Origin of the sequence: Trinickia symbiotica (assembly GCF_003028655.1) — a bacterium.
Taxonomy (GTDB): domain Bacteria; phylum Pseudomonadota; class Gammaproteobacteria; order Burkholderiales; family Burkholderiaceae; genus Trinickia; species Trinickia symbiotica_A.
Genome location: NZ_PYUC01000019.1, coordinates 1 through 57,671, shown reverse-complemented (window position 1 = coordinate 57,671; position 57,671 = coordinate 1). Strand labels below are relative to the sequence as shown.

Here is a 57,671-nt window from a genome sequence, read left to right as displayed (position 1 = left end):
CGAGCGAAACGGCTGAGTATGAACGTTCATGCTTATCCCATCCTCAGGTTTTCAGCACCGATAAGACGGTTGTAGACGAAATAAAGGGCCAGCACCACAACCAGTAGCACGATGCTCAGTGCAGCGGCCAGACCCCAGTTGAGCGAGGTCTGGATGTTGAAAGCAATCATATTGGAGATCATCTGTCCCGACTGTCCGCCGACAAGAGCCGGTGTAATGTAGTACCCAAGGGCCAAGATCAAAACCAGCAGCGCGCCGGCCCCTACCCCCGGGAGCGTGATAGGGAAATAGACCTTCCAAAAGGCGCTAAACCGTCCGGCACCGAGCGATTGTGCGGCCCGCATGTAACTGGGAGGTACCGCGACCATCACGCTGTAAAGCGGAAGTATGAAGAACGGCAACAGGATGTGTGTCATCGCAATCAAGGTGCCGGTAAGGTTGTAGATCAGCATTACGCGATTGTTCTCATTTACCACGCCAGCGAGCACGAGAAGATCGTTCACGACGCCTTGGGACTGCAGCAGCACCATCCATGCGGTAACCCGAACCAGCATGGACGTCCAGAATGGAACCAGCACCAGGATCATCAGTCTGTTCGCGGTTGCCTTCGAGCTCGTCGCCATCAGGTAAGCGATCGGATAGCCCATTACGCCGCAAAGAATCGTTACGGCGATAGCCACCCCAAAGGTCTTCAAATATAAAGACCGATAAATCCGCTCATCCTGCGGTTGGGAGGCAATACTTCCTTTTTCATTGCGGCGGAAGTCTAACGCCGAGAGATAGTTGTCGAATGTGAATGCGCGTGTGGCACGCGCCAGCATGGGCATTATTTCCGGTTCACCCCAGGCCGGGTCAATATTTGCGAACCACTGGCCGGTAGGAGCATCGTCAGTAGCCGCGGCGCGCCGAGCAGTACGTTCTACGACGGATCGCAGCCCTGGGCGCTCAGCGTTCAGTCGGCTCGCGACAATGCCCAGCTTGCCCTGATCTCTGGCCGTAACGAGATCGCGAGCCAGGCTCTGCCAGACCTGGTTCCCTGTTGTCACCTTCGAACCGCCATCGAGCGTACGAGCCGTATTTGGCAGAAGATCGCGCAATGTCGGATCATAGATACTGACCTGAAACATCTTGGCGATTGGCACGAGGAAGGTCAGCACGAGGAACAGAATCACGGGCGCGACTAGTAGCATCGACTTACGTGTCTCGCGCCGTCGTGCTTTTTGAACTCGCGTTTTCAATGCGGCGCCCCATTGTTCCTGAAATGAAGCGTCCCGGTTGTGCGTCTCGGCCATAGTCATCGGGCTCATCGCTATGCTCCTACTGCCAGTAGTGCACGGCTATCAGCCGAGCGCCAGCCGATAGGCAACGTCTGCCCGGCCTGGAGCGAACCCAGGCTCGACGTGTTCGCCAGCTTCACTGTGATCTCGTTGCCGCCCGGGATTCGACATGTCAAGCGGACGTGATCGCCGAAATACGTCGACTCTACGATCTGAGAACTCACCTGATTCTCGAGCGCTCCGTCCTGGCCTGCCAGCGATACCCTTTCCGGCCGCAATACAAGGGTGACACGCGTACCCGCCACCAGTGGCTTGCTCGCCAACGCTTCGAATCGGCAAGCGCCGTGCGTGATCTTCGCGCGGTAGTTCCCGCTGTCGGACGCATAACATTCGTCTACGACGCCTTCCAGAAGGTTGTTGTCACCCACGAACCGCGACACAAACTCTGTGTTCGGCGATTCATAAATCTCAGTGGGCGGCCCGATCTGTTCGATCGCTCCATTGTTAAAAATCGCGACCCGATCGGACATCGCCAAGGCTTCGTCCTGATCGTGGGTTACATACACGACCGTTACGCCCAGCATCTTATGCAGGTGCTTGATTTCGGTCTGCATGTGCTCGCGAAGCTGTTTGTCCAGTGCGCCAAGCGGCTCGTCCATCAAAACAAGAGTTGGCTCGAATACCAGCGCTCGAGCCAGCGCAATACGCTGCTGCTGTCCCCCTGAAAGCTGCGCGGGCCGCCGCGACGCGTAATTCTGCATCTTGACCATCTGCAAGGCCCGGGTTACGCGCTCGCCGATCTCGCTCTTTGACATCTTCCTTGCGACCAAGGGAAACGCCACGTTATCTGCAATCGACATGTGGGGAAACAGGGCATAGTTTTGGAACACCATGCCGATGCCTCGCTTATGGGGTGGCGTGGTGGTCAGGTCCACGCCGCCAATGCTAATCGTCCCCGCAGTAGGCGCCTCGAACCCGGCAAGCATCATCAGCGTCGTCGTCTTTCCCGAGCCGGACGGGCCCAGTAACGTGAGAAACTCGCCGCGCCTGACTGATAGCGAGAGTGACTTGACGACGTGCGTACTGCCGTCGTAGCTCTTCTCGACCTGCGAGAAGACAACGTGGTCAGCATCGACTCGTTCAGCGTACCCTCGTTCTCGCTGGTGGAAGACGTTTAGCATGTTCATAACCTTCCTCTTAGCGGGCCATCCACGCAGCCCAACGGCGATTGATGTCGTCCTGTTCATCGTTCCAGAACGCCGTGTCGCTGGCGAGCCCGACCTTCAGATTCGCAGGTGATGTCGGCAAATTCTCTCTCAGAGATGCGTCCACCAATGGCAATGCGGAGCGACGCGCGGGGGCATAGCTGATGTATTTCGTCTGCGCAGCAAGCTGAGGCGCCGAAGTCGCAAAGCGGATAAAATCGAGCGCGGCCGCTTTATTCTTACTGGCCTTCGATACAGCAAACACATCACCGTTGATGATCTGGCCTTGCCAAAGGATACCGAAAGGCTTCTTGTCCTTCGTGATGGCGTCCGTGAATCTCCCATTGCCGCCTTCCGTCATCACGACCTCTCCATCGGCGAGAAGCTGGACGGACTGTGCCTGCGCCCCCCAGAAGATCGCGTTGGCCTTGATAGTGTCAAGCTTCTTGAATGCACGCTCGAGGCCGGCCGGCGTGCGCAGGGTTGCGTAAACCTTGTCTCGCGGTACGCCATCAGCCATGAGCGCCCACTCGAGGTTTCCGTTCGGTTTGTTGCTTAGCCCGCGCTTGCCCGGGAACCGCTTCAGATCAAAGAAGTCGGCAATTGTTGTAGGCTGCGCCCCGGTAAACTTGCGCTTGTCATACGCAATGACGTTCGACCAGAGGATCGTTCCGACGCCGCAGTCCATCAGGGAACCCTGCACGAAATCGGAAGACGCGGGCTTGCCATCCTGACCGTTTGGAAGCGAGGTCGGCTTTATCGGGTCAATCAGTCCTTCGTCGCATGCGCGGGCGGCATCCTGGAATTCAAGATCGATTACGTCCCACGCACCGGACCCCGCCTGCACCTGCGAACGAAGCTCTGCCAGCCCGCCGTTGTAGTCGGCGGGAAGGACTTTGGTCCCGGTCTTTGCGGAGTACGGCTCAAAGAAGGCCTTCGACTGGCTTGCGGTATACGCACCACCGAACGAAGCGACGACCAGTTGCTGTGCACTGGCGGACGTAACAGGAAGAATCGCGCTCAGCAAGACGAAAAGACAGGTCCGAGCGTGCTTCTGTGTTTTGCGGATTTGCATACTAACCCCTTTACATTGCGTTGAAGTGAAATCGCTACAGAGCTGCCACGTTTACGTTCGCGCCAGTGCCTGTTCAAGATGTCGTGCAAGTTCAAGAATCGCTACGTCCTTGCCGGGTGCTCCGATGAGTTGCACACTGACTGGCAATCCCTTGTCATCGGTGCCGGCAGGCAGTGCTACGGCCGGTGCGCCGACCAGATTGAAAAAGGATGTAAAAAGCGTCAGTGCGTTACCGATCGGGAGAAGCTGATCCCCGACCGGTATCCGGCTACTGCCTGTCTCAGGCGCGACGACCGGACATGTGGGAGTGAGGATGGCATCAATGGCCTCGAAATGCCGCATGAACGACGCCCGATACCCGCTCAGCAGCCGTTGGCATTGCACATAGCTTTCGGCCGACAACTGCTGACCCAGGACGAAGCCGCTGCGGATATCGGGCCCATACTGCTCACCCGACGACGCGATCAATGGCGAGTGATACGCCAAAGCTTCGGCCAGTTGAATCGTGAGAGATACGGTCCGAGATTCAGCATGTTCCGGCAGCTCGATCTCGTGGAAAGTAGCGCCGGACGCCCTTAGAACGGCAACTGCGAGTTCATATCCGGCTCGAACCCCAGGTTCGAGAGCAGAAGTCCAGCCGCGTGGAATTCCGATACGAAGGGAATCCAGCGAGCCATCCGTCCCGAAGACCGGCAGATCCGTCAGCGAGTCGATCACCACAGAGACGTCATCCGCATTCCCGGCGATGACGCCCACATGGTCAAGCGTCCAGCAGAACGGAATAACGCCAGTAGCGTCCAACAGTCCGAACGTCGGTTTGAAGCCTGTTACCCCGCACAATGCTGCGGGCACACGCACTGATCCTCCTGTATCAGTACCTAACGCAAAAGGAACGATTCCGGCTGCGACAGCAGCTGCTGAGCCACCGCTGGAGCCCCCCGCCAAGCGCCGTTGATCCCATGGGTTCACCGTCGTGCCGGTGAACTGATTCTCCCCTGTCGCACCATAGGCGAACTCGTGCATGTTCGCTTTTCCAACGAGGACTGCTCCCGCTCCCGCCAGCTTCCGAACGACAACGGCATCTTCGTGCGGATAGTAGTCAGCCAATACCTTGCTTCCCGCCGTTGTCCGGATCCCTCCAGTTTTGAATACATCTTTCGCCACGTACGGGATACCGTCGAGTATTCCCCGCCGCCTACCAAGTTGCCGGCGCTCATCGGCCGATCTTGCCTGAGCGCGGCCGCGATCACCGGTCACCGTAATCAGGCTCTTGAGCAGCGCATTGGTCGCTTCCGCGAGCGCGAGGCTGTGATCAACAACCTCCAAGGCTGTGACATCTCCACGCGAAAGCGCCTTGGAAATGCCCCTCAGGGTGTTGCCGTTCGTTGGCTTCATGGCTGACACTCCATGATCCAGTACGGGGCTTGGTCAGCAAGATCTTTTGCCCGGATTGCTGACAGCTGCTCTAGCAGGCTGGACAGATCCGAGACGACGCCAAAACGCGGGTTGACCAGCTCTTCGAGATCTTTCTCACTCCAACGACTGCCGAAGAACTCGCGATTTATCGCAATCAGTGTTCTCAGAGTAACCGGATCGTCCATGGCGCTCACACCACCGTCAGTTTGCGCGGATAATCGGTCAGATATTCGAATCCATCTGCCGTCACAACGATCGAGTCTCCTACTCGCCCGCCGAACTCTCCTTCGATCGTGATGCCGCCGTCGACTGCGAAAGTCATACCTGCTTCCAGGGTCCGCTGCTCGCCGCGCTTGAGTTCCGGAGTCTCGAGGAACGAGTAGCCTATCGAGCGCCCGGTCCGATATCCCGGGGCGAATCCCGCGTCCCGATAGACCTCTTCAGCGGCAGCGTTGACATCTTCACAGCGCACACCCGGCCTGATCTGCGCGAGTGCGGCTTGCTGCGCCGCAACGGCGGCCTCATACACTCGAGCTTGCTCGTCAGTCACTGATCCGACGAAGAACTCCCGGTCGAAGCCTAGCTTGTAGTTCTTGAAGTTGGCGATGCCGCAAAAGCACAGATAGACCGGGTCGCCGCGCTTAAGTGCGCGAACCGAGGATCGACGGTGCACAAGACAGACATCACGTCCGGACTGGAGGATTTGAAGGTTGTAGATCGTCGGCGAAACGAATCTATCCTTGTGTTCATCGAGGAACGAAGCAGCTTTTCGAGTTCCCCCGGCAATGACTGCCAGTGCAATCTCGTACTCCGGCACGCCCTCCCGGATGACTTCCTTGGCCGCCTCGACCATCGCAACAGCCACCTGCCCGGCTTGCCGCATGACCGCGATTTCGTTTTCAGACTTGATCGTCCTGAGGTCAAAGATGATCTGCCCAACATCGGCCAGGCTGTCGGCCTCAACGGGAAGAGCACCCGCAACGAGCGGCGGCATTTTCGCGCGCTCGATCCCCACGCGCTTTGCCTTCGAAGCCTGCAGTACCTCTCGCAGCGGCTTTCGCCATTCATCATCGATACCATCGGCCCAGGGGCGGATATCTTTGACCCAGGTCATCAGACCGCACATCTCGGACTCCATCAACGGCGTGATCAAGACCGGCTCACGATCCTGAGAGATCACCATCAGCGTAGGGCGGCCAAATTCAACCCCCAGGTAGTTCCAGAAACCCCCGAAGTAGGCCACTGAATCTGGATCGCTAATCAACGCCACATCGATATGGGCGCGACGCAGCGCGTTACGCAGGTTGCCCACCCGGCCAGCATATTCGTCCACATGTCCTCCTGTTGTTAGCTGTATGCAGCAAGTACACAGCTCGACTCTAGGAGCACCAATTTGGCATGTCAAGTGGCATCTTCGCTAAGGTCGCCCTACGCTTTCCTTTCCGAAGAAATTGGACGACATCGACAGTTCCGGCTTTTATTCAGCAGCTTACAACACACCACGACCCACCCTGCGCCCTCCGCGCGACGTAACCGCCGGCCGATGCCATCACACAAAGTTTCCCCTTGTTCGCAAACCGTGCTAACCTGTGTACAGGTTGCAGAAAGCTACTAATGGCGTCTATCATTGGCCGGCATGAGCGCCGCCATAACTGGGTGGCGCGCCGACTACCGCATCGACACTTGTGAAGGATTTTTCAATGGCACGCGTGGTCAAACTCAAGGGGCAAGCTCCGCGGCCCACCTCGAAAGCGCCAGCAGTTCGCGGCCAGACGCCGGATATCTATCGGACATTGCGCGATCGCATCTGTAGCCTCCACTATCCGCCAGGTACAGTGCTGGGAGAGACCGTGCTTGCGGAAGAATTCGAAGTCAGCCGCACGCCTATTCGTCAGGTTCTGCAGCGGCTCGAGTACGAAGGTCTCGTTGAAACAAAAAACGGCGTCGGTACGATCGTGAGCGGTGTTGATTTTCGAGATTACCGTGATACCTACAATTTCCGGTTGAGGCTGAGCGAGATGCTGGGTGACTTTTGTTCGCCCACCGATGCTCCGCAGGCACTTGAGCGCATCGAGCGGCTGATTCCGCGCGCTGCGGCACTATCGAACGCCTCTCGCAACTTCGACGAATTCTGGGCAATCCTTCACGAACTACATTTCTCGATCAACGAACTGATCAGAAACAGAGAACTGCGACAGACGCATGACCGGTGCTATTTTCAGGCATCACGTGTCTGGTACAACTTCGTTAGCGATCTTTGGGAAGAAGAAATCGAGTATTTGAATCGTGAATTGGAAGAGTGCTGCCGGGCGCTCCGCGCGGCAGACATGCGCGCCTTGGGCCTAGTGCAGCGCAACTACATTTCCTTCGGATTGGCTCGGATCGCACGATTCATAACCGGCTAATCGGTCACATCCGTGACTTCGTCAGCAGGTCGACTATGTCGACAAACACGCGTTTTTTGATAGATAGGAGTCCTTATCATGACTGGCAATACCGGATTCGAAGCCAAGCTTGATGGTGGCCGCCATGACCGCGCAAAAGTTGGATTTGTGCTGCTTGCGACCGAGCAGACGATCGAAGATGACATGTTCACCTTACTCCCGAAGGGAGTAGGTATCCATTTCACAAGGGTCCCGAATCCAGACAGCATTACGAGGGAGTCCCTCGATAACATTGCATCCAGCCTTGCTGATGCAGCGGCTCGAATCCTTCCTGACGGCAGTCTCGACGTTATCTGCTACGGTTGCACCTCCGGTAGTCTGGTCGTCGGCGAAAAGAAAGTTTTCGCCGAACTGAACCGTGGCGCTCCAAATGCGAAGACCACAAGCATGATCACCGCGGTGATTCGCGGACTTCGTGCCGTCGGTGCCAAACGGATCGTTATCGGTACGCCTTACCTCGACGAGATCAATGTCATGGAAAGGTCCTATCTGGAAAACGCGGGCTTTGAAGTATTGGCTATTCATGGCCTCCAACTAGAGAAAGACAGCGATATGGTGCGAGTCACGCCTGACAGCATCGTCCAAATGGCGCTTTTTTTGGATCGGCCAGACGCCGACGCGATCTTCATCAGCTGCGGGGCACTCAGATCGATCGAAGTCATCGAGGAGATCGAACAGCGGACTGGGAAGCCAGTCATTACCAGCAATCAGGCTGTCGCCTGGGACGTCATGAGGCTTGCAGGGTTGCCGGACCGGATCTACGGGTTTGGTCGGCTTCTTTCGTTGTACTGAGTATTTGCCGAAACGCGGTGCAGAAGCCCCAAGTGCTGGGAGCAGCAATGAAACGTACTCGGTCACCTATCGATCTTCGTGCCTTGGAAGCGTTCGTTGTCGTGTGTGAGACCGGCTCGATGACCGCAGCCGCGAAGCACCTTCAGGTCAGCCAAAGCGCGGTAAGTCAATCCGTTGCCGCTCTGGAGCGAGAGCAAGGTACGGATCTGTTCGACCGGGACAGCCGTCCACCGCGTCCTAATCTGGCTGGGCGTGCCCTGTTGGAACTTGCCGGTCCACTGCTCCAGCATGCGCATGCTGTTAGCGGCCGGATCAGGGATGCTTCGCTCGCGGGCAGCCTGCCTGTACGCCTCGGATGCGTCGATTCGTTCGCGGCGACCGTCGGGCCGGAGATCGTCCGCGCGATGTCCAGCTCAACTCGCCAGATCGAGATGTGGTCCGGGCTCACGCCGGCGCTTTCCGGACAAATACACAACGGTGAAGTCGATGTTGTTGTGTGCACGCAGACGGTAATCAATAACCACCGCATTGTCGAGCTCCCGCTTCTCTCGGAGGCGTTTCTGGCGGTGGCCTCTCGCCGCTGGCTTGATGGGCGCTCTCCAAAAGAGTCACATTGGCGGCAATTGGCTGCTGAACTGCCGTTGATACGGTATACAGCACGATCGGTGATTGGGCAGCAGGTTGAACGTCTGGCACGACATCTGGGGATCAGCAGTCCGCGTCGATACGAATTCGACGCCACCGATCCGATGCTCAGTCTGGTCAGCGCAAATCTTGGATTTGCAATTTCGACTCCGCTTTGTCTGTGGCAGGCACGGCACTATCTTAGTGACATCGCCGTTTTTCCGCTCCCGACAGGGCGACTCAGTAGACGAGAGTTTTTCATCCTGCACAGGCAGGGGGAGTGGGTTGAGTTCGCGGAACATATCTCTTCGCTCACCGCTCGGGTGTTGGATGAACTAATCTGTCCCGCACTCGCCTGCAGTTTGCCCCAGCTACCGGCGGACGCATTGCTTTCGAAACTGGTGAACTAGAAGACTTTCATGAGCGATCTCTACACGCTGACGCGCGGACACGCCCCGCTTCTCATCTCTATTCCGCATCTCGGCACTTACATTCCCGACGCTCTTCGAAATCAGTACACGGAGGCGGCGTTGACAGTCGCCGATACCGATTGGCATCTGGATCGTCTTTATGCCTTCGCAGTCGATTTGGGTGCGACGATCCTAGCTGCGCGCGTTTCACGGTATGTTGTCGATTTGAATCGCCCGTCCTCGGACGAGAACCTTTATCCAGGACTGGCCACCACGGGACTATGTCCCGACGTGACTTTTCGTGGTGAGCCGGTCTATCGTGACGGCTACCGTCCCGATGCGGCCGAAAGAGAACGGCGGATTGAGACGTACTGGCGCCCCTACCACCAAGCAATTCAGACAGAGCTTTCGCGGCTTCGGAAGAACTACGCTAACGTACTTTTGTGGGAAGCGCACTCCATCGCAAGCGTCCTGCCCCGCCTGTTCGAGGGGACGTTGCCGGATCTGAACATTGGCACGCAGGACGGCCGCACAGCCGCTGAAACCGTGCTGCAGGCGACGGTCAACGCCGCTCGGGGTAGCAACTACACGTGGGTTGCCAATGGACGCTTCAAGGGCGGCTTCATCACGCGACACTTTGGTGCCCCACACGACGGGATTCATGCAGTGCAGCTGGAAATGCGTCAGAACACGTACATGGACGAAACCTCGCCATTTTCATTCGTGGCTGAACGGGCGAAAGCGATTGAACCAACGTTACAGGCGATGGTTTCGAGAGCGTTGGACGCGGTAGTCGCACTGTAACACGCGTGGACGAAGGCGCGGCCCAGTCCGGTTCCGATCGATGAAAAGAAGGCGCCGGCGCTTAACGGCCTGCCGGGCTACATCCGCGTCGATATTATCCACCCAGGGCGATTTTGACGGCGTCAAGGGCGCCTATCATGTCCATGCGGTCGACATCGTGACCCAGTGGCACGCGTGGTAGCCGCCCTCGAGTACATCAACCGCGACGTGGCCCGCTTGCTCGAGAAGTTGCGCGTCGAGCTCACCCGCTCGCGCCCGCACCAGACCAACGACAACGCGCTAGCTGAATGAAAGAACGGCGCAGTAGTACCAGTCACCCAATAATCCCCAGCTGCGGTAATTGAGGAGCAGCGGCGGCGTTCGTTATGCTCGGCAGCGCTCGAACATGGTCAATGAAGGACTTTCGCCAGAAAATCCCGTGCACGGTCCGATCGAGGCGTATCGAAGAAGCTGTCCTTTACACAGTCCTCAACGATAATGCCTGCGTCCATGAAGAGAACCCGATCGGCCACCTTGCGCGCAAAGCCCATCTCATGCGTCACGCACACCATCGTCATCCCCTCCTGCGCAAGCTCGATCATCACGTCCAAGACTTCGTTGATCATCTCGGGATCCAGCGCCGATGTCGGCTCGTCGAAGAGAATTGCTGCCGGATCCATCGACAATGCACGAGCAATAGCGACACGCTGCTGCTGCCCACCGGACATGTGACCGGGATATTTATGCGCGTGTGACTTCAGCCCGACTCGATCAAGCAGCATCAGGGCTTTTGCGTCTGCTTCTTCGCGTTCCCGCCGAAGCACCTTCACCTGGGCCAACGTCAGATTCTGGAGAATACTCATGTGTGGGAACAGCTCGAAGTGCTGGAAGACCATCCCCACTCGAGTGCGTAGCGACGTGAGATCCGCTTTCGAGTGTCCCACGCTGACGCCATCGACAGTTATCGACCCTTGCTGAAAACCCTCCAGGCCATTGATGGTCTTGATGAGCGTCGATTTCCCCGAGCCCGACGGTCCGCAAACAACCACCACTTCGCCTTTCTGAACGGCCGTCGTACAGCTATCCAGTACGCGGTGTTGGCCGTACCACTTCGAAACATTGTTAATGTCGATCATGTCACGTTACCGAATCTGAAAAACGCATAAAACGGGCAGCATGTCCATACGCCGCCTAGTGCCGGGTCTGTAAAGCAAGCTGCCCTTCCAGACGATTCTGAATAGCCGCCAACAGGGAGCTCAACACCCAATACAGCGCTGCTGCCGCGAGGTAGAAAGGCAACGGTTGAAACGTCGTCGCGATGACCTCCTGCGCGGAACGAAGCAATTCCGTCACCGTGATCACGGACACGAGGGATGTATCCTTGATCAGGCTGATGAGCGTATTGCCCATGGACGGCACGGCAAGGCGCAGCGCCTGCGGGCCGACGACATACCGCAGCGTCTGAATATATGTCAACCCCAAGCTGTGCGATGCGCTCCATTGCCCGCGGGGGATGCCGAGAATCGCCCCGCGCATGCTTTCGGAAAGGTACGCGCCCGCATTCAACGTCAACGTCAGAATGCCCGCCGTCGTCGGTGAGAGCGAGACCCCAATGTCGGGCAACCCGTAGTAGACGACGAACATCTGCACTAGCAGCGGGGTGCCGCGCATGACACTGACGTAAGCTTGCGCGACTCGATCCAGACCGCGATTGCCGCTGATTCTCAGTACGGCGGTGAGTGCACCCACCACAAGTCCAAATGCCATTGCGGCAACTGCAAACTTCATGGTCAATAGCGCCCCCATCAACAGCACAGGCGCCGAATTGACCACCAAATTGAATTGCTCCATCTCTTCACTCCCCGGCGTACGACGCGGTCAGGCTGTCGAGCAATGCGTTAGTTTCCGACGGGACGACTGACATCCACGCCGAACCATTTTTTCGAGATAGCGGCGAGCGTGCCGTCGTTGCGCATGGACATCATTGCTTCGTCGATCGCCGCAGTGAATTTGGGATTCCCCTTTCGATAGGGAATACCAATTTCGTCGCTCGTATTTTTCAGCAGAGCGCCGCCGCGCACCGGGACCTTCGAGGTTTTGATGAGGTAAGGGACAAACAACCGATCGTTCAGGTAGGCGTCCGCTCTACCACCGACCAAGTCGCTGAGTGCTTCGGACATGCCTGGATACGTCTGCACGATGATGCCGGGCACCGACTTGGCGAGGTCTGCGAAGTTCGAACCCAGCGTCACCGCGACACGCTTGCCTTTCAACTCATCGAGGCTTTGGTACTCGGCCTTGTCGTCTTTCTTCTCCAAGACCTGAACCGCCGAGTATGCGTACGGCGGGCTGAAGTCCAGGGACTGGCGCCGCTGTTGTGTGATCGTCACCTGATTGATCACCACGTCGAACTTTCCGGCTTGAAGACCGCCGATCAACCCCGACCAGTCGCCCGTATAGAACTCCGGCTTGACGCCGAGCTTTTCCGCCAATGCCCTGGCGACATCGACGTCAAATCCCTGCAATACGCCTTGCGAGTCGCGATAATCGAACGGAGGATAGGTTCCTTCCATGCCGATCATCAACGTGCCTCGAGCCTTCACAGCGTCGAGCAGATCTTGCGCGTTAGCGCCGAAAGACACACATGCCGCCGACACTGAGATGGCGGCAAAAATAATTGCTTTGCGGATCTTCACGATTTTGTCTCCAAATATTGTATTAATAAGTCCCGGATCAACAAACAAGTTATTAATCCATAAGGCGATCAACGCCATCGTTGAGCGCTCTCTTTCCGCGAATCAGACTTCGGCCACGGCAGAGGCGAGCCGGCGAATGGCGTCGTCAACGGTCGAGCGAGGGCAACCTAGATTGATGCGCATATAGCCGTGCCCTTCAGCGCCGAACTTCTGCCCCTTGTCGAGCCAGAGCCTGGCCTTGGTAAGCATGAATTTGTTGAGCGCTTCCGCGTCCATCTCGAGTCCCCGGCAGTCCATCCAGGCCAAATACAGGGAGTCTGCCGGCAGCACCTTGATCTGCGAGGTCATCTCGCTGACGGCATTGCGGAAATGCGCGTGATTCACCCGCAGATAGCTCAGCATCTCTTCGAGCCAAGGCTCCCCGTGCGCATAGGCTGCCTCGGCAGCGACCATTCCGAGGGTGTTGACGAGCGGAAACATGTTCCTGTCGTATTGGCGAAGCAGCTCGTCACGCAGCCGTCGGTTCGGCACAAAGACATTCGCGCTTTGCAGTCCGGGCAGGTTGAACGTCTTGCTTGGCGCGGTGCATGTGATGCTGTTCTGCGCGAATCTTTCTCCCAAAGACGCGAAAGGAAGATGCCTTTTTTCGGGGTTGATCATCAGGTCCTGATGGATCTCGTCAGAGATGACGAGCACGCCGTGCCGGAAACAAATCTCGCCCATCGCGCGCAGTTCGCCCTCGGACCACACATTGCCCGTCGGATTGTGGGGGTGACTGAGGATGAAGAGTTTCGTGTTGTCGCGAATCGCCGCTTCGAACAGCTTTTCGTTGAAGCGATACCCCGTCTCCGTGCGCTCGAGCGGCGCATAAGCAAGGTGACGTCCATTCATCAACACGTCGTTGTGAAAATGCGCGTAGACCGGCGGCTGGATCAGCACCGTATCGCCCGGCGCAGAAAACGCCTGTACCGCAGTCTTCAGCGTGGTGATAATGCCAGACGTCTGCACGACCCATTCCCTTGCGACCTCCCAGCCGAATCGCTTCGCCTGCCAGCCGACAACCGCATCGACATAACTGCCCGTTGCGCCCCCGGGATAGCCGAAGATGCCATGCTCGACCGCTTCGTGAAGAGCGTCGATAACCGGCTGTGGAGCCCGGAAGTCCATATCGGCCACCCACATCGGCAGCGGTCGCGCTTCGCATTCGTCTGCTGAAAGCAATTTTTCCGCGATCGCCCATTTCATCGAGTTCGAGCTCTTGCGATCGGCCACTTGGTCGAACACGCAGGCAGCGTTGCCCGTCGTAGCGTCGCTTTTCATTGCTGCGGAGTAAGAGTCAGCCTTCACTATCCTTCCCGTTCAAAGAGAGCGGCCTGCATGTTATGCGGCCTTGAATTTCGGTCAGAATAGCAACGCTGCTCAATGAGCAAAAATGGTATGTTTTCATAGACCAATGAGTGGAGTTCATGGATGCTTGATCGCCAACAACTTGCGATCCTGCTGGAAGTCGATCGGCTAGGCAGCGTCACCGCGGCCGCGGAACGCCTTAACGTCACGCAGTCAGCGCTTTCCCATATGGTTCGGAAGATGGAAGAGCAGCACGGCGTCAAAATCTGGACAAAGGCCGGGCGGGCGCTTCGTTTTACGCAGGCCGGGGAGTATTTGCTCGCTTTGGCGCAGCGTGTGTTGCCGCAAATCGATCACGCCGAGCGTGTCCTTGTCGATTTCGCCGAAGGTCGACGCGGCGCGCTGCGCGTGGGCATGGAGTGCCATCCCTGCCAGAAATGGCTCTCAAGGCTTACGCCTCGATACCTTGCTACTTGGCCGGATGTAGACTTCGACGTGCGGACGGCATTCCGCTTCGACGGCGTTGCGGCGCTTGCAGGTCATGAGATCGACTTGCTTGTGACGCCTGACCCGATCGACCTTCCCGACATTCGGTTTACCCCGGTCATCGACTATGAGCTTGTCCTCGTCGTGCATGAAGCTCATCCGTTGGCTGCGCGCGCTTTCGCTCAGCCCCGCGATCTGCTCGCCGAGGAATTGATCACCGTCCCTGTCAGCGAAGATAGGTTGGATATCTACACGCGCTTCCTTATCCCGGCGCATTGCAAGCCGAAGAACCACCGTACCGCGGAAGCAACCGATTTGATGCTGCAGTTGGTTGCTGCGGGACGCGGAGTCTCAGTTCTGCCCGATTGGCTTGTTGACGAGGAAGGTGCCGGTTTGCCGATTCGTGCGGTACGGCTTGGCAAGCGCGGCATTGGCAAGAGCATCAATCTGGGCATACGTCGGGGGGAAGAGGAAATTTCCTATATCAACGGCTTCATCGCAATCGCGCAGGAGATGGGCATCAATCGAGGATGATACAAAGCGCGATTTGGCTACCGGCTCGCGAGCACGGCTCTGAGCGCTGCGTCGCCATGCCGAAAAGTCCGCTCGGTTCCCAGAAGGGTAAGAACTCGTTTTCTTTGCTCGGGGCAGGATTTGAGTCTGCTACCACCTGCACCCCATGCCCCATGCAGAAATTTGCCGTCACGCCACCTTGCAACGAGCCGAACCGCTGCTAGCATCGGCGCGCGGTTACGACAAGGCCGCAATCACACTCGCTCAGAGCGCAAAGGCAAACTTGTACCGGGGCATGCCAAACTGGACTCAAGGCTCGTCGGGCGTTGTGTGCAAGCTCGAACGCTGCATCAAGTCACGCGTGCCGTGCCGAAAGGTCAGCGTCTCGCCCCCGCCATCAATCCGCGCAGATCGCGCGGATCAAACGTCCAGATGGCTTTGCGACCGACTCGCCTTCGAATCTCTGGAAGACGTTTTTGCGACAATGTGATTTTCAATTCCGCGTTAATTCAGACGCCCGCTCATCATCCCGCACTCACCGCGAGATTATACAAATATCAATCTTTTTAATTTGATACGGCCATCCACAGCATGCTATCGTCACGTCAATCCCAGAGCACAAACATAAGTGACGTTTAGATTTTGGCAGGTAAAACAGTTGCCAGAAATTGACAAACAGCTAGCAGTCCTTTTAAGGCCTATGGCCAATGAAGTTCCTAGCAACAAATTCGCCCTTTGGCGGATGCCTTATCATGAAGGAGAAAATCGATGAAAGTCCGTGCACTGCCTTCAGAAAGCTCGTCGCCAACTATCGATCTACTGTATGACTATGCTCCTTTCCTGCAACTAAGCGAGTTCGAAGGGTGCATCGGGCGCTTTCCCGCGGGCAACCCGACTCCGCGGGTTGCCATTATTGGGGCGGGCGTCAGCGGCCTCGTAGCTGCAACTGAACTAATGCGGGCAGGTATCCGCGATATTACCCTGTTTGAAGCTCGCGATCGCATTGGAGGACGGCTATGGTCTCAGCAATTTGATCCACATTATCCTCACCTTATCGCTGAAATGGGCGCGATGCGAGTGCCCCCCACCGCAACCGGGCTTTTCCATTATTTGAAGAAGCACGGCATTTCAGCAGCAGCATGTTTTCCCGATCCCGGAGTAGTTGATACAGAACTGCATTATCGCGGCGCTCGCCACGTCTGGCCCGCGGGGGAAATGCCCCCGCCATTGTTCAGACGTGTTGACGAAGGCTGGCGCGCGTTATTGAGTGAAGGGTACTCGCTAAACGGCATGTCTCTCATCGCACCGACGAAAATCACGGCCATGTTGAAGTCGCGTCGCCTTGACGAAGCCCGTGCAGCGTGGCAAACGTGGCTCAACGCGTTTCGTGACAGTTCTTTTTATGCTGCCATTGTGGAAATTTTCGCGGGACCCCATCCACCAGGAGGCGTTCCCTGGAAACGACCGGATGACTTCGAACTGTTTGGATCTTTAGGGATAGGCTCCGGTGGCTTTCTGCCTGTTTATCAAGCCGGATTTACTGAGATTCTACGCCTGATCATCAACGGTTACTTGAAGGATCAGCGCCTCATCCCCTGCGGAATATCGACACTAGCTACTCGCCTAGCCAAGCAAATGATCGACGGAAGTACTGTTGGTGAGCATATCCGCTTCAGTCGAGTAGGTCGGATCTACAAAGAATCTGGAAAGATAAAGCTAGAAACTGGTGAAGACCAGACACCGGCTTTCGACCGTGTCATCGTCACGAGCAGCAACAGGGCAATGCAGATGGTTCACCGCCTGACCGACGACGAAACGTTTCTGAGCCGCGATGTGTCTCGCGCCATAAGAGAGACGCACCTGACGGGGTCGTCAAAGCTGTTTATGCTCACCCAGGATAAGTTCTGGCTCAAATACAAACTACCGCTCACCATTCAGTCCGACGGTTTGGTCCGAGGCGTATATTGTTTTGACTATGAACCCGACAACCCGGGTGGTCACGGCGTGGTTCTGCTCAGTTACACGTGGGAGGATGACGCTCACAAACTACTGACTGTCCCTGACAAAAGGCGCCGATGCGAGCAGCTGGTTAACGACTTGGCAACGTTCCACCCCGAAATTGCAGGCCATCTATCTCCGGCCGGTGGTGACTATGAACGCTGTGTCATACATCATGACTGGCTAACCGACCCCCATTCCGCCGGAGCCTTCAAGCTCAATTATCCGGGCGAGGATGTTTATTCTCAGCGCTTGTTTTTTCAGTTTAAGGCAGCCAATGATCCCGCGACGGATACGGGCCTCTATCTCGCTGGATGTAGCTGTTCTTTCACCGGGGGGTGGATTGAGGGAGCTGTGCAGACGGCCATCAACAGCGCCTGCGCCGTAATACGTAGCGCTGGCGGCGAGCTTTTGCCAGGCAACCCTCTTGACGAAATTCGAAGTGCTTATCATTACTGATATCGAAGAACTGGCCTCTTCAAAGCCCATGTATTCTCAACGCACCCTTGAATCGCTTTGCAATGACCTACGTAATGATGCACTTTCGGCCGCTGAAATTCGGGGGCGAGCACTCAGCGCTGAGGCGAATCTGACAAAGCTCAACTGCTTCATCCGTGGCCGGGATGCCGAAATGCATTTCGGTGAGGCGAACAAGCTCCTGAAAGGCGCACCTCTCTATGGCATTCCCGTTTCGTTCAAGGACAATATTTATGTTAAGGGGCTCCCTGTCACTGCCGGGACGCCTGGAATGGCAGATTGTATAGCCCCCCATGATGCCTCCATCGTCAGCAAGCTCAAATCGCTAGGTGCTGTCGTCGCCGGTAAGAATAACATGCACGAACTGAGCTTCGGTATCACCTCCGTCAATCCTCGATGGGGAACAGTGGGAAATCCGGTGGCCCCGGGATATTTGGCCGGTGGCAGCAGTGGCGGCTGCGCCGCAGCGGTGGCAGCTAACATCGTTCCCGTAGCGATCGGAACTGACACTGGAGGGTCGGTAAGGATACCGGCCGCTTTCTGTGGTATTACGGGCTTCAGGCCCACAAGTGGCCGATGGTCGTCGGCCGGGATCATTCCGGTTTCGCGCACAAAGGATTCGCCTGGCCTGCTGACGCGGACGGCGAGAGATGCACGGTTCTTATATGAATTGCTGTCTCGCGATGGCCGGCTCCCAACAGAACATGAAGGTTCTCGGTGCCGGATTGGTCTCCCGGCCTCCATGTGGACTGACCTGGATGATGATGTCGGTAAGTATTGTCGGCACGCGATTAAGCGCCTTACCCGCGCTGGATTCGAATGCATTGAAGTGAATGACGAGATTGCTTCTACTCTCAATGCGCCCATAACCTTCACGGTACCGCTTTATGAGTTCTTCATTGATTTCCCGAGAGCATTGTTCTCCGTAGGATGGGAAAAAAATATAAAAACGGTGTTTGACAATATCGGCGACGACGATGTCCATAAAGTTGTTCACGCCCATTTAAGCGGACGGCTTATCTGTCCTGCTGACTATACTTCAGCAATGCGGAATATCGGCAGGTTACGTGAACAAATGGATGCGCTGTTCTGCGCTTGCGGCATCGATCTTCTCGCGTACCCGACGGTTCCGCGTAACGTACCGCATCTGAGCGAAGCCGGGCGGCCGGAACTGTTCGCGGAAGTAATTCGTAACACGGACCTGGCCAGCAATGCCGCGATGCCCTCTATTACTCTTCCTGTTGCTCCAGCTGATGCATTACCGGTGGGATTGAGCCTAGATGCCGCGCGAGGTAGGGACCGCTACCTCTTAGCTAAAGCAACACATATAGAGAACATCGTCACCCGGCATAGATAGATCGTCCTGGAGCACACTTTTGGAGACGCCGTACCGCAACGGCACATACTCGACACGCACAGCCAGAGGGAGATAGGCAAATGCAAGTTTCCCAGCAAAGGATAAATATGCTTTTTGATGATGGAAGCTTTGTTGACCATCATCCCGACACGAAAGGTCACTTTATCTGTGGTGAAGGAATGATACATTCCGTGAAGACATTCCTGGTCATGAATCGCGGACGAGATTGTGAATTCCATGGAAATGGGCAGTGGCAGACCGCTAGGCAAATCATAAGCACCATAACTCGGGCCCTGGGTACCGTCTCCCCGTTAATCTACATCCAGGACAAACCGGGAGAGCCAGGTTCAACTTTCGACACCACGAAAGTGCTCTCACCAGACATGTCCCGATTACTCTTATCTCCACTGGGAATGGGCAGGGTCAGTGCATCCCTGGCACAATTAGCTGAAAGGAATTTGTTGATCTCCGCCATTCTCGGTCCAACGTCTGGCCCGCTTGCGTTGCCGCTAATGCTCGCAGATATAGTACTGATGACCGAGAGAGGGGCTTTATGCATGGGCCGACCGGATATGGTAAAGGCGATGCTGGCGCAGGAATCCGAACTCTATTCGCTAGGCGGATCCGCGGTCCACAGTAAGCAATCGGGTCTAGTTCAACTAGTATTCAGTAGCGAGGAAACATTACTCGGGCACATAAGAAGGCTGCTTCACTTTATCTTTAACGACGAGACACACGGCAACCTAAAATACGAATGCCCGGACACGACGGATTTCGAAAATCTGGTTCCATCAAATCATTATTCGCCGTATGACATACACCATCTGCTGCATTCATTTATTGATAGAGACAGTCTGACAGAGATAAGTCCGGAATACGCACGCGAAGTGTTGACGGGCATCGTTAGCATAAAAGGAAAAACATGCGCCGTCATTGCCAACAACCCCCGCCACAACGGAGGAATCATTTACAGAAAATCGGCATCAAAAATGGCAAAGATGATAAATATTGCCGCAAAAACTGGAGTTCCAATCATATTTATTGCCGATGTTCCAGGGTTCATGATCGGCAAAGACGCTGAAAATAGCGGCATATTCTCGGCGGCAGCTGAATTATTCAGTTCACATATTCGATGCAAGACACCAAAACTTCTACTTGTAGCGAGAAAAGCTTATACAGGAGGCGTTTATGCCATGTGCGGACCTGGGTTCGACCCTGTAGCGATATTGGCATATCCACAGGCTCATATCGGCGTCTTCAGTCCAGAAACAATGAACAAAATCATGTCCGATTCTAATGAGACATCGAGACATACAATACAAAAACTAACCGACGAGATTAAAGACCCACGGTTACTAAAAGAAATGGGACTAATTACTGACATCATAGAGATAGAATGCACCAGGGAGCAAATAGTTCGATATTTATTCCCCGCCTGCGAGGGGGGCGGTCCGCGTTGATCGAAACGATCGTGCGATCGACCGACGAACAGCTGCCGCTGTAGCCGCACTCCCGCAGTAGCGCGGCCGCAATCGCCATGTCAGGCAATTCTGCGCGACGCATGAGCAATCAAGCTGCGGCGCGCCCCGAGGCCTATGCGGTCGACATCGCCTTCTGCGGCGGCCCCAGCGCCGCGGCGATCTCGACGTCATCCAGTACCGGCGCATCGGGCTTGAGCCAGCCGCGTCGCTCGGCCAACTGTGGTGCCGCGGGCCTGCGCCGCCCCAATGTTGCGGCAGTGTCAACGGTCACGCGATTTTCCCTATATTGGACATCCCGATTTCTCGGTGGACCCATTGCCGCCTCCCGCGGAGATCACGCCCCAAAATTTAAGCAGCCGATAACCATCATGATTTGAGATGCTCGGCTCCTTCCCTGGCTTCTATGGTTGTCAGTTCATCCTCGCTGGGGGTGATGCCGGCCTGCCCCGGTAGCCATCCGGGCCGGGCCGCTTTGAGAGCCTGAGTTCAAAGCCAGCCCGACACAGTATCAGTCTGGTGAGAACTCGCGATTTCCGGCTCCGCTGAATCCCTCGCTGCGGGCTACAGCCCCCAACGAAACCGATACGCCAGCGCGGACAAAGCGTAAAGGCGAGCCGCGCTAACTCACGCTGGATCTGGGTTTCATTCCGGAAGAGATTGACCTTCTGTCCGCCTACTTGCGGTGCATCTGGCCCAGGTCGAACAAATTCAGCGTCGAGCCGCCCTGGCCCGGACCGACCGGCTTCGGCGGGACCATCGGATCGTCGTTGTCCTTCATGAAGCGGTTGTCCTGACGGTATGCGCCCTGCACACCCTGAATATAGTCGTAGTGGCTCGACGTGACAGCCTGCGCCGTATGTCGATCGCTGATGATGACCGGGCGCAGGAACACCATCAGATTGGTCTTGTTGCGGTTTTTCTGCTCGGAACGGAACAGCTGACCGATCCACGGGATGTCGCCGAGCAGCGGCACCTTGCTGTTGCTGACCTCATAGTCGTCCTGCATCAGGCCGCCGAGCACGATGATCTCGCCGTTGTCGGCGAGCACGGTCGACTGGATCGAGCGCTTGGTGAACTGCGGGCCGGCCGGGTTGGTCGCCGCGTCGGTGGTGCCGTTCAAAATGGCCGAGTCTTCTGTATAAAGCTGCAGCTTGAGAATCCCGCCGTCGGTGATCTGCGGTTTGACGTGCAGCGTCAGGCCGACGTCGACGCGGTCGTATGTATTGAACGCGGAGCTTGCATTACCGCTCGTCAGGTTCGAATACGAACCGGTCTCGATAGGTACATTTTTCCCGACGACGATCGTGGCTTCCTCGTTGTCGAGCGTAATCAGGTTAGGCGTGGACAGCACATTGGCGTCAGCGGTTTGCGACAGCGCCTGAAGCAGCGCGCCGAGTCCCTGCACGCCCAAAACGTTGTGAATCGAGCCGATGTTCAGGCCGGGCTGCAGAGCCGTGGAGCTCGAGCCGAGCGCCGTGGCCAGACCGCCCGTGGTCCCAACCGCCGCAGGGGCAGCCGTGAGGCTGATGATGCTGTTGCTCGTACCAGTCGCGAGGTTGGTTCCGGCAAAGATCGAATTGTTCGCGACCTGCCATTGAATGCCGAGGTTCCCGCTCGTGTTCGAATTCAGCTCGACGATCAGCGCCTCGATGTACAGCTGCGCGCGGCGCGCGTCGAGCTGGTCGATCACCGCGCGCAGATTGCGGTACACCGGCTCGGAGGCGGTGATGATGAGCGCGTTTGTCGCGGCGTCTGCCTGGATCATGCCGCCTAGCTGGTTGTCGTCGCTCTTGTCCTTGTCGCCGCCGATAAAGCCGCCGGATTGCGCGGCATTGTTCGCACCATAGCCGCCTGCGGCCGCGCCGCCCATCGGCGAGGACATGGAGCTGGTGTTGAGTCCGCCCGACGGCAGGGGCGGCGTGCCGGCCGTGCCCGTCGAATTCTTGCCGCCGATCCCGCCGCCGCTATTCTGGTTGAACGAGTTCGCTTCATTGCCGCCGGCGGACGAGTCTTCTATGCCGCCTTTGCCGAGCATGCCGCGCAGGGTCTTCGCGAGCTTAGTCGCCTCGGCATTGCGCAGCGGCACGACGTGCATGTTGCCCGGCATGCTGGTCGGCGCGTCCAGTTCGCGCGCGAGCGTTTTCGCGCCGGCGAGGCGCGCGCCGTTCGATGCGCGAATCAGAAGCGAATTGGTGCGCGGATCTGCGGTGATCGACACTTTCAGCGTGGCGTCGGCGCTGCCGATCGCACCCGGATCGAGCATCTTATTCATCTGCGCCGCAACGTCGAGCGCGTTTGCATTCTTGAGTTGTACCACAGACACCGACTGCCCCGCCGCCGTATCGATAGCGGCAATGATCTGCGCGATGCGCCGCACGTTATCCGCGTAGTCCGTGACGACGATCGTGTTGTTGTCCGGATAGGCGGCCACGGTGTTGTTCGGCGAAATGAGCGGGCGCAGCACCGGCAACAGGTTGTTTGCCGACTTGTTCTTCAGCACGAACACCTGCGTGACGACCTGGTCGCCCCGCGCGGTCGGCGTATTGCCGGCGTAGGTGGGCACGCCTTGCCGTTTGGCATCCGCCTCGGGTACGACCTTAAGTACGCCGTTATCCTCGACGAGCGCGAAGCCTTGCATGCGCAGCGCCGATTGCAACGTCTTCACCGCCTGATCCTCAGGCACCGCGTTCTCCGACAACAGGTTTAACTGACCTTTGACCCGTGGGTCGACGATGATTGTCTTGCCGGTCGCCGCGCCGATCGCCTTCGCGACCTGGTCGATTTCGGCGTTCACGAAGTTCAGTGTCACTTGTGCGTGTGCGGTCTGCGCGCAGATCAATCCAGCCAGCACCAAGGCCGTTGCGACGCGAGATAAAACCATACGATTTGTTGTCCCAAATTTAGATGATTCTGGTGAAAATCGAACATGAGAGCAAAGAACGGCAGATTTGCCCGTACATCATTGTTCTGGGAGGACGGTGAGAAAATAGCGCAGTGACATAATTCCGGCTTTTGCAGGTCAGGTAGAATTGGCCTGTTCCAATGACGGCTGCAGAGCCGAGCCCCTGCAATTGGCTGCCCTCGACCGGATTGAGCGCGCGCTAGCTTTATTCATGGTGGTGGCATGGCACTGACGATGATGTCCGAGTCTGCCGGTTGCACAACATCGAACGCCACGTCGAACAGCGCGCGCCAGATGCAGGGTTTCCGCGGTCCCCGCGTCGAAGTCGCTGCAACCCGATAAAACGGCTTCACTTGAAAGCCGCGCTCAAAGTTCCACGGATTGTTCACGGTCGTCGAATAACATAGAAGATACAAGACAAAGGGGACAGCTCATTGCACTCATAGTAGCTATGACCGTCAGGATCATGTTTCCGAAGCCATATGCCTTCCTGCACCCCTAAAGCCGGTCGCGGCGGACCCGTTATAAATCGTAAATCCGCGTAGTCGCCATTACCGAGCTTGTATGAGCAGTTGACTAACGCTCGCGATTCACTATCTTGCGCTGGATAGAATATCGCAGAGGAAAATCTCCTGATGTCATCGCCATCATCATCGTTCTCCGCAACGCCCCACCATGAACCCTCAGCTCCGCTTGTTGCTGCCGTGTATATGCTCCCTTGCCTATGGATGGTCTCGACATTCGGGCAGCTTTCGACCGTCTCAGCCGACGCGTAACACGATGCGCCGAGCGTGAGGGTAAAAACAAAAATAGTCTTCTTCATCGTTCGGATCCTCCATATAATCAGAGCGGGATGCTCGTTCCAACGGCTTGTCACGTTGCTGACTGAGTCGGGCAAGACTTGGCGACGCAGAACACCTAATCGCTTTATCGGCCATCGCTTCACCGCGATCGTCATCAGTCGCGCCCTGGCACTACCGGCTTCAGGCGAGCGTGCGCGACGTCGACCTGACCCCGCAGCACTTTTCGCTCACGCGACACTTGCTGTGCGCTTCGCTCTATCGCAAACAAGTCGATCCCGATTCGCTCCGTGGCGACAACTCACCGGCATGGTTCAAAATCCATCGACTGACTCCTGAGCGATTGACCTACTCTTCGCCGTAGTCCGTGCCACTGCCGACGAGTGGACAATGCCGCTAAATTTTCCTCAGGCCACACGTCAAAGTCTATGTCAACAGCCGCTAGCATTCTTGATCGCCAATGAAACTGAACAGGTGCTTTATACTGCAATAGCTATATCCACATCAATTAAATACAATTTATGCCAGCAACAATCTTTTTAATGGGCATGCCAAACCCATGTTTATAAGAGTTAAGGAGCGTGCGCGAAAGCCCCACAGTTGACGCCCCGTTCAGCAATTCTGGAAGCATCGCGAAGCGATGGCGGAGCAGCGCTGTCAGCTTGCTGGGAGATGTGGCACGTACTCGCGTGCTCCAACATTGCAGTCAGCCGCGGCACCTTGCGAACCGGATCATCCGCCCCGCCCAGCTGCACTGCAAGAGGGTTTGGGAGCCACTCAAGGCTTCGCGTCCAGCCGCGTGCTGATTGACCAACTGACAACCAGCCCATCGAAGCAGTCGATCACCGGCGACAGATCCACCTTGCCGGGGCGGAATCTGCAAATCTGTAGTTGCGCGAGCCACTTCTTATTTGGCGATGCCGTCCGAAAGTCGCGATTGATGAGGTTATCTGGCGCGGAGCCTATTTCTCCGTGGTAAGAGCCGTAGCTACGCCGCCTCTGTTGACAACATCCGCACCTTCCGGCCTCATCAAACGCCGCACGACTATCTCCATGTGAGGACTTGCTGCCCGCACAACACCGCACGTATCCGACGATAACCGTAGCAACGGTGTTTGAACTGGAAGATGTCCGCGACGACACGACGCGCGCCAGCGTACTTATCGTCGGCCAGCAGTCGTGCGCGATATGAAAGCAGGAACTGCGGGAAAGACCCAAGACCGCAAAAAATTCTGGCGGCGCATAGGTTTGCCTGAGGGCATCAACCAGCGTCGCCTTCTCCCGGTTGGTCAGGATCTGCTGGTCGACGTCCAGGCCTCTACCCGGTGGCGTCGCTATGGCTCTTACCACAGAGAAATAGGCCCCGCGCCGGAGAACCTCATTGATCGCAATTTCAGTGCAGCCGCGCCGAACCGAAAATGGCTTAGCGACATAACCGAAATTCAGGTTCCCGCCGGGAAGTTCTATCTGTCGCCTGTGATCGACTGCTTCAATCGTCTGGTCGTGAGCGTCATCACTCAGCCGTGACGGCGAACTCCTTGGACGCGAAGCCCAGGCCACCCGACGATGAGGTGATCTCGAAGCCGTACTGCAGGTCGCCGATCATAACGTCATCGAAATAGTTCAGCGACTTGAGGTATTTCATGATCGCCAGCACATCAATCGTGGTGTCGTCGGTCTTGGTCGTGCGCAGGAACGAATAGACTATGTTGCTGCCGTTGGTTCCCACGAAGACGTTCCAGGTACCACCGGACAGTGAGACGTTGCTGTGAAGTGGAATAGCGCAGCCGGCAGATGTCCAGTTGTAGGAGATCGGCTTTACATTGCCGCAACCCGTCGAGGTTCCGGTGTAGTTCAGCCAGACCATGATTTCGTGCCGATTGCTATCGGCCCAGATGTCAAAGGTCGACTCCCAGGCACCACCGGAAGGCGTAGTAGCCGAGACTGCCGCGGTCAGCGTGCTCAGCGAACTGATGGTTTTGTTGACCGAATAACCGATGTGAGGATAGGACTTGATGCCGCTGGTGTTGGGCTGATCTGAAGTGACGCCCCAGTCGAGGTTGGTATTGGCCCAGATGGTCTGTTCACCCGCTGCGACATTGCTGCAGGGCGACCAGACATCATTGTTGACGGTGTAGCTACCGTAGGTCCACGAAGCGAAAAGGTTGGTGGAAGAGCAGGACGAGGTCGCGGGGGAAGATGCAGACCAATCCGCGGCCTGCGCGCTGGCGGCGCCGAGCATCAGGCTTGCGATGGCGGCGCAGCTGGCCAGGATCGACATTCGGGGCATGGTATTGCTGTCTCTTGTCAAGTTGATGAGGTGGGTCGGGATCCGTGGACGCCAGTGGCTTAACCGGGCGAAAGTTTGCCGTACGCCGTTGTCTTTCGTCTGCCGCCTTGGCGACCATGTGAGCCACTGGCTGCCACCGCACAGCATGCGTGCTCACCGGACATTCTCGAACCCGAGCAGGGGCCCCTACGCCGCCTTATCGCGCATTGGTCCGATCGGACTCGCAGCGTAAGCGTCCACCGCGTTCGATCTCCAGCCTTGACTCTCCCGTACGCCACTCCCGACTCTCGGCGGGCACGGGTCCAAAAGCTATTGGTCTCGGCACGATAAATCCGGTTCATGGTGCACGCCGATAGGGCGCATCTCATCAGACAGCTCACGCACATTTCCTTCTCAAAGCTCATTCAAACGTGACTTGTACTATGCAGCATCCCATCAAATTGAGAAAATCCATTGTTTGGATAAGCCCCATTCGTCCCTCAAATGGTTGTCAACACTCCACGGCCTAGTCCTACTGACTGGTCACTATGCACACGCAAACCCCCGCCCTTCACTCGCTGATTTGTGTGCGCGCGTTGGCATACTCGCTATCGATCACGATGGCGCCTATGAGCCGAGATTCCTCAACGACCGGCTCCTGATCGGTTTTAAGGGCACAACGTTCGAATAGGGGGTTTAAGCCGGGGACGGCAACGCGGGCCTACCGGGCGCGATCGGAAGGCGAGTCGCGTTGAATTGCTTTTCGCATGTCACCAGGCTGATCGGGCGTCGTCGCGGTGGTCTGGCTGCAGGAACCATGTTCATGAGCGGTAAGCGCACTAGACTTTCGCTTACCTTCCAAACCGCCTTAGCGGTTTTAGTTCTACTGAGAGAATTTTAAAATCCCAATAAAATTTGCAGCGATCAACATAAGCAAGGTCTGACATCAATTTATTTTATACCTTTCTTATTAAATTTCACCAAATCGCGTGGCACAATTAGAGCTCAGTCGCCGTTGATATAGACTGCACACACAGGTAGCATGGGGTATGTGCCTGTCGCGGGCAGTGCTACGAACTGCGGGACTGACGCCTTAATAACTTGCTGAAAAGGAGTGTTCATGTTCATGCCTAAAATCAAGAGGATCGTGTGCGGCGGGCTGCTAACTGCTACGCTGATGGCGGTAGCTGCGCAGGCTGCCGCGGAGACCCCAACGGTGTGCTACCCGCAAAACCATGACGAAGGTCACTTTGATGAAGGTTACTACTGCTCAGTCTTTGCAGACGGATGATCCGGATTGTGCACTCGGCCAGGCGCAAGGTTACATGGGTGGCGGTCGCCGTTACCAGCGCAGCTGGCGCAGTCGTGAGGCGCATGCCGCCATCATGCACCGCTATCGCCAGCGGCGCGAGAAAGCGACGCATCACCCTAACCACGCCGTCGCTCGGCATGGTCACTTCTGTCACTGCGCATAGTGTGAATTTGTGCGTCATGGGCCATTTCGCCGACGGGTCTTGCATGGCTGCCCCATGACCACCAAGGCTTGTTGGGCTCATGCGAGACGACAGCTCGATGAACTCCTCGTGGCGCGGCCGAATGCCTTCAATACCGAGGCCCTTGAGTGGATCGGTGCGCTGCATAAAGTTGAAGAAGCGATCCATGGCAGCCCCTCCCGACGAGCGTCGCGCCTCCCCTGATTCGCGCGGCTATCGGTCACCGCAATTGCCTCTTTGCGGGTGCCGATTCGGGCGGTGAACGTACCGCCGCGATCTACAGCTTGGTCGGCACAGCGAAGATTAACAATGTCAATCCTGAGACGCATCTGCGATACGTGTTTGCACGCATCGCAGAGTATCCGATCATCGATGAACTATTGCCGTGGGAAGGTAAGCAGTCTCGTGGCGTGAGGCGTTAATACGCCTCGACCTCCGATACTCGCTACGCCATGGCCAAGTCCTACCGACTGTTCACCCTGCATGCGCAAATCCGTGACATCGATCCGCCCATCTCGCGCCGCGTGCAAGTCCAAGGCGGAGAATCATTGCGCAAGCTTCATGACATTCTGCAAGCCGCATTCGGCTGGCACGACGCGGATCTGCACGAGTTCGAGGTCAACGATAAGGCGTACGTCGTGATGGACGTCGGACACATGCTCGAATTCATGGACTCGAAGAAAAAGTTCGACGATCGGAAGGTCAAGGTAAGCCGCTGCGCGGCGACTAAATGCAACAACGCCGATAAAAGTGGCAAAAATCCATGTCCCTGAGGAGCGAGACATGCAGACGAACCCGAACGAACTGAGCTGCTGGACCCAAGCCCGCGAGATGGGCCTGGGCGCCGCCCCGGTGCCGGCGAAGGCGAGCCGGAGGCCTGAAATGGGCCTCGCGAACCACCACTGTCCCCGATCCCGACATCCCTGAGAGGACTCGATCCCTGATGAAAGGCCTACCACTGCAAAAGCGTGTGGCATCCCTCGCAATGGCCATCGCCACCACCTTCGCATCCTCGGTTGCCACGGCGCAAAGCCCGGGCGTCGTGCAGCCTCGTAATCCCGACCGCGCCGTCCTGCCGGTCATCTCTGGCTCGAAGGTCAGCGTTCCCTTTGGGTCATGCAGCGTAGGGGCGGTGTTGGTGCCCAAGAGCATCCTCCACAGACTGACGCCTTACCAACGTGCCACACGATGGCTCGTGCTTGCCAAGCACTGCGCGCCGATGCACGCGACCATCCACGTGGGTACCGTTGCCATCGGCACCGTCGTGTGGCAGTCGGCTGCCTCGGACATCGAGCTTGCGCGGGTATCGCCCAAGCCGAATCCGTGGTCCTTGCAGTGCTCCGGTCACCACAGCGCAGCCTTCTGCAGTCCGATCCAGACTTATACGCCCCTTGCGAACAACCAGGTCTTTATGCCGCGCGCCGGGCAGGAAGCGCGCCTTGCTGTTACCGGGTGGTCGGACGCGCCGTATGAACAGTTCTGCACAAGCGGTTGGCGCACCGGCGTCCGCTGCGTGTGGCAAGGCATGTCTGTCGAGGCGGGAGTTTATAAACCGAGTTATGAGCACATCAATGCCGCGCACTCGTCCGAGCTCAACAGCATTGACAACGGCGACTCCGGCGGACCGGTTGTCACCTACGACCGGCAGCTGATCGGGATCATCTCCTCCGGCGAGCCTGACGGCCGTTCCATCGTCTACTACACGCCAATGCAACAGGTGCTGTACGAGCTTTACGCCTACAGCCTCGCCCCGGCCGACCTGCCCACCGCTGTCGGCGAGGACAATCCGCTATCCCGCAACGGTGAAAACGCCGCTTGGGAAGTGGCGCCGACCGACGACGAGTGAGGTGCCCGGTCGCGACCCACTGCCGGATGAAGGCGAGCGGGTCGGCGTTCATGACGTCGGCCTGTGTCGTCAGCATTTCGTGTGGGTAGTGGAAGTAGCTTTTCAGTCAGCAAAGCGCCGCCTGTGTGCCGCGCTTTGCTATGTGGTTGAGTCGCCCCTGAAAAACCCAGCAGTCCCTTACAGAACAAGGTAAGCCGCTGCGCGGCGACTAGAACCGTCGCTATGCGAAGGCAACGCCGCAGGCAACCCGCCGTTGGCTGCGAGCGGGGGATGGTAGAGTCGGAGGTGTGGCGCACGGGAGGTACCGATCATCAGAACCGTCAGTCCGATCAAACAGCTGCTGCAGACCGGCGAGGCTTGGTGGCGGCATTTCAAAAAGCATGAGCATGAGATCCGCTCGGCGGTGGTGGACAACATGGTGCGCCTGCTGGCTTGCGGACTGGAAGTAATGGGCTACGCGAGCCACTCCTGCTCGAACGGAGCCTGCCCGCATCGCAAGAGGGTGTGCTTCAGCTGCAAGAGCCGGTTCTGCCCCACGTGCGGCAAGAAGGCGACGGACCAATGGATCGCCACGCAAACGGCGAGGCTGCCGCAAACGCGCTGGCAGCACATCACGCTGACGATGCCCTCGGCGCTGTGGTAGGTGTTCAGGCTGAACCGCGCGCTGCTGAAGGTGCCGCACGACATCGAGTGTCGGTACGCGGTCCTCATCCAATACGCGGACGATTGCTTCATCGATTTCGGCCCCGGACGTGCTCGCAGCTAAATGCAACAGGCATAGGTATTCCCGGTCCGTCTCCGTCGGCGTTGCGGCAGGCAATGCGTCGTAGGCCCGGCGGCACGTGGTCGTTGGAAACAGCTCGTCTTTATAGCAGTAGGCCGCGAAGGCCCCGCACTTTCTTACCAGCGACCAAATTAGGTGCCGGTAGTCGATTCGTCGCTGATTGCGGCCGGTCAAGCGCGGAAGAGTGAGAACATGCGCCGTCCCGTGGTAAAAGTCCAAGATCTCCGAGCGGATGCGCGCTTTCAGCGTCGCACCGATCAATCGCGACGGCACGGAGTAATGATTGTTGAGCAGCCGAATTAAACTGAAACGAGAGACGCGCACCGAGACCTCGCGCGTGCAGTCCAACGGCGCCACGGGCAGCGGCCTAAGCGCCGCTCGGTCCTGCTCGAATCGTTGCGAGTGCGTGAGATTGCGCAGCCGAACAAGTTCGCCACGGAAGTGTTCGTAATCGCTACGCGTTCCGAAGTCTCGCGTGCCGCGAACCCGCAGTGCCTGATCCACGACCTTTTTGAACCGGAAGTGCATTGCTCGACGTCACCGTTCTGGTTACCGCATCCGGCCGTGTTCGCCGACGGCTGCATGCCGTAATGGGCGAGCAATGCTCGATAGTTCTGCGTGAACTCGTGCATTCCTTCGCGATCGAGGTCGCGTACGGCCGCGGTCAGATTGTCGGTGCGGTGCCATTCGGGAACACCGCCGATCTGCCACAGGCACGCTTCAAGCCCTTCGGCCAGCGCCTCGAAGCTCTCGGAAAAGCAAATGCGTACGACCTCCACGTTCGAATAGGTCAGCACGAGATGATAGACCAGGCGTGGGAATGCCGTGCTCCAGATCGTTACTCTCAGGCGATTCATCGAAGTGAAATCGGATTGAGCCATGCGCCCGGGCACATGCTTCTGTGGAAACATGACCTCCTGTTCCGGGCCGTAACGAACTCGCCACGCTTGAATGTGTCGCTGCAACGTACGCAGCTGGCCTTCCTGATATCGCCCCGGAAACGTCTGGCACAGCAGCGCGAACAGCGTCTTGGCCTAAAATGCCGGGTCTCGCTTTAGGTGTCCTCAACCCACGGCCCGTCGGGGCTGAACGGATTCTCCCGCGTGCGATGCGTGCGTGGCTTCTTCACTTCATTCGGCAACGTGCCAGCACGCTCGTACTTACGAACCGTGCGCTCACTCATACCGTTTCGCGTTGCCGCCAGCTTCTGGCTCGCTCCTTTCCGCCGTTCTTCCCGCAAGAATGTGATTTCTCCGTCTTTTTTCATGCTGGCTCCGGAGGGAGCCGCATCATAGCGACGGCCGCAGCCTCAGCAGGTCAGCCGCCAACACCGGCAAATCTAGTTGTCGCCAGACAACCAACGCCTGAATCCGTCAACGCCGATAGAATTCTGACCCGCCGGTGGGTCAGTTTTACATTGGCGCTAACATGAATCAAAGTCACGCCGCCTATTTGCCGGATGCCGATCGGCCGTCAGCATGCGTCGCCCGATCTTGTCCCGGAGCAAGTGGGCTCTACGCTTTCGACATCTTCTGGGACAATTTCGACACGTCTTCAGCGGTTGACTAACATTCGTCTCTTCGATCCTTACCTGACAGAGTCGAACTCTGCCTTTTCCATCGACGCTCACCACGCGGACTCTTTACCCGCGCAACTCGTGGCGGTTTGGAACCTGCCCCTGCAGGCCGGCTCCGAAGGGCCTTCCTTCATCTCTGGTAAAGCACCGCAAACATCGGTTAGCTGATGCTCGCGTTCTTGGCACACCCCACTCGATTGTCAATCGGCAGACGGAAGCCTTGTTGCGACGGCGTTTCCGCGCAGTCGGGCAACGACGATCCCGTCCACGATACCGATAAATTCAGTCGGCTGTTGTCGGCTTTGGATAGCGTGCATCGGAGCATCAATGCGCACCTTCTATGAATGATCACCAACGCGCGATATCTCAAGACGATTCCTGTCGAGGTACCGTCGTCGCTACCGTCAAACTCGATCCAGCGCGATCCAGGCGGAGCCCGCAAATGCCATTGACCTTAACTCCGGCTGCACCCTCGTCCCAGACAGCGTGCAACATGTGCTGCTACCGTTGTGGAAGGAACACAGTGGCCTGCTTCACGCGTACTTCCAAGGCACATAGAAGCCTGTGAACCTCTGCCCCGCGTGGCTGCGAACTGTTCGTCCCTGTACCGCTGCATGGCATCGGCCATTGTCTACCCTGCATGAATGTCTGCATCAGCCGGAGCTGGCTTGCCAACCTGCCTGGGTGATTCACCAAGCATCGCGAGTGCCGTATCAAAATATTGGCGGCCTCCCCATAGGTGGCAATCGCCAATGACGTACAAATAGCTTTTCGCGCGAGTAACTGCCACGTTGAGCAGGTTCGGAGCTGCCGCGGCCCAATCTATCGCTCCAGTCTGTTCCACATCACAACCTAGCACGAAGAAAACCACTTCGCTTTCCTTGCCCTGGAACGTGTGGACCGTGCCGACCCGCTTCTTTATCCATTCACCCAGCTTGTCCGGCGCACGCCTTCCCGTTCCTGACAGCGCGGCACGCCACGCTTCATGATCACCCAGAAGTGCAATCAATCCCTGCTTGACCTGCCTGAACGGCGTGATGACGAAGGCATCAGGTAGTTGCGGCCGCTCCGCATCCGTCAGATCCGGTGCTTCGATGTACAGCCTGACCAGCGCTTCGAATACGCGCTGTCCTTGCGCAACGATGTACTTCGTTCCATCACGGCTATCACCGGCTACATGCCACCATGCGCTATGACCAAGCACGCAATGCGCGGAGGGTTTGCCCTTCTTCGCGTGCTTCATTCTTCCATCATAGGCAATTGCATTGGCAATCTCGAACATTGGGGTCGCGCAGCGCCGGTGCATGACGAGTGGAATACCGATGAACTGATCGCGCTCAAGCGGATGTCGCACACCGTGTGGATAGCACCGGTCAGCCAGCGTCTGCACGGAGTGTACGTCCACGGCATAACGTGGACGCCGCTCCTGCAGCCAATACTCGCCGAGGCGCATCAACAGGCGCGTAGACTGCGTAACTACTGGCTCGATCTGGAGAGGATCTCCCACCACAACCACGCGTCGAGCACGCATGATCGCGCCAACGGCCGCCTGCGGTACCGCCTGCCCAGCTTCATCGACAATCAGCCAACCCAGATCCTCCGGCCCGATCCCAGCGAACTGTCGCCGGAAAGACGCGAAGGTACTCGACACTACAGGCACCAGCATGAAGAACCATTGCCACAGGATCTTGCGCGCTTCGCCAACTGGAGGTCGTGAAAGCATCCTCGACAGCGCGAAGATCAGGTCATTTGTCTGGGCCTCGTGGAAGAACGCCTCGTGCAACGCCATGGCTGTAGAAAAAAGCTCGTTGCGCAGACCATTCAGCTTATCGCTCTGCCAGAAAGCTCGGGCCTGGCAAACCTCCTCTGCAAGCTCAGTGCCCTGCCATACAGTCACACCTGTCTGCTCAAGCAGCGACCTTACGGTCCGCAGTCTGTCGCATACGACTCGAAGGGAGAAGGCAGCTTCCGCCGTCTCGCACCATCGTCGATATAGATCGGGGCGGAACCATCTGGATAACCAACGCATAAAGGACGGGCCAAGACGTCGCTCAATCAGCTCGGTCTCCCTTTCCAGCTCTCGCATCAGCCGGTCCAGGCGATCCAGCGTCGCTTCATCCGTATCCGGACGAAGCAGATCGGGACAGCGCTGTGTTACGTTTGCCCACTTTGCGTCCAGCTCGTTCAACGCCGCATCGAGCGCTTCGAGGCGCCCATGCTCCGCCTGCCAAGCCGCATGCGCGGTGTTGAAGCGTTCCTGCATCGCGCGAAATCCCGGACGTGCGCCACGCGTTTTTTCACGGTACCGCCAGTAGGTCATCGCGCCCACTGCATCCCAGCTCGGGAAATCGACTTCACCGTTCGACAGAAACCGGTCCGGCCGATCATCCGGTTTTGCAGCACGGTTCGAAAACACATCACCAAAACGGGTGCGATTGGCCCGCTTGCCTAACGCAGCCGAAACCAGCCCCCAAACTGGCTCTTCGGGCGCCTTCCATGCCCTCGTCGCATGGCTGCCTGCGTAGCGCGTTGCGATAGGTTTGAAGTAGCCCAGCGTTTCGCGTTGTGCGGAATCGAGGTGCCGACTCTGCGGCAGTTCGAGTGAGAGATTTTCTACTGCGCCATTGTTGCTGGAGGCCACCACGACCTCGAAGCCCGTTAGCATTGGCGACAGAACTGGCAACGTATGAGATTTACCACCTGCGAAGACGGCTTCGATGGTCGCGCTGGACAAGCCCGCCTTCACCCCATCGAGCGACGCTAGCACCCTCGCCCGCTCGACCACGAGATGGGCAATGAGATCCCGCAGCAGCGTTGTCTTTCCTGTGCCTGGCGGTCCGTTTACCGCGACGATTTCGCCCTCACCCAACGTCTTCATCCTGTTCAGCGCGTATTGCTGCATCAGCGCCTGAAAATGGCCAACTGGAGATGGCCAACGCCCGCCGATTCCGTTGCGAGGCCGCAGCGTTTCAAGAATGGTCCGCTGGCCATCGGGCGCGTCCAGATCGAGCTTCGAAGCGTCCTGTAGGGAGAGATAAGTCTTCAGCGCGCGCGGGACACGCGGTCCGTCCAGCTCGCGCTGCGCCTGCATCAGATCATGCAAGTAGAAGCTGTTCAGGATCGGCAGGTCTCGTTTTTCATCCTCTTCCTGCTGCGCCTTGGACGATGCATCGGTGGACTGCGCGGCGGTGATGCTCTCATCCTTAGGTCGGGTCTGCGCCTCTGCCGGTTGCGCTCTCACTGGCGATATGACCATCCAAGCGAGGCCATCGCTGAGTGGAGTGTAGCGTGCCCATTCATGGAGCCGCCGTACCATCGCGACCAATTGCTTCGCATCAAAAGGTTGGTCTTCGGCGACTAGCGTCGTCAGATCCTCCCTCAGGGCGATCAGGCTTGCTTCAAACGCCTCCGCACACAGATCTTCCAGCGCTCCACTTTGCAGGCGACCCAAAGCCCACGGCAAAGCCGACACGCTCAGGCTATCGGCATTGACCCGTCCGCTTTGTCCCAGCTTTACTTTCGCGAAGCACGTCAAACCCTCGGGGGCCATTTCCTCATCGCGAATCTGGTCGATCACGGAACGTGCTTTCGACCTCGCCGCAACAGTGTGTTCGACCACGGACGTGGCCTGCACCACGTCAAATGGAACTAAGTACAATTCACCCGACTGTCCGGACACCTCGTCCCAGCCATGAATCGACCCAGTGCTCGTCGACCGGACGCAAACCGTTTTCCGATTCGCGTCTCTGGCCTCATCGAGCTGATCATCGAGGCTGTAGCTGTTGAAGAATTCGACGCTGTGCCAGTAGTCGAGGATCCGGGATATCTTTTGAATCGTCACAATGGGATACGCAATATTGCCAAGAAGCGGCTAGATTAATCAATACCGGGTCAGAGACCGACGTCGTTGTTCAAGTAGCATTGCCGAGATCAAACTTGCTTCTGAGCCATCGATCGAATGAGTCCACGCGCACGAATTCCGTGGGCACAGGATACGGTGGAAAGCGCATCCACCAATAGATGTCTCGACATACGTACGCCTCCGGGAATGTTGGCGGATCGCTGATAGCGGGTTCTGGCCAACCCAATAGCGTTCGTAGCTCGTCGGCATTTGCTTGCAAAAACGCACGGCGCCCTTCAATCTTCGCGAACTGCGCTCGGTCGGGCGGTACGCCAAAAATCCGCTCCCGCAGTCTGCGCGCATCTTTGAGACAGAACGGCGGCTGATTGTACTTGCATTCCACGCTAAGCCACGTATTAGTCTCCGGCCAGTACGCGAGCACGTCGAAGTCACCAACGTCGGCGAAGCCATTGCTGGGAAAGCGCCGCATGAAATCAATACCGGGCGCGACAAACTTGGTCGTTCGTGCACAAATTTCTGCGGCTCGTTTCTCAAGCCCTTTCTCAAGATAGTTCTTGATTTTCTGAACAGCTTTTTTCGTCTCAACCCACGGGAAGTCCGCCGGCAGATAGCCATTGATTATCGCGTTTACCCACGCCCTGCTCGAGCGCTCCGCCGCAGATGCGCCCCAAGTAAAGCGTCCATCCGACAATGCGATTAACGGGCGCAGATTAAGCCTCGCGCTGCGCTTGGTGTGCTCCCACACCGGGACATCGGACTCATGCACGGTTTTACCCAGAAGCATACGGACCTCGCGGGGATCGAGCGTCAAGAACGCGATAATCCTGTGAGCACGAGGATGGTCGACTGCTTCTATAAATCGTTTCAGCACTTCAGACAATTCGTCCGCAGTCGCCTCATAGCGAAATGCCAGTTTAGCCAGATCGTTTGCCGAAGCCCATTGCGAGAGCACGCGCAGCGCGGTAGTCATCTGCCGAAATGTGAATCCGATGTCCCTTTCGAACGCTTCATCGACCGCATCCAGCCCAGCAGTCGATTGAACATCAATTGCGACCTCGTCCTGAGCAGTACGATTCAAGACCAGCTGTGATTCGGCGATCTCACGTCGGAACGCGGTTTCCTCGACCTCTCGCTCGTCGGAATAGAAGACGTGAGGCACGTACATGTCGTCGAGCTCGAGGCCGGCAACGGCAACATCGTTGTGGAGCGCGTCGCTAGCACCATAAAGTACGAAAAGCCAGTCTACGTGCGCGAGCAATCCTGAGAGGCCAGCGGAATCTGGGTGCTCGCTGCCCGCTGAAGGCGCACTCACCGTCGCTTCGATGAGGTAGCGGTAATTGCGCCCATTAGTTGAAAATTCCTCATATTTCTCGGCGAGTGCACCCTGACGGTCGTAGTCCGTCTCGTGCTTGAGGCTCTGCTTAATCCGGCGATAATCCTGCCGGTACTGTGTGGCGAGGTGGTCATACTCCTCGACGGCCATACGCAGCAGAGTATCCCGGTCGAAGGACATGAGTCTCTGATGCACGTGCGCGCGATACTGGTCTCGCGCAGCGTCGATAAGGGGTTTGGCGTCAGCGAGCATATAACGGCCAGGCTGAGCCTCCATGCGTTGGAATGTGAAGGCGAGTTCCCGCCGCGCGACCTTGTATTGCTCTGCCTCGGGAATCAGTGCGTCGAATGCATCAGGCACGTCAATATCGCGCACCATGGTTTCGACGATAAATCTTGGCGCCCGCGCAGCGGTTTCGTTGAGCGCGTCGCATACCTCGTCCGAAAGTGTCTCTCCCACCATGGCTGCAATGCCCTTCAGGCACTCAATGAGACACGCGACTTCGAAACGGGCATCCGTCGGGTTGCCAAGAGATGCCTGAAGTCGTGCAACATTCACTTTCACCCTGAGCGCAATAGTTCTGCCACCGGCGTTTTCGAGTCGCCACTCGCAAAGTAGAGGGAGAGCCGCCGTCTCGCCGGGAACACCTCCGAGCGACGCTGGAGCCTCGGGATTTACTTCGCACGTAACCGCGATACGATGGCACTTGAAGAGGGGCAATGCGTCTAGCAGAGTGATGCGTTGCGCGGCGGAGTCGGCGGCGCACTCGGCAAAAATTGCGAGAAGCCGGCCGTCGTCCAGCTTCTCAGGTCGCTGCCCGAGCGATGCCACGAAATAGAGCATGCATTCGCCAATGCGCGCGCCGTATGCAAGCTCAGGGAGAGTCTTCGACTCGAGCCTGTAAAGACCACTGTGCGTGCGTTCAACAGACCAAGCAGACGTTCGGTCGCTCGGAAAGACTGGCGGAGCATCCTTCCAACGCTTCTCGAGCTGGGTGTATCGGTATCTCGAGCCCCAGTGCGGGTCAAGAACTAACAGGTTCGGTTGCACCGCGCCGTCGACAAGCACGCCGTGCGTGTCTTTGAACGCGGCAAAGATATCGGGCACGCTGCGCGAGAACGGCCCGAGACTCCGAACGTTCGCGTCAACGTAAGTCCAGAAACGCGAGGCCTCGTCAAGGGACTCCAGTGAATCGTATAGCGTGACAAAATCCGGCAGCCATACAACCCGCGCCTGCGTCTCAGGCAAAGGCACTCCAGCGAAGCCGGTCGCGTGACTTTCAATAACCGCAGTGATTTTGATGTCAGAGCCATTCGTTGCTCCATCGCTTTTTCGGAGCTGGAATGGTCTTGTTTGTCCCTCACGTAGAAGAGCCCACTCACGGCCCTGCTGGGTGAATTCGAAAAGCTCCCGCTCAAAATCGGGCAGTCGCGCCACCTCGTCCGGCTGGATGGCGATGACGAAAGTCAAGGAATCGTCGAGAAGAACGGCCGCGATGCGGTGACTCAAGAGCGCCTCTTGCGAAACGACGTTCAGAGGTCCGGGGACGACGGTTCCTCGCCGGAAACGCTCCGCCAGGAACAGTCCTACCCTCCGGTGGACGCCGTTCGGGTCACCTTCCCGCGCTTGCTCGCGTTGAGTGCGTTTTGCCCAGTGTTCAAGGACCACAACATAGGCGTTGCGGATGAAGACCGGATACGTCTTTCCCGAAATTTCGACCCAGATGCACGGAACTGGGGAGCCGCCTTGCACGGCATCGTAGAATTCGTCTGCGGTGAGCGGAATCGGCTCGTGGCCGAGCGTGAACTTGAAGTCATCGGCCAGCGTTCCTGGAATGTTGGTAACGCAATCTTCCAGCACCGAGCGGCAGACTCGCCAGAATCCCTCATCCGGTGTCTCAACGTGCCCGGGTTCGATGTTGTCGGCATCACCGACGACTGAGGGCTCGATGGAAGAGCTGATGAAGTTTTGCAGCCGAAGCACCCAGTCCATGTCAGCGAGCGGTTGCTGCAGACCGCCGGTGCTGAGTCGAAAAGCCTCAATGAAATCCGCGGGCCGCTCAATTAGTCCACCGTAGAAAATCCACGGTGCTTCGCTGCCGCCAATAGGAGACTTGACGCTCCTCCAATCCGGGATTGGTACAAAGTCTTCAAGCGTGGCGAAGGAAGGAAACGACGAATTAAGCAAAGTACAGAACTGCTTGAATTCGCCGTAGTTTGCGAGTGTCTGCTGTCCCGAGAAGTCGCTTGCGTTCATGGCAAGCAAGCACCGCCAAGCGAGACTCTGCTTGACTTGCGCTGAAACGTTTGGCAGCCATAGTTCCCAAACGCCAATAGCGACGCACACCTCTTCCGGGCTGTACCGTGAGAAAAGCGTCTTAACACCTTCTACCGCATTCTCGAAGGAAAGCGGTCCGGGACGCTTCATGCCAGCCCGTGCCATCAGGTTATCCCAAATGTGATGGTTGCTTGCTCGCGCACGACCACTTTTTGTTTTTCGTTTCTTTTTCATCTATCAGCTTTTCACGTCGACGTACCGGGATCCGTGTCACCTTATTCGGATAATTTTGTTGCGATGTGAACATACCTCTGTACTTCAGCGATGACGCGCACCAAGTCCGCGGAATGATTGCTTTTTCGATCGACGGCCTCAGTCCAAATGCTGCACGCCCCAAATAGCGGTCTCGGGAAATAGATTCTGTTCAACGATCGCGGCGCGGGCCACCGCGACATCGGGAACGAAAACCACGACCGCCAAGTCCTTCACCGCACGCGAGCAGCACACATAAAAGAGGCGACGCGTTCGATCAAGTACGGACTCCTCGCCCACGGCTATTTTGGCTTCGTCGGTCTCCGAGAGCGGGACATACCCAAAATACTTTCCATAGGAATATTGCCGGAAGGCAGCTTCATCATCATCAATCACGACCAGAACGCGTTCAAACTGCGCACCTTTCACACCATGGTGAGTCGCGAACGGTGATTCCTCAGTGAAGTAGCGCCGGTAAGCCCAGAGTTCCTCTATACCGCACGCTAGGTACGCCTGAACGTTCTCGAATCCGCTGCTGCCGTCGTCTACCGGCTCGGCAACCAGATGGACGCCAAACCGGTCATCAAGACGAAGCAGCTCGCTATCGCGCACATGTGTAAAGAGGTCTCGAACGGTCGCCTGCGATCCTTCTGCCAATAGCGCAACGAGCCCATCGAGCGCTTGTTGCAACGCGCTGAGAACAGTTGCCGTCGCCTGTCCTCGAAGCCGGTCGGCCTCAAGCTTTGGGCTTTCGCTGCGCAAGATCGACATCACAGTGAACTGGTCCCCGGCTCGCGCCGCGACGACAAGCGGGAGTATGTGCTGAGCAACCGGTCGGAGCGGCCAGGCTGTGCCATCGTTCACCCCCTCACTCAAGCTCATTGGGGCTCTGTCATTGAGCGCCGCGTACAGATTGGGAAAACCTAGCCGGGTAGCGGCCATGCGGTGCACCAGCACGAGCAAGCGTACATCGCCTTCCCGCACATCACTCAGCCACAGGTCGTCCCCAGTTTCGACCGCCAACCACTGCCTGACAGCGATGAGGCGCGCACTGCGCTCCCCGTCCGCCGGTAGGAGAAACAGATTTGAGGAGCCGGCGACGGGCCGTTGGATGCCATCAACGGTCACAGTCCGACCACGCACCTGCTCTAAGCCGTCGCCAGCGGCGCGAATCGCATTGATGACACGAAGTACCGATGTCGGGCAACGGAAGTTCTCGGGTTTTGTGACAACCGCCCAGTCGTCGTTCAACGGGACAGCACCTGCTCCGCTCATATAGATCTTTTGCATAGGGTCTCCGAAGAAACCCACGCAGAGATCGAGATGCTCCCCCGCGATTTGCCGTAGAGCCTCCACCACTTCCGGATTGGTGTCTTGGCTTTCATCGACGAAGATGTAGGGAAAGCGCTTAGCCACAAGTTGCCGCAGCAGCGGATGTAAAGTGACACAGGCCGGGGTGAGCTTAAGGATATCGTCGTGGCCGAGAATGCCCTCCGCGTAGCTGCTGCCATTGCCGTAGACGAACTTTTCGACGCCACCGATCGTACGCAGCTCGGCCTCGAGATCAGCGATCTCCTGTGCGAGGCGCGCCTTCGTTCTCTCCTGCGTCCGGGGCCTGCCGTAGTGTTCACGTCTCTCGGCGATCTTCTCCTCGATGCGGGTGGCGACCCAGGCCGCGATATCGGTATGGAATGGCCGAATGACCGACCACAAGAAACTGTGGATCGTCGAGATGTGGAACAGCGGCGAGACGCCGACGTCGGCCAAAATCTCACCGACAGCGACTTCGGTATATGTGATGCAGGCGATTTGCTGCCCCGCGCGACGCAGAGCAGGACCGCGGGTCTCGGCCAAATGCGCAATAGCCTTGATCAGGGATGTCGTCTTCCCCGACCCCGCACCGGCGACCATGACGAACGAACGCGGCGGCGTCCGATCGAGGCACGCCCGAACATCAATATCGGCTTGCGTGTCGGGGCTACCAATCCGGCTCGTCACGGTGCCACCTCATCGCCAGCGGCATCCGCCTTGGGCTCACGCCCACCTCCCTGCGGCTGCTCCTCGTCTTCATTATCGTCCAGCAACGGCGGCGCGATCTCGGTCTCGAGCCAACGCAGACCCTCGGCGATATACGTCGGGACTGACCAGTTGATCGGATCCTCGGCAAGCAAGGCAAGCGCAAAGTCGGTCTTGCTGAAGCTCTTTGCCTGCACGCGCTTGTGGATACGTTCGGCAAGCGTAGTCAGATCCTTCTCTCCGGCCCTAGCGATGCGGAGCTGAAGCGGCTTGCGGTCCTTGTGCTGGCACCATTTCAGATTTTCGAGCGCGAATGCTTCTTCCAGCGTACGCCCGGCGAGCGCCAAGGTCTCATCGCCCCAAGTGACATCGGTCCGGCACTGATAGGCAACCCGTACCAAGGCGTCATTGTCGTTAGCCCGCGCCTGGGTCTTTTGCTCAGCCGTCGCCTCCCACAGGGCGGCCACCGAGTCACATTTGGGTAGCCATTGGAGCAAGGTCTGATTGGACGTCGCCGCGCCTGGATGACCGGCGATGCACGCCTTGCCAGGCTTTCCCGCCGCCTCCGGCGCATCCTCATCCTCATCGTCCATGTCCTCAGCGTCAGCGTCGAGAGCCGGCGCATTTTCAGCGACCGGCTCCGCTTCTTCCGGCTGCGCATGGGCAGCGTCCTCGCCGTCTTGCGCCAGCGGACCGAACACGCTGTCAAGGTCGGTGATGATCAGCGTCGTCAGACCGAGAAAGTCGATCAACGCCTTGAATCGGTAGCCGAACGCGCCACCGATCTCGAGGACGGTGAGATAGGTCGACTGCAGTCGCGGCGCGGCATTGGCGATCATCTGCGGCAATAGCAGCCGCTCAACATTGCCTTCCACCAGCACTGCGCCGTCAGCGAAAAAGAGATCGCAGTGCGCAAGCTTCAAATAGCGCTCGAGAAAGCTCCGAATGTCTGGGTCGGTGCTGTCGTAGAAAACCGATAGGTTAAGCACATCGGACGTGGGCACGTTCTGTACACGGCTCCGACGAAAATAGCGGATGGGCCGGAACCCTCGTTCGTAAAGAATGTGAGTCGAGTGGGTCGTGACAACGACTTGGCTAGTATTGTGCGTGCGATCCTCGTCCTTCAGCGCGAGGATGTCCATCACTTTGCGGATGAAGGCCTGCTGAAGCTGGGCGTGAAGATGCGCCTCGGGCTCCTCAATGAAAACCAAGTGGATCGGCGGACGGTCGTCTTCGATCGCCAGCCATTGAGCGTGGAGGTCCAGCAACTCGACGACCATGAAGATGAGGTTCTTGAAGCCGAGGCCGTTATAGTGGTCGGGTAAAGTGGGCGGATCGGGATTCCCGTCGTCGGCCCCCAGCGCATAGTGGACAATCGCACCGTCGCGACCGTTCATGATCTTAGCCGGATCGAGCGCCGAGCGGATCACCATCCGCGGGTTCGAAAGACCCGGATAACCGAGCTTCGACAAGCTCTTGAGCGTCGGTTCGAACACCCGCTCAAGATGCTCATTGAGTGAGACTTCGGATGCCGCCAGGGCTCGCAACGCCTCGATATCTTCGCCTTTCTGTTCGAGGTTGCGCCCATAGAAACGACTGAGCACGTGAGAAAGATCCTCTGCACGCGAACCACCGGGGCTGTCCGAGAGATGGCGCTGCGCATTCAAGAAGTCAATACGAAGAAGACCGTTCAAGATCTCACGCCCGCTGCGCTCGCGACCGCTGACAGAGGCCGGATGATAGCCAACTTCTGCGACCATGTTAGCGTCGAACCGTGCGGGGTCCAGTACGAAATGGCGTAGCTCATATTCGTCGTGCAACCTGTCGCGGAGGAACTCCCGCAGATTGTGTGGCGAAGGGTCAAAGACGGGCGCTCCATCGTCATTCTTTGCGACCGCATCGAGCGCGCGCTGACGCACTTCGGCATAGCGCGTCCGCGTCTCCGCGGGATTTCTGGGCACGTAGGCCACGCGCATCCCCACCAGCGTGCTTTCCCAAGCCAAACTGGGCAAAAGATCGATGACGCGATGAACATCATCGGGACCGATTTCGAGCCAGATGTCGATTTCCATCTTGGGCAGGGATGCGTCGCCTTCCTCGCCACTCTCACCGAACGCGACGATTTCAGCCCAAAGCTCCGCGCTGAAGTCGTGAATGTTGAAGCGGCCGACTCCAGTAAACAGCTGGAGCGCGTGACCAACCGATGTCTTGCCGCTGTTGTTGGCACCGACAAAAATCGAGATATCCGACGCAAGGTCGATTACGACGTTGCGTAGCCGCCTGAAATTGCGGACGACCAGCTTCTTCAAATGCATCCTCATCCCCCGTTTATCGGATCATCCACTGGTCCAAAAGGACAACTTTCTCAAGCAGCTACTTCTAAGTAGGACGGAAGCTGCCTCGGGTGAAGCCATTGGCCACGTATCGGACGAGTGCCCCCCCTCACGAAACTCTTCCCGTGCTGAGGCAACAACCGTGAAAGCCAGGTCAACGACATAGCGCTTATGACCGAGATAAAGGACCAACGGCGATGCTCGAATTGATCTTCGTGGGTAACGCGTTCGTTGCAGCGACGAGATCTCTGATCGAACCGACCGAACCTTCGAATGCATCCGTTATGTGACCTAGTTGTACCGACCGTCCTGTCATATCCCGTTCCACCCCTGACACCGCCGACAAGGCAAGTGGAAAAAATGATAGATGATCCGTGACATGACCGGGAAGAAATGCTCGCTCTGTTCTCAATTCATGCATACGGCATAATTCGCCCGATCCTTCGACGCAGGGTGGCCTGGCCAGCCCATGTGTCGGACAATCGAAAGCAAAGCGCAGCCGTGGACTTCGCACATGAACCCAGCCGCGATGATGCCGCACGACACAACTGAGTGACAGGGAACCCACAGCGCGGCGGCGAACATCGCCCAAAGCCGATGGATGGCCTGCCGGTCAGAAGTTGGAGTCGTCCCATTCGGCGACCTCTTTCCCCGTGCGCACGCCACGCGGGATGCTTGGGCCGCGATAGCCGCTGCGCGCGTTGCCAACGTGCATCGCCTGCCTGGGCGCAGGTCGCTCACCGCTCAACGCAATGCCGTTCGCTTCGGCCTGCATGCGGACATAGCCGCGCAGCATCTTCTCGGTATACGTGTAGAGGCCTTGGCGCCCTTCCGGCTGGGCCAGCACCGCGCCGTACGCCGCCCCCTTCAACTTGCGAAGTTGCGACGCAAACCGGCTGCGGTCTAGCGCCTGGCGTCCGTCAGCACGCTTCCCGATTACAACCTGGTAGGACCGGAAAATCCCGTCCAGCGATCGGATCAGGTCCTCGTGGTCGGCCGTCGCCCAGACGAGATCCTCCATTTCCGGATGGTGAACGACAGCCTTTTCATAGGGACGCTTCAACTCACCGGCGGTCGAGAGAATCGCTTCCCCGAGCCCCTGGAGAAAGAAGTCTGAATCGATCTGTGAGACCTCATTGCCGGACGCAAAGGCGCTCCACAAGATCTTTTCTGTGATGAGGTGAACGTAGTACGGGAAGCCGTCGCTCACCATGAGCAATACGCCAGTTGACGTCGTTGTCGAGTTCGATCTCGAACGCGTCGGCAGCAGCCTGAACGATCTCGCGGCGAGCGTCACAGCCCAGGCGTGGCAACTCGACCTGCTCCAACTGGCGGTAGGAGGACTGATGCGCGCCGAGCAGCTCGTCGAGGGACTTTCCGATCCCCGTGAAAATGAACTTGATGTTGACGGACCGATCCCCCATCTGTTTGAGCAGCGCGGCAAACTTGTTGCGCTCGCCGGCATCCAGGATTGCGTCGAACTCGTCGATCACGACCGCCGTGTTTCCCTTGCGCTTCTCGGCGACCTCTTCCAGCAGTGCGACCGCATCGCCGATGGATCGGATCCGGTCGGCAATGTCCACCGCACTGGTTTCCGTGCCGGCGGACATCTTCACCCGGGCCATGTCGATGGACGCCGAGCGGGTCGTTTTGATGCTCTCCGTTCGTGGTTGCCGAAGCGCCTGGGTCACGATGTTGGCGATCACAGTGCTAAACGTGTCGTCGGGCGATCCCGAGACGAACACTGGGGACGCGTTGGCGCTCTGGTATTGAACCGCAGCCGTCTGCCCGAGTGAACTCTTGCCCACGCCTCGGTCGCCGTAGATGAAGACATGCCGGCCTGGGGCATACAGGCTCTGCTTGATCGTTTCAAGCTCCTTGTCGCGCCCCTTCAGATACTCGATGCTGTGGATCGGTCGCGACGCCGACAACACGGCGCCCAGTTTCGTTCCAAACTCGTCTTCGGTGTAGCCTCGGATCACCGCGCCTCCGTTTCTCAACCAGGCAGCCCCGACGATCGGTTGCGCCTCTGGCGTCCGATTATGGCACTTCGCCAAGACGCCCTCCAACGAACCAACGTGGCCGGCGTTCCTGTTATAGTGTGCCCAGGCTGTCGTCGCCTGCCGCACGCGCCCTTCGGGGCATGACGAAGACGATTTGTCAACGCGCCTACCCCATTCCATAGTCCTTGTTTTCGATGGGCGGTCCGCAAAGCGTGCACCGGATTTGCCGCCCAGGAGAAAGCAATGGATACGCAGCAGTTGAAGCTGCTGGCCGGGCTCGTCCGCGGCCTTTTGCAGCCCGCGCACCCGTCCGTCGGTCATGGCCAGGCGCTCGATCTCATCGCAGCGCTGCCCGGGCTTCGTAACTGGCCCGAGGTGATGGCGTTCCCCGAGCGCGTCACCGCCACCGAGCTGGACACCACCTCTGCCGGCCGCCTGGCGTTCCGCCTGAAGAAGCGCTTCGCGGTCGATATGTCGCCGCAGGAGTTGCTCGTCGCCCTGTCGCCGTCCGGTGCGGTCGTCGCCCGCAGTGGGCCGCAGATCTGGCCGACCGGCCCCGTGCCGGGCGTCTACGTCACGACCTCCTCGGACGCGATCGGCGCCCTGCTAGAGGCGTACGAGGACGCCACCGACGGCGCGCCAGTCTACGCCGAGAGCGCCGGCAACGGATGGTCCGGCAGCATCGACCTGGGCGACTACGGGTTGTGGTCGTCGGGTCTCGACCGGGTGCCCAGCGGCACGCTGCTGGTCGTCGGGCCGCTCAAGCTCGACCAGCAGTCGTGGAACGACGCGGGCGAGCGCCTCGAAATGGCCTGCAACCACGCACTGAACTCCGGGCATCGCATCGCGGTTCTTCTCGACACCCCGACGCCGGAAACCATCAACGAGGACGTTCAGTTGATCGTAACGTCACGGCCCAACCATACGGACCACGATACCGCGTTGATCGGCGTCGTCACGGACGCGGGAGAACTCGAAGCGGTCGCGCCGTTCGCCCGTCCATGGCCACGCATCGAGCTGGTGCCAACCGCGGCCACTATGGACACATTCCCAGCCTCGGTGGTTGGTCCGCTGCGCGACGCCTTGACGGGCAGGACGAGCGGCCTTGTGCTGTTCGGCTCGGGCACCATCGAGGACCACGCTGCGATTAACTTAGTAGCGGCGTCGCTCGCCCTGACCGAGCACGCGGGCCCTGCTGTCCGTGTCATGCCCCGGCACCGCTCCACCCCGTCGAAGGACTGGGACGTGCCGGAAGCCATCCGGGCGTTGCCTTACCTGCCGTCGATCGAAAGCGCCTACGCCCAGGGGTATCGTCGGATCGTCTACACGCCGAGCTACACCCATTCGGACCGGCTGCTCGAGGCCAGCAAGGACGCGTTGCTCATCAGCGGGGCCTACGGAAGCGATCTCTCGCAGGTGTTCATGGCCTCCGCGCGCTACGGTAACGCCAAGGAGCAGGAAAGCCTGTTGAGCCGCATCATCGCCATCGCGGCCATAGTCGACATCCTGACGAGCGGCGGCACCGCCTCAGTCGCCGATCTCTACATCGCCAACGGGCACGACGGCGGGGCGCTCAATCAGTCCAAGGAGGTCGACGAGTTTCTGACAGCCCACCGCCTAGTGCGCTGGGAGGACGAGCTGGCCCGCTTGCTCGATGCCGGGAAGGTCACACATGAGGCCGTTAAGGAAGCGTTCCCGCGCAGCCATGGGATCGAGGCCTTCCTGATGAAGCACGCGGCCACCCGCGGGGGCCAAGCGGCGTAAGCCCCACGAGGCGCCGGCCTTGCGACCGGCGCCTCTTCGTTATGAGCAGAGAAACGCCATCGATAGCGCCTGATTTCTCAATCGCCGCCTGGATGTCATCCTTCGTCAACGGATCAACTAGCCATGCAATTCGAACATACAGGATTCTTTGATCTGATAGCCGACGCGCTGTTTCACTATCGCGAGGCTTCCGCCTGCCGCGACGCTAAAGACCTCCACGCCTCCTATCGAGCCAATCGGCACGCGCGGACATCGATCTTGGCCAGTATTTTTAGCGTCGAATGCGCGGCAAACTGTCTCATAGAAGCACTCGATGTCAGCAAGCCGCTGAAACAGGAAATCGACAAGCTCAACGTACTCGCGAAATTTGATCTGTACGCCGTTAGGACGGATTCCGCGCAGGTTGACCGGAGCGACGCGCGATGCGGGAGGATTGTCGAACTTGTCCAAGCCCGAAACGCGTTCGTCCATCCCCGCAGGAAGCGAACAAAGCTCGAGGTCGAGGGCCTGGCAGAGACCGAGGCGGATCATATGATCGGCGTCAGCATCGAGGGCGAACTTTACCCGGCGCTCGGGATACCCATATGGCCGGTATTCTGGATCGACAGCAGCGCGGAAAAAGCCCTGACGGCCAGTTGCGATTTCCTCTCTTGGTACTTCACCGATCTTTTGAAATGGGAACCTGCACGCGTGTTCGGGCTGCTCGCCTCACGGATGGTTGTGGGTGACCATGAAGTAGGGGCGGTGTTTGAGGAAATCTATGACGAAATTCGGACCGTAGGCAGAAAATTCAACTTTGCTTACCTGCACGTTCCAGAAGCACTGGAGCCTGCAAGGCGTGAGACGTTGTATCGCCGGGTGCCGAAATTCGACGAATAACCGTCGGACCTGAGGGGAGAAATGAAAGCAGATTTGCATCAACTAGCGTTGAATCCGGATGACGGGGACATCGAGGCGATTGTTGACCATCTCGAGTCGTCGGTCCTCGGCACATATCACCGCAACCATTCGCTCATTAGGCTAGCCCGCGACTCTTTCTGGCATCCAGAAAGCGAGCACACAGTCGCGCAACTCGGAGTGTTTGTTCACGAGTACTTTCACTTTCTTCACAACTTCTCAACCGTCGTGGGACTGTACGACTTCTTCGTCCAGCTTAGGCTGCTCAGACCGTTCTGCAATACGGTAGGTAGCGATGGACGGTCTGTCGGTAGCGACTGCCTGAACGATGAGCTGCGCGACGAGGTCGCGAATTTGTATCAGTGGCTGCAGCACCTTCGCGGAGGTGGGCTGTCGGAACGCGTCGCCAAAACGATCAACGGAAGAAAGATCCATCCACGGCTACTATCATTTCGGCGGGTGGTAGATCGCCTTAAGTTGACGTCTCAACTGATTCCATGTACCGGCGTCTTCGCAGTTTTCGATGCCGCAGACCTGCCGCTCAACACCGCGTCTTTCGAAGTCTCGATCGGAAGCACGGTCTTGATGGAAGGATGCGCGTGCGAGGTTGAATGCATGCTGGCCGAGCGCTTCGGCGGATCCGCTGAAGCGGTGCGACAACGCACACCCGTTTATCCGTATCTGACAGCCCGCGCGATATTTGAAGCTGTCGCTGATCTCCGACCATCGAGCAAGTTTATGGCAGCGATCTGCGTGCTTGCACTGCAGTCGACGGACCCGGGAGCTACGCTGCTGGAAATCGCGGAAGCGGTAAGCCGCGTGCCGAAGCCGCTGGATGAGGACAGCTTACTGCAGGTGTTCATCGCTAACACGGATTCGTTTTTTAGACAAGCGATTCACCATATTCTGTCAGAGAGCCTACCGGCTGAATTGGACCAGTTTGCATCGCGTGGACATGCTGGCAAAGGCTTTCGCCACATGGAGCAGTGGTGCCGGGCTCTGTTGACAACGCGTACAAACGACAGGTTGTTCGAGATTGCAGCAGTTGATCGGATGCCCGACATTGAACCAATCGCGGAGATGCTGAAAACGCTGCCGGTGTGCCCGGTCATACAGGTGATTGACGCGGCGGACAACATCGAAGAGCTGTTGTTCTTTTCCGAGCTCGAGCCCGCGGATGGCTACATCAGCGAAATTGCAGGCGCTCAGTCGCTTCTGCACTTCTCGCACGCCCACCTGCGAGTCGACGGGACCATTGCGGAGGCGTCCGATGCAACTCGATGCTCCTGTTATTACGTCGACGTGTGCAAGGCCCCCCTCGCAATGGAAAATTCGCCGCTCTGTCGCTCCACTCCGTGGGAATCGTTTTCCCCCACCAACATCCATGGATGCTGGTATGCGCAAGGTGTTATCGCGGGCCGCGGGAGGCGAACCGCCTAAACCCGCATCGAACTCGATATCAGAGCGCCCGTCAGGTCCGCACGGCACGGAGCATGAGCATGGGTTACGGATGCCGATCGTCTCCTACGGAAGGTGGTCAGCATAGTTCGATGGTAAGCGGTCGGCCACCGGGGGATCGGAAGTAGCGGCGTCGAGGAGCTGGTTTTCACCGGCAGGACCAAGGAGCTCGTCTTCACCAACAGCACCAATTCGCCCCTTCAGCCAGTACACCCCGGCCATCTTCCTTTTCAGGACAGGGTCATAGTCGTTCTGCCGCATGTTGACCAGATCGTGGTTGACGAGTATGGACAGCCCCCGGGCCACCGAGGCGCGGCTCATGTGCAACGTGTCGGTCAGTTTCGTGTAGCTTACCCTCGCCTGCAGTGTCTTCCTGTCGCGGATCGAGGCAAGGTAGACGTATAGCTGCAGCGCGTGCAGTGTGGTAACCGAGCGGTTGGTCATGTCGACAAGTTTTTGCAGCGTTCCTGAGGCCCGAGACACCGCGAGATGCTGGTGGGGCAATCGGGTCCAGTAGCCGATGTCCTCATAGCGCACGAGCCGATAGATGCTGGGGCGTACCTGTAGCCGTTCAATGAGCTCGAGCCGGACCAGCAGGCTCAGCCCGGCCACCACCATAGGTCTCGACAGACCGAGGAACGCGCTCCATTCCGAAAGTGTGGCCGCAACGCTCCCAGTCCGAGGCAACCGATCGGTCGGCTTTCGATTGGCGTTCGCGCACAGGCCGAGATAGAGCTTCAGTGCCGCGATCGCATCGCCGGCCGGCGCATCTGCCAGCGCCTCGTGAATCTCTGGTCTGCTAGCCCACCAGGTCGGCATCCTGACCCATTGCAGGTCGCGATTCGGCTGCTTAATCCGGCCGCTCATCTGGACCGACTCCTGGCGAGAAGAGCACCGAGCCAGATCGCGCCGAGCGAAGTGAGCCCGAGGAAACATATGGCCAGATTGACCGGTGACATGGAACCAATGGCATGAAGCAGTTCGAGCAACGCCTGGAAGGAAACTGTCATGGCTGAACCCGGAAAGTAAGTTTTCAGGCATTTTGCCAGACGACGCATCGTTTATCTAGAAACAGTATTTTCACTAGAAAATGAAAACTCCTTATCTTTCACCACGATACATCACCATATCAGCCCGAACTACGGTAAATGAGCGATCACGAATGTGATCCTGCCCACGCCCGCCTGCTCGCTGTGCCTCGGGCTGCACATGTGCGAAGCTGCTCCCAACGGAAGAAACAAAGCTTGGCGAGTGGAGCCGCAACGGGGAACTGCACAACATAGTTAACCGCATTGTCGACGCGCATGACGCGCACGAACAACCCATCGCGGCCACCTTGGCCCAAGTTGCCATCTACCTCATAGTTCACGGCCGCACGCTCGAGCCGTTACTACTCGGTCCGCGGGCGCTTCCGACCTAATCACGAGCGGTCTTCAGTCCATAGTCCATCCGCAGAATCTTTTGCCGCCTCTCTCCGCCACCGAGCATCGGTCGCAGCACAGCATGTCGCGCTGCAGCTTTACATGAAGCCCGAACCCGCTTGAACACGCAACCGCGCCCCTGCCCGGTCAACCCTGGGCACGGCATGCACCCGACTCCAGGTTCCCGCCCTTGACCCGCGACCGTAGCCGATAGCGGGCAGGCATCAAGGGGCGAGGGACCGTGTTGCCCGCACCCCTCCCTCGCCTTATTCCTTGACGCCTGCCCGCTATCGGCTCCTCCAGTCGCACGGGCGGTAACCCGGGAGCCTGGCGGCAGCAAAGCCAACCCCGAGTTCCACCGGGAGGTGTCCGGCCGCAACGGCAAGTCACATCCCTTCGCCCGATTCAGGTCTTCAACCTTGACTGCGGAGAATTGCCATGCAACTCGCTTCCTCTTTCCGTTACGGCTCCCCGATGCTGCGCGCTGACTCGCCCCTCTCGGACGATCAGATTCGGCGCGTTGCCCCCTCCATCTTCGCGGACGGCAAGCATGAAAGCCGTTCGGAGCGCTACACCTACATTCCCACCATCGAGGTTCTGCGCGGCCTACGCAAAGAAGGCTTTCAGCCATTCATGATCTGCCAAACCCGCGTGCGCGATGAGGGCAAGCGTGAATTCACCAAGCATATGCTCCGGCTGCGCCATGCCGATCAAATCACCGGTGCGGAAGCCGATGAAATCGTGATGCTGAACTCGCACGACGGCACGAGCAGCTATCAAATGCTCGCCGGCACATTTCGGTTTGTGTGCCAAAACGGCATGGTCGCGGGCGACAACATCGCCGATATCCGAGTGCCACACAAAGGGAACGTCGTTCAGAACGTGATCAACGGCGCGTTCGACGTACTCGACGGCTTCGACCTGATCCGCGAGCAGAAGGACGGCATGCGCGTCGTGACGCTCGACCGCGACGAACAACACGCGTTCGCCCGCTCCGCCCTCGCATTGCGCTACGACCCGACCGACGCCGAAGCACCCGCCCCCATCACCGACAGCCAACTGCTCGCCCCGCGCCGCTTCGAGGATCGCCGCGACGACCTATGGACCGTCTTCAACCGCGTGCAGGAAAACCTCACGAAGGGTGGCCTGCATGGACGCGCGCGCTCAGGCCGCTCCATGTCGACGCGTCCCATCACCGGCATCGACCAGAACGTGAAGCTCAACCGCGCTCTGTGGATGCTCGCCGACGCCATGCGCCAGATGAAGGCGTAACGACTTCGGGGCGGCGCACCCACGCCGCCCCGGCTCTCAGCCTTTGCGCCAGAACGCCCGTCGGGTCACGTTCTGACGCATTCGCACCGCACTGGCCCGGCACCCTCTTTTCAACTTTCTGGAGCAGATCATGCGAGCCCAAAGTGTCGAAACCGTCAGCGCCGCCGCTGACGCCGCTGAATCCGCAACCGTGCTCGAAACGAACTTCGGCGGGGAGCAACCAGTCGTGACCGTGCCGTATTCGAGCCTGCGGCGGTCGCCGCTGAATGTCCGCACGAAACCCCTCGCCGGAATCCCCGGACTCGCCGCCAACATCCGCGCGAAAGGGTTGCTGCAAAACCTCGTGGTCCACGAAATCAAAGGCTCGCGCGGGAAACACCGCAAATACGGCGTCTGCGCAGGCCAGCGCCGGGAAGCCGCGCTCGACCTGCTGTTCGAGCAAAAGCATATCTCCACCGACTATCCGGTACCCGTGCGGATCGTTAGCGAAGGCGAAGCGCTGGCAATTTCACTGATCGAAAACAGTGAGCGCGAGGGACTGGATCCGTTCGACGTGTTGCGTGCCTACCGGCTGCTGGCCGCGGAAGGCCGCAGCGTCGATTACATCGCCGCACTCTTTTCAGCGTCGCCAATCACGGTCAAACGGCGCATGAAGCTTTCCAACGTTTCGCCCAAGCTGCTCGCACTGCTACGCGAGGACGCGATCACGCTCGACCAACTGGCCGCGCTCGCCCTCGCTGACGATCACGAAACGCAGGAACGCCTATGGTTCGAAGCAAACGAGTGGCAGCGTCAGCCGCACTATTTGCGCCAAGCAATCACGCGCGCCGAGATTGACGCGAGCCGAAGCCGTCTCGTGCGTTTCGTTGGCCTCGCCGCCTACGAAGCAGCAGGTGGCTATGTGCGTCGCGACCTGTTCAGTGACGACGAAAACGCGGGCTACATTGCCGACGCCGACCTTCTGCAACGCTTGGTTGCGCAGAAGCTCGACACAGCCGCCGAGGAAGTTCGCGCCGAAGGCTGGGGCTGGGTCGAAACGCGTGTGGAGCGTGACCTGCTGGAACTGAACCGCTACGGAAAACTTCAGCCCATCCAACGCCCGTACACCGAGGACGAGCAGCGCGAAATCGATGCACTTACTGCGCAGCGCGATGAACTCACCGAAAAGCTCGACGCATTGTCGGAGGACGATGAAAACGCCTACGAAGAAGCGGAACGCCTCGACCTGGAAATCGAGCGAACGAGTGCCGCAATCACGGCGCTTGAGGGCCACGCCGTCCTGTGGGATACGTCACAGATGGCCGAGGCTGGCGCATACGTGATCGTCGGCCCACAAGGCGAACTCACCGTTGAACGAGGGCTCGTGCGGCGCGAGAGCAGCGCGGCGTTGGACGCGGCAGGTGCGACCGTCACCGGTGTGCCCGCAGCCGACGCCCCCGACAGAGCGGACACGCAGGCTCCAAAGGCCAAACCCGTCCACAGTTCGAAGCTCTGCCAGCGACTGACCGCGCATCGCGCCGCCGCCATCCATGCCGAACTGGTCGCGCAACCGGTTGTCGCGCTCGCAGCGCTGCTGCGACAACTGATCCCGCAGGCGCTACCCGAGCACTATGGCTATACGTCCGCGCCGGACTATCTGACACTGTCCGGAGAAAACAATCACGACCGGCTGCTGCGTGCGGCAGATGACCTGCCCGAGAGTCAAGGATGGAACGCTATCGAAGCGCAGCGCGCACGATGGGTCGAGAAACTGCCGGCGAAACGATCGGACCTGCTCCCCTGGTTGATCCAGCAAGACCCCGGCACGACGTTGCTCGATCTGCTCGCGTTCTGCACCGGGACGCTGCTCGACGGTATCGCGGGCGAAGAAAAGCCGCTTGCCATCAATGCGCTCGCGGATGCGCTGAACCTCGATATGACCAAGTACTGGAAGGCAAACCGCGTCACGTATTTCGACCATGTCAGCAAGGCTCGCATCGCCGAGGTCGTGTCCGCCGCTGTGTCACCAAAGGTGGCCGCTGATCTCGCGAAGATGAAAAAGGCTGACGCCGCTGCTGCCGCAGAACTTCGCCTCGCCAACGTCGCATGGCTCCCGGAAATCCTCACCGATCGCGACACGCCGACTATGCCGTCGTGGGCTGTCAGCGAGGACGCTGAGGATGAGGATGAGGATGAGGATGAGGACGACGCCGGTACCGGGGAAGGCGGCAGGAAGGCAGAGAGCGACGAGGACGCCGATGCTGAGGCGGACTGTGGCAACGGCGAGAAGCACGTCAACAACACGCCTCGCTCCCCGGAAGCGCCTTCTGCTACCAACACTCAACAGCCGCCGTGGCCCTTCCCAACTGCCACTACGCTGAACTCGTCGCAAGCTGACTCGCGCACCGCGTAGCGTGGTGGACCCTTGCGCCCGACAGCGCGACACATCAGACGGCAGCGCCCTTTATGGCCTGCCGTCTGCCTGCCGTACCTGCACTGCACGACAGTCCGCGCCTACCAAATGGCCCCCGATCCACCAACCTGCGCCCCCGCCGGCAATAACTAGCAGACAGAACGCGGCACCGCCAAACACCATCGTGCGATGGATCGAACGGGCGAAGCCCTTTTCCATTCGCCTCGCCATCGCCTCCACCCGCGCCGCCGACGCCTCGACTGTCCGTTCGAATGTGAGAATGGTGTCGTCCAATCGCTTACGCTGCTCGCGTGCCGAAGTCGCCGCGGCACCGATCAGCCGGTTACCTGTCACGCGCGAGACCCGATTCGTCATGCGCTCGATCAAGGCCGTCATCGCCGTCTCATTTACGCTCGCCAGCGCTGCCCGATACCGGGCCTCATGTTCCTGTATCAGGTTTTCAGCCAATTGGATCGTCGCCTTACATCGCTCCAGCGCATCTTGATGTTGCTGCATCAATGTATCGGTCGCGCCGCCGACCTCCCGACGAGCCGCTTCGAGGCTTCCCTCGCTTGCCCATCGGATGCGTTCGGGCATTGCCTCATACAGCCGTGCGTAGTATTCGAGCACAGCTATCATCGCCCATAGCGCGTCGTTATCTCGTAGATTTAGAGCACCCGACACCCGGCGCATGCGAGCCAGGCTGGCCTCGTCCGGAACGTCGCCCGATACCTCGCGAAATAGGCGGATGAGCGGATCGACGGGCCCTGCCCCCCTATTCCTCACGATCTGGCCCGTCGGTGCCAATCACCTTGGCGAACATCGCGTCGCACAACTCACGCCAGCGAAACAGCTCCGCTCGCTGCCCGATTTGCATCGTCTCGGCCGCCTTGCGGATCGAGATGCGTTGACTGCGCAACTCGTCGGCTACCCGATCCGCCAGGTCAGGAAAATCAAGCGATCGGCCCTTCGTCTCGATTGACTTACGAAGCTGCGATTCCTGATACAGCGCGAACTTGTCAGGCGTGCCGAAGTAACCGTTGCGAACCACGTGCGTCACTGTATCGGGGAATGTCTGACCGAAGATGTGCAGCAACTCCAAACTGTCGCGCTGCCTGTTAATCACCCATAGCACGACGAGTTGTCGCTCCAGTTCTTCGAGCGTCCGGGCTAGTGTGCCGCCATATCGGGCCACGCCCGTCTGATTGCGCGCCGCCGTATTCACCATCACGGCGGCGCCCCTGTGCGTATCGCAAAAGTTGACGAAGCCGATCCAGCCATCCGCATCGTCGAGGTCATACGCCGCGCATTTCATCTCATCTCGAAGCGCTTTCATGACATCCGGATTGGACGTGTCCGTTTCGACCAGAACGGCATGGGTGTCTCGCCGTTGCAGGTGATCTGCGAGTGCGAGCGTCACCATGCTTTTGCCTACGCCGCCCTTGCTGCCGCCGACCAGATATATGGGTTGGGTCGTGTCCATGCTCAACCTCCTACAGGTTTTCGATATCAGGTCTGATCTCAAACGAGAACGCGTCCTGTATCTGCATCGATCCCGGCTGACTTACGCCCCTTTCCTTTTGTTGTCGTGTTTCGTCACGCGCATTGCCTGCGCGCTTTTCCGCTTTCTTTCGACCGGACGGCGGTTCTCCTCTACTCTTGCGTCGTGTATCCGTTGCTTGCGGGTCCGCATCGACAGGTGCGGGACGATACAGCGCATATTTGATCGCGCCGATAGTGACGTCGATTCCTTTCCGCTCGGCCTCCTGGACGATCTCTTCGAGCGTGTAGCCCTTCGCCTGCGTCGCTGCGATCTGCACGCGCTTCTCTTTCATTGCGTCGCTGACCGTGACGCGCTGCTCGTTCCGCGGTTTTTCCGGCAATGCTTCCAGCGCACGGAAAAATTCGTCCCACGCCACTCGCGTATAGCTCTTTGCACCCCGCACGATTCACTCCCATACGTCACCTTCGAGATCATCATGCGAATCAATAAAAGGCACGTCAATACCATGTCCGCCACGCAGTCAGCACTTTAGGAAGCGCTTGGAAGACGTCGGAAGTAGACGGAACCAGAAAAATATTTTTGTCGACCTTTGCAAGTGAACAACTTCGAAGATCGAGGCGCGCAGAATGGAACGGGTGACTCCCCAAACCGCCACAGGGTGGTCGGCAAACCGCAGGCACCGCAAGCCGCGAACTACGGTCACAGAACAGTAAGCACCCGGTGAAGGCATCCTGGGCCCAAGGTGCGGGCAATCAAGCCGCAGCAGGCGCCCAACGATGCGGTAGAAGCGCGGCGATGTCGTCGGCTCGATGGGTGGGCAATCGATTGAGCACGTC

General features: G+C 58.3%; 44 protein-coding genes and 4 pseudogenes. 20 read left to right on the top strand and 28 right to left on the bottom strand.

What is annotated here, in order from left to right:
- Nucleotides 1-32: 32 nt before the first annotated feature.
- The 6 genes from C9I57_RS28330 to C9I57_RS28305 are packed head-to-tail and all read right to left on the bottom strand — an operon-like array spanning nt 33 to nt 6,306.
- A complete protein-coding gene (locus C9I57_RS28330; RefSeq protein WP_107153877.1) occupies nt 33-1,307 on the bottom strand; it encodes an ABC transporter permease in 1,275 nt (424 codons plus the stop codon).
- Between the two features lie 2 nt (nt 1,308-1,309).
- A complete protein-coding gene (locus C9I57_RS28325) occupies nt 1,310-2,464 on the bottom strand; it encodes an ABC transporter ATP-binding protein (protein ID WP_107153876.1) in 1,155 nt (384 codons plus the stop codon).
- A 10-nt stretch (nt 2,465-2,474) separates the two neighbouring features.
- Entirely contained in the window at nt 2,475-3,557 is a 1,083-nt protein-coding gene (locus C9I57_RS28320; RefSeq protein ID WP_107153875.1) for an ABC transporter substrate-binding protein, read from the bottom strand.
- Nucleotides 3,558-3,608: 51 nt separating this feature from the next.
- Complete coding sequence (locus C9I57_RS28315; protein ID WP_107153874.1) at nt 3,609-4,952, bottom strand: amidase; 1,344 nt, start codon at nt 4,950-4,952, stop codon at nt 3,609-3,611.
- Nucleotides 4,949-5,158, bottom strand: coding sequence for a hypothetical protein (locus C9I57_RS28310; RefSeq protein WP_107153873.1), 210 nt, complete (start codon nt 5,156-5,158; stop codon nt 4,949-4,951). The genes C9I57_RS28315 and C9I57_RS28310 overlap by 4 nt, the downstream gene beginning before the upstream one ends.
- 5 nt (nt 5,159-5,163) lie before the next feature.
- Nucleotides 5,164-6,306 (bottom strand): M24 family metallopeptidase, encoded by a 1,143-nt coding sequence (locus C9I57_RS28305; protein WP_107153872.1) that lies wholly within the window; start codon nt 6,304-6,306, stop codon nt 5,164-5,166.
- A 367-nt stretch (nt 6,307-6,673) separates the two neighbouring features.
- On the opposite strand from C9I57_RS28305, the gene C9I57_RS28300 reads away from it, so the two are divergent.
- The 5 genes from C9I57_RS28300 to C9I57_RS33460 all read left to right on the top strand — a co-directional run bounded on the left by C9I57_RS28300 (nt 6,674) and on the right by C9I57_RS33460 (nt 10,338).
- Entirely contained in the window at nt 6,674-7,378 is a 705-nt protein-coding gene (locus C9I57_RS28300) for a GntR family transcriptional regulator (protein ID WP_102607069.1), read from the top strand.
- Between the two features lie 78 nt (nt 7,379-7,456).
- Complete coding sequence (locus C9I57_RS28295; RefSeq protein ID WP_107153871.1) at nt 7,457-8,209, top strand: maleate cis-trans isomerase family protein; 753 nt, start codon at nt 7,457-7,459, stop codon at nt 8,207-8,209.
- A 47-nt stretch (nt 8,210-8,256) separates the two neighbouring features.
- Nucleotides 8,257-9,243, top strand: a complete 987-nt coding sequence (locus C9I57_RS28290) for a LysR family transcriptional regulator (RefSeq protein WP_107153870.1) — start codon at nt 8,257-8,259, stop codon at nt 9,241-9,243.
- A 9-nt stretch (nt 9,244-9,252) separates the two neighbouring features.
- Nucleotides 9,253-10,047, top strand: coding sequence for an N-formylglutamate deformylase (gene hutG, locus C9I57_RS28285; RefSeq protein ID WP_107153869.1), 795 nt, complete (start codon nt 9,253-9,255; stop codon nt 10,045-10,047).
- 165 nt (nt 10,048-10,212) lie between these two features.
- The gene (locus C9I57_RS33460) at nt 10,213-10,338 is read left to right on the top strand and encodes a transposase family protein (RefSeq protein WP_146166281.1); all 126 of its coding nucleotides are present in this window, start codon (nt 10,213-10,215) and stop codon (nt 10,336-10,338) included.
- A 98-nt stretch (nt 10,339-10,436) separates the two neighbouring features.
- Here the strand turns inward: C9I57_RS33460 and C9I57_RS28280 are convergent, their stop codons facing one another.
- From C9I57_RS28280 to C9I57_RS28265, 4 genes are all read right to left on the bottom strand, one after another.
- Nucleotides 10,437-11,162 (bottom strand): amino acid ABC transporter ATP-binding protein, encoded by a 726-nt coding sequence (locus tag C9I57_RS28280; protein WP_107153868.1) that lies wholly within the window; start codon nt 11,160-11,162, stop codon nt 10,437-10,439.
- Nucleotides 11,163-11,217: 55 nt separating this feature from the next.
- On the bottom strand, nt 11,218-11,877 hold the full coding sequence (locus tag C9I57_RS28275) for an amino acid ABC transporter permease (protein ID WP_107153867.1): 660 nt from the start codon (nt 11,875-11,877) through the stop codon (nt 11,218-11,220).
- 47 nt (nt 11,878-11,924) lie between these two features.
- Nucleotides 11,925-12,722 (bottom strand): transporter substrate-binding domain-containing protein, encoded by a 798-nt coding sequence (locus C9I57_RS28270; RefSeq protein ID WP_107153866.1) that lies wholly within the window; start codon nt 12,720-12,722, stop codon nt 11,925-11,927.
- A 102-nt stretch (nt 12,723-12,824) separates the two neighbouring features.
- Complete coding sequence (locus tag C9I57_RS28265) at nt 12,825-14,042, bottom strand: MalY/PatB family protein (RefSeq protein WP_107153865.1); 1,218 nt, start codon at nt 14,040-14,042, stop codon at nt 12,825-12,827.
- A gap of 150 nt (nt 14,043-14,192) precedes the next feature.
- On the opposite strand from C9I57_RS28265, the gene C9I57_RS28260 reads away from it, so the two are divergent.
- The 4 genes from C9I57_RS28260 (at nt 14,193) to C9I57_RS28245 (ending at nt 20,360) form a co-directional block, all read left to right on the top strand.
- Nucleotides 14,193-15,089 (top strand): LysR family transcriptional regulator, encoded by an 897-nt coding sequence (locus tag C9I57_RS28260; RefSeq protein WP_107153864.1) that lies wholly within the window; start codon nt 14,193-14,195, stop codon nt 15,087-15,089.
- Nucleotides 15,090-15,836: 747 nt separating this feature from the next.
- A complete protein-coding gene (locus C9I57_RS28255; RefSeq protein ID WP_107153863.1) occupies nt 15,837-17,525 on the top strand; it encodes an NAD(P)/FAD-dependent oxidoreductase in 1,689 nt (562 codons plus the stop codon).
- Entirely contained in the window at nt 17,494-18,900 is a 1,407-nt protein-coding gene (locus C9I57_RS28250) for an amidase family protein (RefSeq protein WP_269845402.1), read from the top strand. The genes C9I57_RS28255 and C9I57_RS28250 overlap by 32 nt, the downstream gene beginning before the upstream one ends.
- Nucleotides 18,901-18,980: 80 nt before the next feature.
- On the top strand, nt 18,981-20,360 hold the full coding sequence (locus C9I57_RS28245; RefSeq protein WP_107153862.1) for a carboxyl transferase domain-containing protein: 1,380 nt from the start codon (nt 18,981-18,983) through the stop codon (nt 20,358-20,360).
- Nucleotides 20,361-20,493: 133 nt separating this feature from the next.
- Here C9I57_RS28245 and C9I57_RS32905 read toward each other — a convergent pair whose 3' ends face one another.
- The 4 genes and pseudogenes from C9I57_RS32905 to C9I57_RS33455 form a co-directional block, all read right to left on the bottom strand.
- Nucleotides 20,494-20,652 carry a hypothetical protein gene (locus C9I57_RS32905; RefSeq protein ID WP_158256646.1) on the bottom strand — a complete coding sequence of 53 codons (159 nt, stop codon included), beginning with the start codon at nt 20,650-20,652 and terminating at the stop codon, nt 20,494-20,496.
- Between the two features lie 402 nt (nt 20,653-21,054).
- Nucleotides 21,055-23,262, bottom strand: a complete 2,208-nt coding sequence (gene gspD, locus C9I57_RS28240) for a type II secretion system secretin GspD (RefSeq protein ID WP_258187868.1) — start codon at nt 23,260-23,262, stop codon at nt 21,055-21,057.
- Nucleotides 23,263-23,668: 406 nt separating this feature from the next.
- Nucleotides 23,669-24,106 (bottom strand): DUF3757 domain-containing protein, encoded by a 438-nt coding sequence (locus tag C9I57_RS33710; RefSeq protein ID WP_158256645.1) that lies wholly within the window; start codon nt 24,104-24,106, stop codon nt 23,669-23,671.
- 760 nt (nt 24,107-24,866) lie between these two features.
- Nucleotides 24,867-25,403: pseudogene (locus C9I57_RS33455) on the bottom strand (IS3 family transposase); the annotation flags it as partial.
- Here C9I57_RS33455 and C9I57_RS28230 point away from each other — a divergent pair.
- Nucleotides 25,398-25,592: pseudogene (locus C9I57_RS28230) on the top strand (IS3 family transposase); the annotation flags it as partial. The pseudogenes C9I57_RS33455 and C9I57_RS28230 sit on opposite strands and share 6 nt — an antisense overlap.
- A gap of 4 nt (nt 25,593-25,596) precedes the next feature.
- Here C9I57_RS28230 and C9I57_RS28225 read toward each other — a convergent pair.
- Complete coding sequence (locus tag C9I57_RS28225; RefSeq protein ID WP_107153861.1) at nt 25,597-26,373, bottom strand: GH12 family glycosyl hydrolase domain-containing protein; 777 nt, start codon at nt 26,371-26,373, stop codon at nt 25,597-25,599.
- A gap of 1,148 nt (nt 26,374-27,521) precedes the next feature.
- A complete protein-coding gene (locus C9I57_RS32900; RefSeq protein WP_181321984.1) occupies nt 27,522-28,013 on the bottom strand; it encodes a hypothetical protein in 492 nt (163 codons plus the stop codon).
- On the opposite strand from C9I57_RS32900, the pseudogene C9I57_RS28220 reads away from it, so the two are divergent.
- The 4 genes and pseudogenes from C9I57_RS28220 to C9I57_RS33705 all read left to right on the top strand — a co-directional run.
- Nucleotides 27,894-28,267, top strand: a pseudogene (locus C9I57_RS28220) (transposase domain-containing protein); the annotation flags it as partial. The gene C9I57_RS32900 and the pseudogene C9I57_RS28220 sit on opposite strands and share 120 nt — an antisense overlap.
- Nucleotides 28,268-28,297: 30 nt before the next feature.
- Entirely contained in the window at nt 28,298-28,618 is a 321-nt protein-coding gene (locus C9I57_RS28215; protein ID WP_107153860.1) for a plasmid pRiA4b ORF-3 family protein, read from the top strand.
- A gap of 170 nt (nt 28,619-28,788) precedes the next feature.
- Nucleotides 28,789-29,691, top strand: coding sequence for a trypsin-like serine protease (locus tag C9I57_RS28210; RefSeq protein WP_107153859.1), 903 nt, complete (start codon nt 28,789-28,791; stop codon nt 29,689-29,691).
- A 415-nt stretch (nt 29,692-30,106) separates the two neighbouring features.
- Nucleotides 30,107-30,334, top strand: a complete 228-nt coding sequence (locus tag C9I57_RS33705; RefSeq protein WP_368677408.1) for a transposase zinc-binding domain-containing protein — start codon at nt 30,107-30,109, stop codon at nt 30,332-30,334.
- Between the two features lie 345 nt (nt 30,335-30,679).
- On the opposite strand, the pseudogene C9I57_RS33865 reads toward C9I57_RS33705, so the two are convergent.
- A pseudogene (locus C9I57_RS33865) lies at nt 30,680-31,003 on the bottom strand (Mu transposase domain-containing protein); the annotation flags it as partial.
- Between C9I57_RS33865 and C9I57_RS33445 the strand changes: the two are divergent.
- Nucleotides 31,003-31,533: a hypothetical protein gene (locus C9I57_RS33445; protein WP_258187866.1), complete on the top strand. Its 531-nt coding sequence runs from the start codon at nt 31,003-31,005 to the stop codon at nt 31,531-31,533. The pseudogene C9I57_RS33865 and the gene C9I57_RS33445 overlap by 1 nt on opposite strands.
- On the opposite strand, the gene C9I57_RS33440 is transcribed toward C9I57_RS33445, so the two are convergent.
- The 7 genes from C9I57_RS33440 to C9I57_RS33430 form a co-directional block, all read right to left on the bottom strand.
- Nucleotides 31,530-31,742, bottom strand: coding sequence for a hypothetical protein (locus tag C9I57_RS33440; protein WP_258187865.1), 213 nt, complete (start codon nt 31,740-31,742; stop codon nt 31,530-31,532). The two genes, C9I57_RS33445 and C9I57_RS33440, sit on opposite strands and share 4 nt — an antisense overlap.
- Before the next feature lie 940 nt (nt 31,743-32,682).
- Nucleotides 32,683-35,892: a DEAD/DEAH box helicase gene (locus C9I57_RS28190; protein WP_181321977.1), complete on the bottom strand. Its 3,210-nt coding sequence runs from the start codon at nt 35,890-35,892 to the stop codon at nt 32,683-32,685.
- Between the two features lie 70 nt (nt 35,893-35,962).
- The gene (locus C9I57_RS28185) at nt 35,963-39,757 is read right to left on the bottom strand and encodes a hypothetical protein (RefSeq protein WP_146166280.1); all 3,795 of its coding nucleotides are present in this window, start codon (nt 39,755-39,757) and stop codon (nt 35,963-35,965) included.
- A 138-nt stretch (nt 39,758-39,895) separates the two neighbouring features.
- Nucleotides 39,896-41,773 (bottom strand): UvrD-helicase domain-containing protein, encoded by a 1,878-nt coding sequence (locus C9I57_RS28180; RefSeq protein ID WP_107153857.1) that lies wholly within the window; start codon nt 41,771-41,773, stop codon nt 39,896-39,898.
- Nucleotides 41,770-44,106 (bottom strand): ATP-dependent nuclease, encoded by a 2,337-nt coding sequence (locus tag C9I57_RS28175; protein WP_107153903.1) that lies wholly within the window; start codon nt 44,104-44,106, stop codon nt 41,770-41,772. Before C9I57_RS28175 ends, C9I57_RS28180 begins: the two co-directional genes overlap by 4 nt.
- A gap of 631 nt (nt 44,107-44,737) precedes the next feature.
- Complete coding sequence (locus C9I57_RS33435) at nt 44,738-45,337, bottom strand: hypothetical protein (RefSeq protein WP_258187864.1); 600 nt, start codon at nt 45,335-45,337, stop codon at nt 44,738-44,740.
- Nucleotides 45,258-46,106, bottom strand: coding sequence for an ATP-binding protein (locus C9I57_RS33430; protein ID WP_258187863.1), 849 nt, complete (start codon nt 46,104-46,106; stop codon nt 45,258-45,260). Before C9I57_RS33430 ends, C9I57_RS33435 begins: the two co-directional genes overlap by 80 nt.
- Nucleotides 46,107-46,370: 264 nt before the next feature.
- Between C9I57_RS33430 and C9I57_RS28165 the strand changes: the two genes are divergently transcribed.
- The 3 genes from C9I57_RS28165 to C9I57_RS28150 all read left to right on the top strand — a co-directional run bounded on the left by C9I57_RS28165 (nt 46,371) and on the right by C9I57_RS28150 (nt 50,228).
- The gene (locus tag C9I57_RS28165; RefSeq protein WP_107153856.1) at nt 46,371-47,891 is read left to right on the top strand and encodes a hypothetical protein; all 1,521 of its coding nucleotides are present in this window, start codon (nt 46,371-46,373) and stop codon (nt 47,889-47,891) included.
- A 123-nt stretch (nt 47,892-48,014) separates the two neighbouring features.
- Complete coding sequence (locus C9I57_RS32550; protein ID WP_146166279.1) at nt 48,015-48,770, top strand: hypothetical protein; 756 nt, start codon at nt 48,015-48,017, stop codon at nt 48,768-48,770.
- A 21-nt stretch (nt 48,771-48,791) separates the two neighbouring features.
- Nucleotides 48,792-50,228, top strand: coding sequence for a hypothetical protein (locus C9I57_RS28150; protein WP_107153853.1), 1,437 nt, complete (start codon nt 48,792-48,794; stop codon nt 50,226-50,228).
- An 84-nt stretch (nt 50,229-50,312) separates the two neighbouring features.
- Here the strand turns inward: C9I57_RS28150 and C9I57_RS28145 are convergent, their stop codons facing one another.
- A complete protein-coding gene (locus C9I57_RS28145) occupies nt 50,313-51,113 on the bottom strand; it encodes a hypothetical protein (protein WP_107153852.1) in 801 nt (266 codons plus the stop codon).
- A 992-nt stretch (nt 51,114-52,105) separates the two neighbouring features.
- Here C9I57_RS28145 and C9I57_RS28140 point away from each other — a divergent pair.
- Both C9I57_RS28140 and C9I57_RS28135 read left to right on the top strand, forming a co-directional pair.
- Complete coding sequence (locus tag C9I57_RS28140; protein WP_107153851.1) at nt 52,106-52,939, top strand: DUF932 domain-containing protein; 834 nt, start codon at nt 52,106-52,108, stop codon at nt 52,937-52,939.
- 130 nt (nt 52,940-53,069) lie between these two features.
- Nucleotides 53,070-55,331: a ParB/RepB/Spo0J family partition protein gene (locus C9I57_RS28135; RefSeq protein ID WP_107153850.1), complete on the top strand. Its 2,262-nt coding sequence runs from the start codon at nt 53,070-53,072 to the stop codon at nt 55,329-55,331.
- Between the two features lie 51 nt (nt 55,332-55,382).
- On the opposite strand, the gene C9I57_RS28130 is transcribed toward C9I57_RS28135, so the two are convergent.
- From C9I57_RS28130 to C9I57_RS28120, 3 genes are all read right to left on the bottom strand, one after another.
- Nucleotides 55,383-56,024 (bottom strand): hypothetical protein, encoded by a 642-nt coding sequence (locus C9I57_RS28130; protein ID WP_258187862.1) that lies wholly within the window; start codon nt 56,022-56,024, stop codon nt 55,383-55,385.
- Between the two features lie 82 nt (nt 56,025-56,106).
- Complete coding sequence (locus C9I57_RS28125) at nt 56,107-56,814, bottom strand: nucleotide-binding protein (RefSeq protein WP_107153848.1); 708 nt, start codon at nt 56,812-56,814, stop codon at nt 56,107-56,109.
- A 10-nt stretch (nt 56,815-56,824) separates the two neighbouring features.
- Entirely contained in the window at nt 56,825-57,250 is a 426-nt protein-coding gene (locus tag C9I57_RS28120) for a hypothetical protein (protein ID WP_258187861.1), read from the bottom strand.
- Nucleotides 57,251-57,671: the final 421 nt, after the last annotated feature.

What these genes read in the sequence shown, in the direction of transcription:
- C9I57_RS28330 (WP_107153877.1), bottom strand. Translation starts at nt 1,307, where the DNA reads ATGAGCCCGATGACTATGGCCGAGACGCACAACCGGGACGCTTCATTT.
- C9I57_RS28325 (WP_107153876.1), bottom strand. Translation starts at nt 2,464, where the DNA reads ATGAACATGCTAAACGTCTTCCACCAGCGAGAACGAGGGTACGCTGAA.
- C9I57_RS28320 (WP_107153875.1), bottom strand. Translation starts at nt 3,557, where the DNA reads ATGCAAATCCGCAAAACACAGAAGCACGCTCGGACCTGTCTTTTCGTC.
- C9I57_RS28315 (WP_107153874.1), bottom strand. Translation starts at nt 4,952, where the DNA reads ATGAAGCCAACGAACGGCAACACCCTGAGGGGCATTTCCAAGGCGCTT.
- C9I57_RS28310 (WP_107153873.1), bottom strand. Translation starts at nt 5,158, where the DNA reads ATGGACGATCCGGTTACTCTGAGAACACTGATTGCGATAAATCGCGAG.
- C9I57_RS28300 (WP_102607069.1), top strand. Translation starts at nt 6,674, where the DNA reads ATGGCACGCGTGGTCAAACTCAAGGGGCAAGCTCCGCGGCCCACCTCG.
- C9I57_RS28295 (WP_107153871.1), top strand. Translation starts at nt 7,457, where the DNA reads ATGACTGGCAATACCGGATTCGAAGCCAAGCTTGATGGTGGCCGCCAT.
- C9I57_RS28290 (WP_107153870.1), top strand. Translation starts at nt 8,257, where the DNA reads ATGAAACGTACTCGGTCACCTATCGATCTTCGTGCCTTGGAAGCGTTC.
- hutG (WP_107153869.1), top strand. Translation starts at nt 9,253, where the DNA reads ATGAGCGATCTCTACACGCTGACGCGCGGACACGCCCCGCTTCTCATC.
- C9I57_RS28280 (WP_107153868.1), bottom strand. Translation starts at nt 11,162, where the DNA reads ATGATCGACATTAACAATGTTTCGAAGTGGTACGGCCAACACCGCGTA.
- C9I57_RS28275 (WP_107153867.1), bottom strand. Translation starts at nt 11,877, where the DNA reads ATGGAGCAATTCAATTTGGTGGTCAATTCGGCGCCTGTGCTGTTGATG.
- C9I57_RS28265 (WP_107153865.1), bottom strand. Translation starts at nt 14,042, where the DNA reads ATGAAAAGCGACGCTACGACGGGCAACGCTGCCTGCGTGTTCGACCAA.
- C9I57_RS28260 (WP_107153864.1), top strand. Translation starts at nt 14,193, where the DNA reads ATGCTTGATCGCCAACAACTTGCGATCCTGCTGGAAGTCGATCGGCTA.
- C9I57_RS28255 (WP_107153863.1), top strand. Translation starts at nt 15,837, where the DNA reads ATGAAAGTCCGTGCACTGCCTTCAGAAAGCTCGTCGCCAACTATCGAT.
- C9I57_RS28245 (WP_107153862.1), top strand. Translation starts at nt 18,981, where the DNA reads ATGCAAGTTTCCCAGCAAAGGATAAATATGCTTTTTGATGATGGAAGC.
- gspD (WP_258187868.1), bottom strand. Translation starts at nt 23,262, where the DNA reads ATGGTTTTATCTCGCGTCGCAACGGCCTTGGTGCTGGCTGGATTGATC.
- C9I57_RS33710 (WP_158256645.1), bottom strand. Translation starts at nt 24,106, where the DNA reads ATGAAGAAGACTATTTTTGTTTTTACCCTCACGCTCGGCGCATCGTGT.
- C9I57_RS28225 (WP_107153861.1), bottom strand. Translation starts at nt 26,373, where the DNA reads ATGCCCCGAATGTCGATCCTGGCCAGCTGCGCCGCCATCGCAAGCCTG.
- C9I57_RS32900 (WP_181321984.1), bottom strand. Translation starts at nt 28,013, where the DNA reads ATGGATCGCTTCTTCAACTTTATGCAGCGCACCGATCCACTCAAGGGC.
- C9I57_RS28215 (WP_107153860.1), top strand. Translation starts at nt 28,298, where the DNA reads ATGGCCAAGTCCTACCGACTGTTCACCCTGCATGCGCAAATCCGTGAC.
- C9I57_RS28210 (WP_107153859.1), top strand. Translation starts at nt 28,789, where the DNA reads ATGAAAGGCCTACCACTGCAAAAGCGTGTGGCATCCCTCGCAATGGCC.
- C9I57_RS33705 (WP_368677408.1), top strand. Translation starts at nt 30,107, where the DNA reads ATGGTGCGCCTGCTGGCTTGCGGACTGGAAGTAATGGGCTACGCGAGC.
- C9I57_RS33440 (WP_258187865.1), bottom strand. Translation starts at nt 31,742, where the DNA reads ATGAAAAAAGACGGAGAAATCACATTCTTGCGGGAAGAACGGCGGAAA.
- C9I57_RS28185 (WP_146166280.1), bottom strand. Translation starts at nt 39,757, where the DNA reads ATGAAAAAGAAACGAAAAACAAAAAGTGGTCGTGCGCGAGCAAGCAAC.
- C9I57_RS28175 (WP_107153903.1), bottom strand. Translation starts at nt 44,106, where the DNA reads ATGCATTTGAAGAAGCTGGTCGTCCGCAATTTCAGGCGGCTACGCAAC.
- C9I57_RS33435 (WP_258187864.1), bottom strand. Translation starts at nt 45,337, where the DNA reads ATGGTGAGCGACGGCTTCCCGTACTACGTTCACCTCATCACAGAAAAG.
- C9I57_RS28165 (WP_107153856.1), top strand. Translation starts at nt 46,371, where the DNA reads ATGGATACGCAGCAGTTGAAGCTGCTGGCCGGGCTCGTCCGCGGCCTT.
- C9I57_RS32550 (WP_146166279.1), top strand. Translation starts at nt 48,015, where the DNA reads ATGCAATTCGAACATACAGGATTCTTTGATCTGATAGCCGACGCGCTG.
- C9I57_RS28150 (WP_107153853.1), top strand. Translation starts at nt 48,792, where the DNA reads ATGAAAGCAGATTTGCATCAACTAGCGTTGAATCCGGATGACGGGGAC.
- C9I57_RS28145 (WP_107153852.1), bottom strand. Translation starts at nt 51,113, where the DNA reads ATGAGCGGCCGGATTAAGCAGCCGAATCGCGACCTGCAATGGGTCAGG.
- C9I57_RS28140 (WP_107153851.1), top strand. Translation starts at nt 52,106, where the DNA reads ATGCAACTCGCTTCCTCTTTCCGTTACGGCTCCCCGATGCTGCGCGCT.
- C9I57_RS28135 (WP_107153850.1), top strand. Translation starts at nt 53,070, where the DNA reads ATGCGAGCCCAAAGTGTCGAAACCGTCAGCGCCGCCGCTGACGCCGCT.
- C9I57_RS28130 (WP_258187862.1), bottom strand. Translation starts at nt 56,024, where the DNA reads ATGCGCCGGGTGTCGGGTGCTCTAAATCTACGAGATAACGACGCGCTA.
- C9I57_RS28125 (WP_107153848.1), bottom strand. Translation starts at nt 56,814, where the DNA reads ATGGACACGACCCAACCCATATATCTGGTCGGCGGCAGCAAGGGCGGC.